The organism is Actinomadura geliboluensis (assembly GCF_043197915.1).
Lineage (GTDB): Bacteria > Actinomycetota > Actinomycetes > Streptosporangiales > Streptosporangiaceae > Spirillospora > Spirillospora geliboluensis.
This window is the reverse complement of record NZ_JBICUA010000005.1, coordinates 1-57,671: the sequence shown is the minus strand read 5'-3', so window position 1 is coordinate 57,671 and position 57,671 is coordinate 1. Positions and strand designations below refer to the sequence as shown.

43 protein-coding genes (1 of these 43 running past the window's edge) are annotated in these 57,671 nt (G+C 69.8%); 19 read left to right on the top strand and 24 right to left on the bottom strand.

The genetic code is table 11. The features are described 5' to 3' along the window. Positions 1-609, top strand: the 3' portion of a protein-coding gene (locus tag ACGFI1_RS17830; protein WP_386870249.1) for a hypothetical protein. Its footprint begins 24 nt before the window's first position; the window shows 609 of its 633 coding nt (coding positions 25-633); its start codon lies off the left edge, out of view; it ends in the stop codon at positions 607-609. A 3-nt stretch (positions 610-612) separates the two neighbouring features. Further along, positions 613-1,284 carry an RES family NAD+ phosphorylase gene (locus tag ACGFI1_RS17825; RefSeq protein WP_386870247.1) on the top strand — a complete coding sequence of 224 codons (672 nt, stop codon included), beginning with the start codon at positions 613-615 and terminating at the stop codon, positions 1,282-1,284. Between the two features lie 104 nt (positions 1,285-1,388). On the opposite strand, the gene ACGFI1_RS17820 is transcribed toward ACGFI1_RS17825, so the two are convergent. The 3 genes from ACGFI1_RS17820 to ACGFI1_RS17810 all read right to left on the bottom strand — a co-directional run bounded on the left by ACGFI1_RS17820 (position 1,389) and on the right by ACGFI1_RS17810 (position 3,925). Next, positions 1,389-2,474, bottom strand: coding sequence for a macro domain-containing protein (locus ACGFI1_RS17820; RefSeq protein ID WP_392786372.1), 1,086 nt, complete (start codon positions 2,472-2,474; stop codon positions 1,389-1,391). Positions 2,475-2,622: 148 nt separating this feature from the next. Continuing rightward, entirely contained in the window at positions 2,623-3,015 is a 393-nt protein-coding gene (locus tag ACGFI1_RS17815; RefSeq protein ID WP_392786370.1) for a hypothetical protein, read from the bottom strand. A 376-nt stretch (positions 3,016-3,391) separates the two neighbouring features. Continuing rightward, positions 3,392-3,925, bottom strand: a complete 534-nt coding sequence (locus ACGFI1_RS17810) for a MarR family winged helix-turn-helix transcriptional regulator (protein WP_392786368.1) — start codon at positions 3,923-3,925, stop codon at positions 3,392-3,394. 19 nt (positions 3,926-3,944) lie between these two features. Between ACGFI1_RS17810 and ACGFI1_RS17805 the strand changes: the two genes are divergently transcribed. The 3 genes from ACGFI1_RS17805 (at position 3,945) to ACGFI1_RS17795 (ending at position 7,230) form a co-directional block, all read left to right on the top strand. Continuing rightward, positions 3,945-4,562: a mycothiol-dependent nitroreductase Rv2466c family protein gene (locus ACGFI1_RS17805; protein ID WP_392786366.1), complete on the top strand. Its 618-nt coding sequence runs from the start codon at positions 3,945-3,947 to the stop codon at positions 4,560-4,562. Between the two features lie 167 nt (positions 4,563-4,729). Then, positions 4,730-5,728: an AurF N-oxygenase family protein gene (locus tag ACGFI1_RS17800; protein WP_392786364.1), complete on the top strand. Its 999-nt coding sequence runs from the start codon at positions 4,730-4,732 to the stop codon at positions 5,726-5,728. Beyond that, positions 5,728-7,230 (top strand): FAD-dependent oxidoreductase, encoded by a 1,503-nt coding sequence (locus tag ACGFI1_RS17795; protein WP_392786362.1) that lies wholly within the window; start codon positions 5,728-5,730, stop codon positions 7,228-7,230. Before ACGFI1_RS17800 ends, ACGFI1_RS17795 begins: the two co-directional genes overlap by 1 nt. Here the strand turns inward: ACGFI1_RS17795 and ACGFI1_RS17790 are convergent. The 6 genes from ACGFI1_RS17790 to ACGFI1_RS17765 all read right to left on the bottom strand — a co-directional run bounded on the left by ACGFI1_RS17790 (position 7,220) and on the right by ACGFI1_RS17765 (position 17,153). Then, the gene (locus ACGFI1_RS17790; protein WP_392786360.1) at positions 7,220-7,978 is read right to left on the bottom strand and encodes a TetR family transcriptional regulator; all 759 of its coding nucleotides are present in this window, start codon (positions 7,976-7,978) and stop codon (positions 7,220-7,222) included. The two genes, ACGFI1_RS17795 and ACGFI1_RS17790, sit on opposite strands and share 11 nt — an antisense overlap. 80 nt (positions 7,979-8,058) lie before the next feature. Then, positions 8,059-9,528, bottom strand: coding sequence for a multicopper oxidase family protein (locus ACGFI1_RS17785; protein ID WP_392786358.1), 1,470 nt, complete (start codon positions 9,526-9,528; stop codon positions 8,059-8,061). A 77-nt stretch (positions 9,529-9,605) separates the two neighbouring features. After that, positions 9,606-11,408: a sensor histidine kinase gene (locus tag ACGFI1_RS17780; RefSeq protein WP_392786356.1), complete on the bottom strand. Its 1,803-nt coding sequence runs from the start codon at positions 11,406-11,408 to the stop codon at positions 9,606-9,608. Continuing rightward, complete coding sequence (locus ACGFI1_RS17775; protein WP_386870227.1) at positions 11,399-12,004, bottom strand: response regulator transcription factor; 606 nt, start codon at positions 12,002-12,004, stop codon at positions 11,399-11,401. Before ACGFI1_RS17775 ends, ACGFI1_RS17780 begins: the two co-directional genes overlap by 10 nt. Positions 12,005-12,107: 103 nt before the next feature. Next, complete coding sequence (locus ACGFI1_RS17770; RefSeq protein ID WP_392786353.1) at positions 12,108-15,491, bottom strand: CHAT domain-containing protein; 3,384 nt, start codon at positions 15,489-15,491, stop codon at positions 12,108-12,110. A gap of 12 nt (positions 15,492-15,503) precedes the next feature. Then, on the bottom strand, positions 15,504-17,153 hold the full coding sequence (locus tag ACGFI1_RS17765; RefSeq protein WP_392786351.1) for a WD40 repeat domain-containing protein: 1,650 nt from the start codon (positions 17,151-17,153) through the stop codon (positions 15,504-15,506). A 309-nt stretch (positions 17,154-17,462) separates the two neighbouring features. On the opposite strand from ACGFI1_RS17765, the gene ACGFI1_RS17760 reads away from it, so the two are divergent. From ACGFI1_RS17760 to ACGFI1_RS17745, 4 genes are all read left to right on the top strand, one after another. Next, on the top strand, positions 17,463-17,822 hold the full coding sequence (locus ACGFI1_RS17760; protein ID WP_392786349.1) for a hypothetical protein: 360 nt from the start codon (positions 17,463-17,465) through the stop codon (positions 17,820-17,822). 4 nt (positions 17,823-17,826) lie between these two features. Beyond that, complete coding sequence (locus ACGFI1_RS17755; RefSeq protein WP_392786347.1) at positions 17,827-18,738, top strand: hypothetical protein; 912 nt, start codon at positions 17,827-17,829, stop codon at positions 18,736-18,738. Positions 18,739-18,938: 200 nt separating this feature from the next. Next, the gene (locus ACGFI1_RS17750; protein ID WP_392786345.1) at positions 18,939-20,549 is read left to right on the top strand and encodes an alkaline phosphatase D family protein; all 1,611 of its coding nucleotides are present in this window, start codon (positions 18,939-18,941) and stop codon (positions 20,547-20,549) included. Positions 20,550-20,649: 100 nt separating this feature from the next. Beyond that, positions 20,650-23,229, top strand: coding sequence for a hypothetical protein (locus ACGFI1_RS17745; RefSeq protein ID WP_392786343.1), 2,580 nt, complete (start codon positions 20,650-20,652; stop codon positions 23,227-23,229). Positions 23,230-23,290: 61 nt separating this feature from the next. Here the strand turns inward: ACGFI1_RS17745 and yjfF are convergent, their stop codons facing one another. From yjfF to ACGFI1_RS17725, 4 genes are read right to left on the bottom strand one after another with little or no spacing between them, the layout of a single operon-like run. Beyond that, a complete protein-coding gene (yjfF, locus tag ACGFI1_RS17740) occupies positions 23,291-24,307 on the bottom strand; it encodes a galactofuranose ABC transporter, permease protein YjfF (protein WP_392786341.1) in 1,017 nt (338 codons plus the stop codon). Further along, entirely contained in the window at positions 24,304-25,356 is a 1,053-nt protein-coding gene (locus ACGFI1_RS17735; RefSeq protein ID WP_392786339.1) for an ABC transporter permease, read from the bottom strand. Before ACGFI1_RS17735 ends, yjfF begins: the two co-directional genes overlap by 4 nt. Continuing rightward, on the bottom strand, positions 25,353-26,867 hold the full coding sequence (locus ACGFI1_RS17730; RefSeq protein ID WP_386870211.1) for a sugar ABC transporter ATP-binding protein: 1,515 nt from the start codon (positions 26,865-26,867) through the stop codon (positions 25,353-25,355). Before ACGFI1_RS17730 ends, ACGFI1_RS17735 begins: the two co-directional genes overlap by 4 nt. Positions 26,868-26,891: 24 nt before the next feature. After that, positions 26,892-27,866, bottom strand: coding sequence for an ABC transporter substrate-binding protein (locus ACGFI1_RS17725; protein WP_392786337.1), 975 nt, complete (start codon positions 27,864-27,866; stop codon positions 26,892-26,894). A gap of 470 nt (positions 27,867-28,336) precedes the next feature. On the opposite strand from ACGFI1_RS17725, the gene ACGFI1_RS17720 reads away from it, so the two are divergent. Beyond that, complete coding sequence (locus tag ACGFI1_RS17720; protein ID WP_392786335.1) at positions 28,337-32,155, top strand: bifunctional glycosyltransferase/CDP-glycerol:glycerophosphate glycerophosphotransferase; 3,819 nt, start codon at positions 28,337-28,339, stop codon at positions 32,153-32,155. 34 nt (positions 32,156-32,189) lie between these two features. After that, entirely contained in the window at positions 32,190-34,154 is a 1,965-nt protein-coding gene (locus ACGFI1_RS17715; RefSeq protein WP_392786333.1) for an arabinofuranosyltransferase, read from the top strand. 9 nt (positions 34,155-34,163) lie between these two features. Here ACGFI1_RS17715 and ACGFI1_RS17710 read toward each other — a convergent pair whose 3' ends face one another. From ACGFI1_RS17710 to ACGFI1_RS17675, 8 genes are all read right to left on the bottom strand, one after another. Beyond that, complete coding sequence (locus ACGFI1_RS17710) at positions 34,164-34,973, bottom strand: class I SAM-dependent methyltransferase (protein WP_364546450.1); 810 nt, start codon at positions 34,971-34,973, stop codon at positions 34,164-34,166. Then, positions 34,970-36,544, bottom strand: a complete 1,575-nt coding sequence (locus ACGFI1_RS17705; protein ID WP_392786331.1) for an FAD-dependent oxidoreductase — start codon at positions 36,542-36,544, stop codon at positions 34,970-34,972. The genes ACGFI1_RS17710 and ACGFI1_RS17705 overlap by 4 nt, the downstream gene beginning before the upstream one ends. Positions 36,545-36,953: 409 nt before the next feature. Next, positions 36,954-38,114, bottom strand: coding sequence for a sulfotransferase family protein (locus ACGFI1_RS17700; protein ID WP_392786328.1), 1,161 nt, complete (start codon positions 38,112-38,114; stop codon positions 36,954-36,956). 14 nt (positions 38,115-38,128) lie between these two features. Continuing rightward, entirely contained in the window at positions 38,129-38,911 is a 783-nt protein-coding gene (locus tag ACGFI1_RS17695; protein ID WP_138639386.1) for an SDR family oxidoreductase, read from the bottom strand. Continuing rightward, positions 38,911-40,122: a hypothetical protein gene (locus ACGFI1_RS17690; RefSeq protein WP_392786326.1), complete on the bottom strand. Its 1,212-nt coding sequence runs from the start codon at positions 40,120-40,122 to the stop codon at positions 38,911-38,913. Before ACGFI1_RS17690 ends, ACGFI1_RS17695 begins: the two co-directional genes overlap by 1 nt. Before the next feature lie 102 nt (positions 40,123-40,224). After that, positions 40,225-40,683, bottom strand: a complete 459-nt coding sequence (locus ACGFI1_RS17685; RefSeq protein WP_301176028.1) for a nuclear transport factor 2 family protein — start codon at positions 40,681-40,683, stop codon at positions 40,225-40,227. A gap of 63 nt (positions 40,684-40,746) precedes the next feature. Next, entirely contained in the window at positions 40,747-42,309 is a 1,563-nt protein-coding gene (locus tag ACGFI1_RS17680; protein WP_392786324.1) for a serine/threonine-protein kinase, read from the bottom strand. Positions 42,310-42,454: 145 nt separating this feature from the next. Continuing rightward, complete coding sequence (locus ACGFI1_RS17675) at positions 42,455-43,210, bottom strand: SDR family oxidoreductase (RefSeq protein ID WP_392786322.1); 756 nt, start codon at positions 43,208-43,210, stop codon at positions 42,455-42,457. Between the two features lie 80 nt (positions 43,211-43,290). Here ACGFI1_RS17675 and ACGFI1_RS17670 point away from each other — a divergent pair, with 80 nt between their 5' ends. From ACGFI1_RS17670 to drmB, 7 genes are all read left to right on the top strand, one after another. Then, a complete protein-coding gene (locus ACGFI1_RS17670; RefSeq protein ID WP_392786320.1) occupies positions 43,291-43,884 on the top strand; it encodes a TetR/AcrR family transcriptional regulator in 594 nt (197 codons plus the stop codon). A gap of 192 nt (positions 43,885-44,076) precedes the next feature. After that, positions 44,077-45,201 carry a DNA cytosine methyltransferase gene (locus ACGFI1_RS17665; RefSeq protein ID WP_392786318.1) on the top strand — a complete coding sequence of 375 codons (1,125 nt, stop codon included), beginning with the start codon at positions 44,077-44,079 and terminating at the stop codon, positions 45,199-45,201. A gap of 433 nt (positions 45,202-45,634) precedes the next feature. After that, a complete protein-coding gene (locus ACGFI1_RS17660) occupies positions 45,635-46,279 on the top strand; it encodes a hypothetical protein (RefSeq protein WP_392786316.1) in 645 nt (214 codons plus the stop codon). Beyond that, positions 46,276-47,790: a hypothetical protein gene (locus tag ACGFI1_RS17655; protein WP_392786314.1), complete on the top strand. Its 1,515-nt coding sequence runs from the start codon at positions 46,276-46,278 to the stop codon at positions 47,788-47,790. The genes ACGFI1_RS17660 and ACGFI1_RS17655 overlap by 4 nt, the downstream gene beginning before the upstream one ends. Further along, entirely contained in the window at positions 47,787-49,490 is a 1,704-nt protein-coding gene (locus ACGFI1_RS17650) for a nuclease-related domain-containing DEAD/DEAH box helicase (protein WP_392786957.1), read from the top strand. Before ACGFI1_RS17655 ends, ACGFI1_RS17650 begins: the two co-directional genes overlap by 4 nt. Then, positions 49,487-52,984 carry a helicase-related protein gene (locus ACGFI1_RS17645; protein ID WP_392786312.1) on the top strand — a complete coding sequence of 1,166 codons (3,498 nt, stop codon included), beginning with the start codon at positions 49,487-49,489 and terminating at the stop codon, positions 52,982-52,984. Before ACGFI1_RS17650 ends, ACGFI1_RS17645 begins: the two co-directional genes overlap by 4 nt. After that, positions 52,981-54,891, top strand: a complete 1,911-nt coding sequence (gene drmB / locus ACGFI1_RS17640) for a DrmB family protein (RefSeq protein ID WP_392786309.1) — start codon at positions 52,981-52,983, stop codon at positions 54,889-54,891. The genes ACGFI1_RS17645 and drmB overlap by 4 nt, the downstream gene beginning before the upstream one ends. Here the strand turns inward: drmB and ACGFI1_RS17635 are convergent. The 3 genes from ACGFI1_RS17635 to ACGFI1_RS17625 form a co-directional block, all read right to left on the bottom strand. Then, positions 54,870-55,331 (bottom strand): very short patch repair endonuclease, encoded by a 462-nt coding sequence (locus ACGFI1_RS17635; RefSeq protein WP_392786307.1) that lies wholly within the window; start codon positions 55,329-55,331, stop codon positions 54,870-54,872. The two genes, drmB and ACGFI1_RS17635, sit on opposite strands and share 22 nt — an antisense overlap. A 757-nt stretch (positions 55,332-56,088) precedes the next feature. Next, positions 56,089-56,283: a DUF397 domain-containing protein gene (locus ACGFI1_RS17630; protein ID WP_392786305.1), complete on the bottom strand. Its 195-nt coding sequence runs from the start codon at positions 56,281-56,283 to the stop codon at positions 56,089-56,091. 131 nt (positions 56,284-56,414) lie between these two features. Further along, entirely contained in the window at positions 56,415-57,194 is a 780-nt protein-coding gene (locus ACGFI1_RS17625; RefSeq protein ID WP_392786303.1) for an ATP-binding protein, read from the bottom strand. A 157-nt stretch (positions 57,195-57,351) separates the two neighbouring features. Between ACGFI1_RS17625 and ACGFI1_RS17620 the strand changes: the two genes are divergently transcribed. Next, a partial coding sequence (locus tag ACGFI1_RS17620) for a hypothetical protein (protein WP_392786301.1) occupies positions 57,352-57,671 on the top strand: 320 nt, incomplete at its 3' end.

The window sequence follows — 57,671 nt, the reverse complement described above, 5'->3', positions numbered from 1 at the left end:
GCACTTGCCGAGCATTGGGACGACACGGTCGGTGACCTGGACGAAGACCGGTTGCGCGCCATCGCCGCCGCCGGTCCGCCGGGCGACTCCGACGAGGCGGCCGTCCGCGCGGCCGCCCGCCGGGTGGCCGACGTCGTGGCCGCGGCGCTGCCCCGGCGGCACCCGGTGCACCGCGCGCTGACCGGGGGGACCAGGCTCGCCGTCGGCGGCTGGACGGGCGCGAGGCCGGATCTGGCCGCGGTCACCGCCCTCGCCGCGGGCGCGCTGGCCGAGCGCGCGGCCGACGCGCGGCTCCTGGCCGCCCCGATGGTGCCGTGGGACGAGGTGCGCCGCCGGGGCATAGGCCTCGACGCCGACGACCTGATCCGGCTGGCCCCGCCGTCCGGCGGCGACCGTGCCCCGGCGTTCCAGTTCGACGACGCGGGCGCGCCCCGCCCGGTGGTGCTCGCGGTCAACCGGCTGCTCGCGGTCCGCGACGACCCGTGGGGCGTCGCGGACTGGTGGCTGGGCGGCAACGCCTGGCTCGCCGGCGTCCCCGCCGACCTCCTCGGCGAGGTGGACGACGAGACGCTGGTGAGCGCCGCCCGGGCCGAGACGGCGGTGGGCTGAGCCGTGCCGTTCACCGCGCCCCCGACCGCGGCCAGGACGACCCCGAACCGCGCCGTGCTGCCGGCCGGCACGCGGCTGTGGCGCGTCCACCGCGGCACCCGCGCCCCCGGCGACTTCAAGCCGGTCCCCGCCGACCCGCACTTCGGCGGCGGCCGCTTCGACAGCATCCCCGGCGACGACGAGTACCCCTACCTCTACGCGGCGCCGGACCCGCGGACCGCGCTGCTGGAGACCCTGGTCCGCAGCATCCCGTTCGACGACCGCGGCGTCCGCTACCTGCGCCGCGCCGCGCTCGCCGGGATGGTGATCTCCGCCGTGGAGAGCACGTCCGACCTCGCGCTGATCTCGCTGCTCACCAGCGCCGACCTGGCCGCCGCCTGCCAGGACGAATGGCTGATCCACGCCGAGCCGCACGAGTACCCGCAGACCCGGCGGTGGGCCCGGTGGCTGCGCGGGCACGCGCCGTGGGGCCAGGGCCTGCTGTGGCCGTCGCGGCGCGACATCGGCCGGCCGTCCGCGATGCTGTTCGGCGACCGCGTCGACCCCGGCGGCCTCGCCCCGGTGCCCGGTCCGGCGGTCGCGCTGGACGACGCGGCGGGCGCCCGCTGGCTGAACGAGCAGCTCGCGCCGTACCGGATCCGGGTCAAGCCGCCCCGTTCCCCACGCCCCCGCTGACCCCGCGAACATCCTCCGCACCCTTCTCCATCCGGCGTCCAGAACCGGACAAAGCCCAGCCAACCAACGGGTCCGGTCGCGATCCGGGCCGGATTCGGGCGCAATCAGGGCAAGGCGGTTCGCTCGCGGTCCTGGGCGCGGAGCCCCGTCATGACGGCTTCCGCGGTGGCGGCGCTGCGGGCGATGAGGTGGACGTCCCACTCGCCGGACCGCATCTCCGGTTCGAGAGCGCCCCACAGGTAGGCGAAGGCGGTGTGCGGGGGCAGGCCGCCGCGGCCGGCGCCGAACACCGGGAAGCACAGCGAACGCAGCGACGGCTCGTGGCGCGCGCGCTCGTCACGTGCCAGCGCGAACACGTTGCGAACGGCGCGGACGACCGCGGAGGCTTCGACGTCATAGGTGTCGGTCCGGGGACGGGGCACCGCGACGGCCGCGTGATAGACGCGCTTGACGCCCTGTGCCCGCAGCTCACCGGGCGAGGTGGGGACGACGGTGCCCGCGAGGAGCGGGATGCCCTCTCGTCCTTCCTTGCGCAGCCATTCGTGCAGCTCGTCCTGCAACACGTCCTTGGAGATGGCGCCCATCGCGTCGCGTGTCGCCGCGGCACTGCGCAGGCTGGCGGAGAACGTGGAGCGGAACGTCTTGGACATCTCCAGGTACACGTTCTCGGACGAGACCAGGATGTCGACGCCGTGCAGGGTCTCGACGGGCTTGCGGTGCAGCGTCACCTCCCCCGCCGGCACGCTCACCTCGACGCTGCCGCCCAGCGGAACGCCACCGGTGTCGGGCAGAACCGGGGGGCAGAGGTCCAGGATGCGCTGCGCCAGGTTGTCGATGACCAGGCGTTCCTGGCGCTTGCGGAACCGCTCGACGCTGACGCCGTAGACGGCGGCGGCCCGGCTGCGGCGGTCCTGGGCGGGCCAGTCGCGGGTACCGGGCACGAGGCCGAAGGTGTAGGCCGTCGCGGTGTCGAGGTTGCCCGCGAGGCCTGTCGCGGCGCGCTCGATGACGCGGGTCAGCGACGAGCGCACGCGGTCGTCGCCCACCGGTAGGCCCAGTGCCATGGCCGCGGCGCTCAGCGCGGGGAGGTCGACCTCGTGCAGGCGCAGCAGCCCGCGCTCGCGCACCGCGCGCAGGTCGGCGACCAGCGCGGCGTGGCCGAATGAGGCATGGCTGGTTTCGGAGGGCATGCCGCCATGGTCGCAATCGCGACCGGAAGCCGCGACCGTTCTGGTTTGGGTCGCCCTAATCCGGCCATCGGGGGCACCCGGCCGCGCCATGTGACGCGGACCGGTGGCTCTCCGGCGCGGAGGGCCACCGGTCCACATGCGAGCCGGTTCATGCCGCCTGCGTGAGGACGCTCTCCGTACGCCGGATCCTGCGGGCGACGTACCGCTTCTTCCGCCAGCACAGCTGCGCGTGCAGCCGGATGAAGCCGGCCTGCGTGGTGAAGTGCGACACCCAGATCTGCACGGCGCACCCCCCGCCGTCGACCGGCTGGTAGTCCACCGAGATGGTCGGGCTGTGCATGCGCAGGAGGGGCCGGAAGTTGTCCACTCCGAGGCCGTCCGTGCGCCGCCAGATCTTGCCGAACGACTCGTGGACGACCCGCCTCGCCTCCTCGGGCGGGAGCGCGGTCAGGACCTCCACCTGCTGCCGCCCCGCCACCTGCGTGAAGACCGCCCAGCCGAGCACCAGGAGGATGCCCGCGACGATCAGGAAGCCCGTCATCGGTTCACTTCTTCCAGTGGCCCTCGTGCTGCGGGCAGACCTGGCCGGTGTTCCGGCACTTGCTGCACGTCAGCCGGCCCCCCAGCGGACCGCTGCCCGACCGGCCCCCGTTGCAGCCTGGGCAGTCCTGGAGCGTCCGGTAGCACTTCTGGCACTGACTCATCGCGTCCCCGCTTTCCCCGTAGGTACGAACTTGCCATTACTTGTACCAATAGGACGGCGGAAAATCTATGTCGCGCCCGGCGAACGACCGGGACGCGGCCGGATCGCGACCGGCGAATCCCCGGGTCGGCGGGGTCGGGCTTATACATCCCCGTATTTCCACGGGGAAATGCGTCTGTATTTCCCCGGAGAAATGATCTTTATTGGACGTCGATCAGGCGTCGAGTGTCGCGGCGAGCCGCTGGAGAAGGGCGGCGAGCCGTTCCCGTTCCGGCTCGGTGAGCCCGGCCAGCAGGCGGCGCTGGTTGTCGAGGTGGGCGGCGAGCAGCTCGTCGGTGAGGGCGACGCCTTCGGCGGTGAGCGTGACGAGGCGTCCGCGCGAGTCGTGCTCGGCGACGGTCCGGCTCACCAGGCCGCGGGCTTCGAGGCGGTCGACCCGCTTGGTGATGGCGCCGGTGGTGACCAGGACGGCGCGGCTGAGCTCGCCCGCCGACAGCGCGTAGGGCGGGCCGGAGCGGCGCAGCGCCGCGAGGACGTCGAAGTCGCCGTTGCCGAGGCCGGCGGCGGCGAACAGCGGGCGGAGCCGCTGGTCGGCCGCGTCGGTGAGGCGGAAGAGCCGGCCGATGACCAGCATCGGCGTCGCGTCGAGGTCGGGCCGCTCGCGGTGCCACTGGGCGACCATGGCGGCGGTGGCGTCGGTGGCGCCGGCGGCGGCGTCGGGCTGCATGCCGTTGATGATATCTTCCATGGAAGTTATATTAGCTTCCATGGAAGATAATCTCGCCTCCCCGGCCCGGGTCGTCTGCTACTTCGACGCCGCCTGCCCCTTCGCCTGGATCACCTCCCGCTGGCTGCTGGAGGTCGAGCGGCTGGAGCCGGTCGACCTCGGCTTCCGCATCATGAGCCTCTCGGTGCTCAACGAGCACCGCGACATCGAGCCGTGGTACCGCGAGTTCAACGACCGCGCCTGGGGCCCGGCCCGGGTCTGCACGGCCGCCGAACTCGAGCACGGCACCGGGATCCTGCGCGACCTCTACACCGCGCTCGGCAACCGCATCCACGTGCAGGGCAACAAGGACTACGGCACCGTCATCGCCGAGGCTCTGGACGAATGCGGGCTGCCCGCGCACCTGGCCGAGGCCGCCGCCACGGACGACTACGACGAGGCGCTAAGGGCCAGGCACCAGGCCGCGCAGGACGCCCTGGGCGAGGAGGGCGGCACGCCCCTCGTCACCCTCGACGGCGCGACGTTCTTCGGTCCCGTCCTGAGCGTCGCACCGAAGGGGAAGGAGGCCGTCCGGCTGTTCCAGTCCCTGCGGACCCTGGCCGGGACGGACGCGTTCGCCGAGCTGAAGCGGTCTCGGGGCCCACTCGACTTCAGCTGATCCGGGCGTCGGGGAGGAGGTGGCGGCGCGGACGTGACGTGGGGCTCATCCGCCCCCGACCCCTTGCATGGGACAAAGCGTCTCAGTAAATTCCGCGGCAGGGCCGGGCCCGCGGAGCCGGCCGTGCCGCGGGCGAGACGGGATCCGCCGCGAACGAGGAGGTCTCGATGACGCTGTCCACCCCCACCGGAGCCGAGCCGTCCGACCAGGCGTACCGGGACCTGCTGCGGACGCTGTCCGAAGGGTCGGTGCACCGGCGCTTCGACCCCTTCCTCGACATCGACTGGGACGCGCCGGAGTTCGCCCTCGACCCGGACGACCCGCGCTGGGTGCTGTCGCCGGAGATCGACCCGCTGGGCGCGACGCGCTGGTACCGGGAGCTGCCGCTGGAGCGGCGGATCGAGATCGGGAAGTGGCGGATGGCCAACTCGATCAAGGTCGGCGCGGCGTTCGAGAGCATCCTGATCCGCGGGATGATGCAGTACATCATGCGGCTGCCCAACGGGTCGGCCGAGTTCCGCTACTGCCTCCACGAGATGACCGAGGAGTGCAACCACATCCAGATGTTCCAGGAGCTCGTCAACCGGATCGGCGTCGACGTGCCCGGGATGCGGCCGTGGTTCCGGCGGCTGTCGCCGCTGATCGGCGTGGTGGGCGGCTACGCGCACGTGGTGCTGTTCATCGGGATCCTCGCGGGCGAGGAGCCCATCGACCACTACCAGAAGGCCCTCATCCGGTCGGGCGAGCGCGTCCCGCCGGCGATGCTGCGCACGATGGAGATCCACATCGCCGAGGAGGCGCGGCACATCTCATTCGCCGGCGACTTCCTGCGGGTGCACGTCCCGCGGATGGGCCGGGTGAGCCGGACGGCATGTGCGCTGGCGTTCCCGCTCGCGATGCGGTGGCTGGCCGGGGAGATCATGACGCCGCCGCGCTCGTTCGCCAAGCGGTTCGGCATCCCGCGCGAGGTCTGCAAGGAGGCGTTCTGGCGCAGTCCGCACTCCCGCGCGATCCTCGCCGGGTACTTCGGCGACATGCGCAGGCTCGCCACCGACCTCGGGCTGATGACGCCGGCGGCCAAGCGCCTGTGGAGGCTCCTGCACATCGACGGGAAGCCGTCGCGGTACCGGGGCGAGCCGCACCGCGAAGCGCGCGGGCTCGCCTGATGCCGCACGTCGTCACGCAGTCGTGCTGCGGCGACGCGTCCTGCGTCTACACCTGCCCGGTCAACTGCATCCACCCGACTCCGGACGAGCCGGACTTCGCGACCGCGGAGATGCTCTACATCGACCCGGCCGCGTGCGTCGACTGCGGCGCCTGCGTCTCGGCGTGCCCGGTGGATGCGATCAAGCCGCACACGAAGCTCACCGAGGACGAGCTGGACTTCCTGTCGGTCAACTCCGCGTTCTACGACGCCCCGCGGTCCCGGCCGCTGCTCGCCCCGGTGGTGCCGCCGCTGCGGGTCCGTGAGCGGCCCGCCCCGCTGCGGGTCGCCGTCGTCGGTTCCGGACCGGCCGCGATGTACGCGGCCGACGAGGTGCTGACCGTCCCCGGCGCGCGGGTCTCGATGTTCGAGCGGCTCCCGATGCCGTACGGGCTGGCGCGGACGGGCGTCGCGCCCGACCACCGCCGGACGCGGAAGGTCGCCGGGCAGTTCGACGCCATCCGCGCGCAGGACGGCCTCGACCTGCACCTCGGCGTCGAGGTCGGCAGGGACGTGACGCACGACGACCTCCTCGCCCACCACCACGCGGTCGTCTACGCGGTCGGCGCCTCGACGGACCGCCGGCTCGACGTCCCCGGAGCGGGGCTGCCCGGCACGGCGTCCGCCACCGAGTTCGTCGCCTGGTACAACGGCCACCCGGACTTCGCCGACCGGACGTTCGACCTGTCGCACCCCCGCGCCGTGGTGATCGGCAACGGCAACGTCGCGCTGGACGTCGCCCGGATCCTCACCGTCGACCCGGCGACCCTCGCCGGCACCGACATCGCCCCCGCCGCGCTGGACGCGCTGCGCGACAGCGCCATCGAGGAGGTCGTCGTCGCCGGACGGCGCGGGCCCGCGCAGTCGGCGTTCACCCTGCCCGAGCTGATCGGCCTTCGCTCAACGCCCGGCGTCGGCCTCACCGTCCCACCGGACGACCTCGGCCCCGAGGGCACCACCGGTCCCAAGCTCGACGTGCTGCGCGGCCTCGCCGCCGACCCGTCCGCACCGCGCCGGATCCGGCTGCGGTACCTGCTCTCCCCGCTGCGGATCCTCGGCGGCGACCGCGCCGAGGGCGTCGAGTTCGGACGCAACGCGCTCACCGGCGACGGCGTCGAGCCGACCGGCCGGACGGAGACCGTGAACGCCGGGCTGGTGCTGACCGCGATCGGCTACCGGGGCGTGCCCGTCCCGGACCTGCCGTTCGACGACGCGACCGGCACCGTGCCGAACGAGCGCGGCCGCGTCCTCGACCCGGCGACCGGCCGGGCCGTGCCGGGCACGTTCGTCGCGGGCTGGATCAAGCGCGGCCCGACCGGCTTCATCGGCACGAACAAGTCGTGCGCGCAGGAGACCGTGCGGGCGCTGGTGGACGACTTCAACGCGGGCGTCCTCGCCGATCCGGACGCCGGCCCCGGCGACCTGGCGGCGCGCCTGGAGCGGGGCCCGGCGCTCACGCCGTGACGCCGCTGACCGCTCCCGTGCCGCTGACCGCTCCGGTGCCGCTCGCCGCTCCCGCGCCGGTCAGCCGCTCGACGACCGTCCGGAGTTCGGCCGTGGGGTCGATGACGAGGCCCAGCGACCGGGCGGCGCCGTCCAGCATGAACCACGCGTAGGAGGCGAGCTCGGCGACGATCTCGGGGCGGGGCCTGCGCGGGGCGGGCTCGCGCACCCACTGCGTCAGCATGCCCTCGACCATCGTCACGATGGCCAGCGGAAGCGACTCCAGGCCGCCGTCGTCGAGGTCGAACGACGCCAGGAACGCGGCGATGATCTCGTGCGCCCGGGTCGCGATCCGGCCCCGGAGGCTGCTGACCGCGTCGGCGCCCGCGGCGTCGTCGTGGGTCGGCCCCTGCCGCATGAAGTCGTGCAGGCGGGGGTGCTCCGACATCCACCCGGCGACCGTGTCGATGGTCCTGCGGAGGATCTCCTCGACCGAGCCGTGCGAGATGTCGAGCTTGACCGCCAGCGTGCTCGCGAAGTCGTCCACGAGGTAGGACCTGATCCGGCGGTCGAGGTCGTCGCGGTCGGCGAACCGCCGGTACACGACGGACTTCGCCAGCCCGGCCCGCTTCGCGATCTTCTGCACCGGGATGTGCGTGCCGGGCGGGGTCTCCTCGATGAGATCGACGGCGGCGCGCAGGATCATCAGCTGGCGCGCGGTGTTGTGCTCCTCCCAGCGCGCCTGATACCCGCTCTCCGAACCCGCCATCGGCTCCCTTTCGCACTGGTCGACCGCCCCACCGACTCTACCGACGTGCGCGCCGCCGGGACGCGGCCGGGCGGCCGGGTTCAGCGCGCATGGCCGCCGTGGGGCGCGGCGGGGAGGGAGAGCCTGCGCGGCACCTGGTCCTCGGTGCCGGGTTCCACGATCACGAACTGGCCCATCATGCCGGAGTCCTCGTGCCGGAGGATGTGGCAGTGGTACATGTACGGCATGGCCGGATCGGTGAACCGGCCGAACTGTACGGCCAGCCTAACCGTGCTCTTAGGCGGCACGTAGACGGTGTCCTTGCGTCCTCCCATGTACGCGGGCGGTTTCTTCCCTGCTACGTCCAGCACCTGGAACGCCACCTCGTGGATGTGGAAGTTGTGGGCGTAGACGTTGTTCTCGACCTCCCAGATCTCGACGGCGCCGGCGGGGACGACCTCGTCGATCCGCGCCATGTCCATCTCCTTGCCGTTGATGGCGTCGTGCCCGTTGAGCCGGAAGCGGCGGACACGGGCGCCCGGCGGCACCGCGATGGCGGGGACGTCGGCCAGCCGCGCCGGTGGCGGCGGTGAGGGCGCGAGGCGTCCCGCCGCGACGATCTTCAGGACGTCGAAGTCGTCCTCGTCGATGTCGTCGGATCCCCCCAGCGTCCGCAGCATGACCTGCTCGCCGGGCGCGAACGCGACGACGATCTCCGCGCGCTCGCCGGGCGACAGCGAGACCCGCCCGGTCTCGACCGGCGCGGGCAGCAGCCCCGCGTCGTTGCCGACCACGTGGAACGCGCGGCCGTCGGCGAAGGCGAGGTGGTACCGGCGGGCATTGGAGCCGTTCAGCACCCGGAACCGCACGCGCTCGGTGCGGACGTCCAGGAACGGCGCGTGCACGCCGTTGACGAGGATGTGGTCGCCCAGGATCCCGAACGTGCCCTTCAGCGGGTCGCCCGTCGGGGCGCCGTTCTCGTCGAGCTCCTTGTCCTGCAGGACGAGCGGGACGTCGTCGACGCCGTACTTCGCGGGAAGCTCCGCCTCCACCCGGTCGTCGATGATGAACAGGCCGGCGAGCCCCCGGTAGACGTGCGTCGCGGTCTTCCCGTGCGGGTGCGGGTGGTACCAGGACGTGGCGGCGGGCTGGTCGACCGTCCAGTGCGGCCGCCATGTCGCGCCCGGCTCGATCGTCTGGTGCGGCCCGCCGTCCATCGTCGCGGGCAGCCGCATGCCGTGCCAGTGCACGGTGCTGGGCTCCCCCAGCCGGTTCACGACCGCCATCTCGACCCGGTCGCCGCGCGCCGCCCGGATCGTCGGCCCGAGGTGCGGGCCGTTGAACCCCCATGTCTCGACCGGCCGGCCGGGCAGGATCTCGCTCCGGCCCCGCTGCATCGTCAGCGCGAACCTCCGCGTCCCGTCCTTGCCCTTCCGGGCTTCGAGCAGCGGCGGGACGTGCAGCGGGGTACGGAACGCGGCCGGATTGGCGGGCGCGCGCGAGCCGCCGGACCCGCAGGCCGCGGCGAGGCCGGAGAGCGAGACGGCGGCGAGGAACTGTCGGCGGTTCATGGTCCCCAGTCGGTCCTTGGTGTCGGTTGGCGGACCCACTGTGCGGGGCCGGGGACCGTCCGGCACAGACGCCGCCGTCACCTCTCGCGCGTGAGATCCTCACCGTCGACGGGTGCGCGCGCGACGATCTCGAAGCGGTCGCCGGTCCGGGCGGCGGTGAGCTCGCCGCCGATGTCCGCCAGGCGGGCCCGCAGGCTCCACAGCCCCGTTCCGGGCCCGCCGGACGCGGGGACGGCCCCGCCGTTGGCGACGCGCAGCCGCACGCGGCCGTCCGCGACGGCGATCTCGACCTCGCAGCCGTCGGGCGTGCCGTGCCTGAGCACGTTGGTCACCGCCTCCCGCAGGACCAGCGCGAGGACGGGCCCGGCCCGTCCGGGCACCGGCACGGCCTCGACCCGCACCGACGTCCCGGCGGACTCCAGGACGGCCCTGGCGGAGTCGACCTCGGCGTCCAGCGACGGCCGCGCGTCCGGGTCACCGAGGGCGGTGATGTCGGCGAGCGCGGCCCGGGCCGCCTCCGCCATCTGCTCCCGCCGGTCCGCCGCGCGCGCCGGGTCGGCGGCCAGCAGCCGCAGGGTGAGCTCGCCTTGCAGGACGATCGCGGTGAGCCCGCGGCCGAGCAGGTCGTGCACGTCCCGTCCGACCCGCAGCCGTTCGCGCAGCGCCGCCGTCTCCACCAGTTCGGCCCGGGTCTGCCTCAGTTCGGTGATGAGGCCGACCAGCCGGGTCAGGCCGTAGACCGCCACGGCGGTCGCCAGGGCGACGGAGAACTGGTAGCAGGCCAGGAGCATCCCTTCGGCGAACCAGCCGTCCACCGCGACGACGGCGCAGACCGCCACGCACAGCGGCCACGCCGCCCGCGCGCCCGCGCCGAGCAGGACGACGCCGGCGAAGAACCCCGACACCGTGAGACCGGACGTCTCCCCGGCCGCCAGCGGCGCGTAGATCGTCGCCGCCTGGGCCGCCAGCGTCCACGGCAGCCACCTGGGCCGCCTGCCCGTGCCCAGGACGGCCAGGTGCCAGAACTGAAGGGCGAAGGTCACGGGCATCAGCACCAGGTAGCCGACGTCGGCGGACCCGTCGCGGGCCGCGAAGTTGACCAGGGCCTGCCCGATGAACAGCACATGCGCGGCGGCGAGGATCGGCGCCGCGGACCGGACGATCCGCTCGTCGCGCTCCCCGGCCGGGACCGGGATCGCGTCCTCCGGTTCCGGCAGCGAGCGCACCCGCTCCAGCGCCGTGCGGGCGATGGCGACGGCCGCCGCCACGGTGCTCCGCATGGCCTCCGCTTCCTCACGCCGTGCCCTCTGCGCCAGTTCGCCGACGTGGGTGACGCTGCCGGCGACGGTCAGCCGCACGTGCCGCCACAGCCGCAGCCGTTCGACCTCCCCGGCCCGGGCGGCCAGCGCGGCGCGCTCGCGGCGCACCTCGTCCAGCAGATCGGCGAGCCTGCTGAGGCCGTACAGCATCAGGCCGATGTTGACGGGCGCGATGACCGCGTAGAAGACGAGCGCGGGCGGGTGCCCCAGGGCGTACGCCAGCGCTCCCTCTGCCCCGGCGATCAGGCCGAGCAGCACCCAGGCCGACGGGCCGCGCACGACGATCAGGGTGGACGCGGCGACGAAGCCCGAGCCGCCCGCCCGCCACCCCTCGGCCTCGACGAGCAGGGGCAGGTAGTTGAGCACGGCCTGCACCGGGAGCAGCACCGCGGAAAGGCGCCGCCTGCCCGGCAGGGAGATCGGCACCTGCAGCGCCGCCGCGGCCACCACGCCGCACACGATCGCGGGTCCCGCCCCGGCCGCGCCCATCTGGAACAGCACCCGCGTCGCGCACATCACGCAGATGAAGACGACGACCTGGCGGGTCGCGGTCAGAGCCAACCGGCGTCCTGCGCGATCCGGACGGCGTGCAGCCGGTTGCGGGCGTTCAGCCTGGCGACGATCGCGGTGAGGTAGTTGCGCACGGTCCCGGCGGACAGGAACAGCGCCGCGGCGATCTCCGCGACGTCCTCGCCCTCGGCGAACCGCCGGAGCACCTCCAGCTCGCGCGGCTTGAGCGGGCTCTCGGCGGCCTCCAGCGCCGCCACGGCCAGCTCGGGATCGACCACCCGCTCACCGGCCGCGACCCTCCGGACCGCGTCCGCGAGCCGGTCCGGCGGCGCGTCCTTGACCATGAACCCGGACGCCTGCGCGGCGAAGGCCCGGCGGACGCGGTCCGGACGGCCGAAGCCCGTCACGATCAGCACCCGGCACCCCGGCAGCCGCCGGCGCAGCTCGGCGGTGGCGGTGAGCCCGTCCACGCCGGGCAGCTCGACGTCGATCACCGCGACGTCCGGTGCGTGCTCCAGCGCCAGCGGCACGATCTCGGGACCGGTCGCCGCCTGCGCGACCACCGCGATGTCGGGCTCCAGGTCGAGCAGCGCGACGAGCGCGCCCCGGATCATGTGCATGTCCTCGGCGAGCAGCACCCGGATCATCCAACGCCCCTACTCCCAGGCCCTCACCTGCGCCCCATTTGTACCATCTCGTGAGATCTTCACTTCCGCTCGTGAGAAAGACCGCCCGGGGAGTCCGAAGAGGTCAGGGACCGCTGTGGACGAGGGGTGCCCACAGGGTGGGGTCGGCGCGCTGGCGGGCGCGCATGGCGAGGACGACCTCGCGGAGGACGGGGGCGGCGGCGTCGGCGGCCGGGGTCTCCGGCAGCGCCGCGTAGAAGGCGGTGGCGGCCTCGGCGGCGGCGGTGTCGTCGACGGGCCAGAGGCTGGCCACGACGTGCCGGAACCCGGCGAACTGGAAGGCCGACGCCAGGTGCAGCACCTCGTCGGCGTACCGGACGCCGTGGTCGGCGGTCGAGCAGGCCGACAGGTACGCCAGCTCCGCCTCGGCCGGCCGCAGGCCGCCGATCTCGGGGAGCGTCAGCGTCCGGTCGTGCAGCAGCAGGCCACCGGCCGCGGGCGAGACGGGGTTCGCGACCGCGTGGCAGGCGAAGTGCGCCCAGGTGGCGTCGCCGAGGGCGGTGAGGACGTTCGCGGCGGTGGCGCGCGGGCCCGTCAGCGTCGAACCGCCGAGGAGGGACGCCTCCGCCGCCGCTCCGGGCAGGTCGGCCTGGCCGGGGGTCTGCTCCAGCACGACCGTCAGCGGTTCCCGGCGGGTGGCGGGCGGGCGGTTCCGTGCGTCCCTCAGCGCCCGCAGGGAGGGGACGAAGGAGGAGACCATGACGTCGAGGGCACCGGGCCGGCCCGGTTCCTCGGCGGCGTGCAGCGGCAGCAGGCCCAGCGCGCCGGTCGGCAGCCACCAGACGCGGTGCGGTCCCGGCCGGGGCGGTCCGAGGGCGTCCGCGACGGGTCCGACGGCCGTCCGCCACAGCCAGGCCAGGACGTCGCGGACGGTCCGCCTCCGCACCATCACACGGCTGAGCGTCCCTCCGCCGGACAGCGCCGCGAGCAGGGCGGTGACCTGGTCGGCCACGGCGGCGTCCCGGAGTTCCGGCAGCGGCACGCGGACGGGCGGACGGTCGGCCGTGACGAGGACGGCGTCACCGCCGTCCCTGCCCGCGTTGACCAGGACGACGGTGCCTCCGGCCGCGGCGGCGCGCAGATCGTCCAGGCGCGGCGCCGCCAGGAAGCCCTCCAGCCCGGGCAGGGCGCGGATGCGGCGCAGCAGCGTGTCGTGGTCGTGCCACCAGCGGCGGCGCTCGTCGGCGCCGAAGCCGGGCGTGGCGAGCCGCTCGCACACCCACTGGAACCGGTCGGCGAGCCGGGCGTCGCGGTCGCGGAGGTCGGCCGCCCCGGCCCGGGTGCCGGCCTGCGCGGCCAGCAGCACGCCCCGGCCCAGCTCGGCGAACTCGACGGCGCCCGCCGGGTCGCCGCAGTCGCAGTGGGCGGCGACGCCCGCGGCGACCAGGCCCGCGTGCGCGCCGATCCGGTGCTGCTGGTCCGCCCATCCGGCCTCGCGCGGCGCGACGGACGGCAGCAGCGCGGCGGCGGCGTCCAGCAGCTCCGCCGCCTGGCGGCCGGCGCCGGCGGCCCGGGCGAGCAGGCCCGCCGCGTGCCGGGCCGCGACCCGGTCGGCGGGGGACGCGGTCGGCTGCTCGTCGTCCAGCCCGGCGAGGTCGTGGATCCGGTCCGGGGGCGGGGCGTCGCCGCCGCGCTCCACTCCGGCCTGGTAGGCGCGGCACAGCCCGGCCGCCGCCCGCAGCCGGTCGGGGTGGTCTCGGGGCAGGCCGGTCCAGGCGCGTTCGGCGAGGTCGACGGCGGCGGTGAGGTCGCCGGGGGAACCGCCGGCGCGGTGCCGGGCCAGCCGCGCCGCCGCCAGGTCGGCCCACCGGCGCGGGAGGTCGGCGTCGTCGGCGGGCGTCCGGGCGACGGCCCGGCCGCCGAGGATGATCGCCCGGTCGAGGTCGGCGGAGTCGCCGGTGGCGTGGTGGCGCGTCCAGTACGCGGCGGCGAGGCGGGCGAGCCGGCCGGCCAGCGCGGCATCGTCGGCGGCCGTGGCGCCGACCGCCCGCCGGCCGAGTTCGATCGCGCGGTGGAGGTCGGCGTCCGAGGCGACGGTGCCGGACCGGAGCCGGTACGCCTCACCGAGCATCGACCACCGCGCCGGAAGGCTCCCGGGCGATGCCAGGCTCTCCTCCCCCGCCTCGACCGCCCGCGCGAGGTCGGTGAGCACGCCGGTCCGCGTGTACCGGGTCAGGTGGACGGCGGCGAGGTGCGCGGCGGCCGGGCCGCGCGCCGGATGCCCGGACGGGACGGCGGCCAGCGCCCAGCCCGCGACCGTGGCGGCGCGGTCCAGGTCGTCGAGCGAACCGGTCGCGATCGAGCGCCGGTGCAGCGCGTCGGCGAGGCTGCGCAGGACGACGGGGCGGCGCCGGTCGTCCTCGGGGAGCGTGTCGAGGGCGTCCCCGGCGAGGACGACCGCCCGGTCGAGTTCGTCCGGGTCGCCGGTGCGGCGCTGCCTGCGGAGCACGGCGGTGGCAGCCTCCGCCAGGTGGACGCCCCGGTCGGGGTCGTCCTCGGGCGCGGACGCGGCGACCTGTTCGGCCAGGTCGGCGGCCCGGTCCAGGTCGGCGCGCGATCCGGTCCGCTCGTGCCTGCGCAGCAGTACCGCACTCAGTTCGGAGCGCCATGCCGGACGGGCGTCCTCCCCGGCGGCGGTGAGGGCGCTCTCGCAGAGGCGCACGGCGGTGTTGAGGTGCCCGGGGTCGTCGCTGTGCTCGAACAGGAGCCGGTGGGCGGTGCCGAGATCGGCGAGGACGTGCGGCCCGCCGCCGTCGTGCGCGACGCGTTCGAGCAGGCGGATGCCGCGCCGGAGGTCTTCGGGGTCTCCGCGCAGCTTGTACCGGCATCGGTAGGCGGCCGCGAGGGCCTCCCACGCCGCCGCTGTTTCGGGGTGGCCCGCCACGGCCTTCTCTCCGGCGGTGACGGCCTGGTCCAGGTCGTCCGGTGAGCCGTCCCGCTCATGGCGGAGGCGGAGAGCCGTGCAGAGCGCCGCTTGCCGCGAGACGTCGGCGGGCCTGCGGGCCGCTGCCGGGGTCATGAGGGCGATCGCGGCGTCGAGCAGCGCCGGATCCCGCGCGGGAGAGCGCAGCATGGTGTGCGCCGCGGCCGCCTGGGTCTCGTCGTCGGACGCCCGGCCGAGCAGCGGCCGCATCGGCAGCGGGACCCGGCGGCGGTCGGCGGCGACGGGCGCGAGCGCAACCACGGCTCGCGCCAGATCGACGTCCCCCGGCGCTCCCCCGCGAAGGCTGTGCCGCTCGTAGTGCAGCCGCGCCAGCAGCACGCTCGCCCGCGCGTACGCGTCGATCAGCACCGGCGACGCCGTCGCGGTGTCGACGGCCCGGACGTTCCGCCACAGCCCCTCGGCGTACTCGCCGGCCTCCGCCCCCAGCGGCAGCGTCCGGTCGCCGGTCGCCTCGTACTCCGCCAGGAGGTCCGCGAGCTTGGCGGACAGGCCGTCCAACGGCATCGGGGAGGCCCGCTACCAGTGCAGGTTCAGCAGCAGGGCGCGCGCCGGGCTGTCGCGTTCGCGGGCCGCCGCCAGCACCAGCCCTTCGCCGGGACGCGCCACCAGCTCGATCGGCTGGTACAGGCCGCTCGCGCCGTGGTCGAGCCGGACCAGCTCCGCGCCCGACTCGACCTCCCACGCCAGCGTCAGCGGCCCGCTCGTCGCGGCGGCCACGACCCGCAGGTCCGGCAGGACGCCGAGGGCGACGTCGGCGGAACCGGCCGCGTCGAGGGAGAAGGTTCGCTGGAGTTCGCCGGTGAAGCCGTCCCAGACGTGCACCGCCGATCCGGACGCGGCCGCGACCCGGAAGGAGCCGTCGTCCAGCGTGGCGAGCGCCACCTTCGGCATGGCCGCCATCGCCCGTGACTCCAGCGCGAACTCGTGCGTCTTCGCGCCCGTGTCGACGTCCCAGACGTGGACGGTCGAGCGCTCCGAGTCGTCCGACGCGGCGGCCACGCAGGTGTGCCCGTCCGCCAGCACCGCCGCCGCGACCGACCAGACGATCTCGACGCCGGGCGGGCCCACGGTGAAGCAGGCCCGCTCGCGGACGTACTCGACCGACCAGACCCGGACCGTCCCGTCGTCGCTCCCGGAGACCAGCGAGGGGACCTGGCCCGGCGGGCACGCCCACGCCACCGCGTTGACCGCGCCCTCGTGGTCGTCGATCTCCTGGAGGGCGGTGCCGTCCAGCGCCGACCAGACCCGGACGAGTTGGTCCTTCCCGGCCGTCGCCAGGACGGTCGTCCCGTCGCCGGTCACGGCCAGCGCGACGTCCAGCACCCACTCGGTGTGGCCGGCGAACGTGCGCGCCGCCGCACCGTCGCGGAGGTTCCACAGGCGGGCCGCGTCGTCGTGCGCGGACGCGAGCACGGTCCGGCCGTCGGGCAGGGCGGCGAGGGCCAGCGCGTTCGGGCTCGGCCCGCCGCCGGCGGTGTCCCGCCAGGCGGGCGGCGTGATGTCGCGGACGTCCACCCGCGCAGGCGCCCAGGCACGCGGCCTCCCCGTGGCGGCGCGGACCGGGCCGGGCGGCGTCAGCCCGTCCGGCGCGGGCGGCCCGTCCGGTGTCAGCGCCCACTCGGACCGGGGCCGGCCGTAGACGTACCGCCACTCGTCGGCGTCGACACTGGCGATCACCGACCCGTCCGGGAGGGCGCTGAGGCCCTCGGGCATCTCGGGACGGCCCTCGATCGGCGCCTCGAAGCCGACGCCGTCGAGGTCGGTGTCGCGGTACGGGAGTTCGGGGTCCTCATTGGCCCGGACGATCTCCACGTACCTCCGGACGGCGGTGTCCTCGTCCGGATAGTCGGCGACCCGGTACTCGCCGCCAGGATCCATGTTCTCGATGACGGCGAACCGGCGCTCGCCGTCCTTGGGATCGTCGTACCGCGCCACCTCGATCGAGCCTCCGAGAAGCGCGTGCGTCTCCGTCCGGCGCAGCGTCGTCCCGGCATCGACCGCGGAGTGGAGTTCGTCCCAGAGGTCGTCCTTCAGTTCGCCCCAGCATTCGTACAGGCAGGAGCCGCCGGTGTCGTAAAGGACACGGGACCCGTCGGCGCCGCATACCCGGCGGAACGGCTCGGCGTCGACCGGAGTCGGCTCCCAGCGCCCCTTATGCCGCCGCATTTGCGCCTGGACCGCCTGCCATGCCGCGCCCTTATCCGGAAACGCGCGGACGCCGAAGCCCTGGTGACGCACATACCAGCCGCCCGAACCGAGTTCACCGACCTGGATATGGACGGGCCCCTCAATCGGATCGTGGTCGCACAGAACCCACTGCATCACCGGGGAATGACCATCGTCCAATGCGAAGTTCCAGAACCTGGCGCCGGGCACGCGGCGATCCTAACCACGGGCACCTCCCTTGTACGCGATGCCGGGAAAGATGCCGGGAAACGGCCACCGTCCGACCCGGCGCGGATAGCGTTCTCGCCCGTGGAACAACGGAACAACGACGAATCCGCCGAACGGCGGGCGCTCGGCGCGCTCTGCGACGACCTTCCGGCGCTGCGGGAGCAGTGCGCGGACGGGCCCGAGCGGCTGCTCCTGTCCCGCGTCGAGGCCGCGGCCCGCGCCCGCCACCCCGTCCGGGCGCTGCTCGCCGAACTCGTCGGCGGCGACCCGGGCGGCCCGGGGCGCGGACCCGCCGCCGGTCTCCCCGGCGCCGGGCCCGGCCGGGCCGACGAGGAGACCTTCGGCTGCCCCGACGGGGCCTGCGACCGGATCGCCGACGGGGTGCCCGCCGGGCCGTTCCCGCGCTGCCGCGTCACCGGCCTCCCGATGGCCCCGCGGTGACGATGTGAACGCCTTCTTCACCGAGCTGGCCAAGAAGCTCGCCGAACGCTGGGTGGGGCTGCTCGCCGTGCCCGGACTGCTGTTCGTCGGGGTCGCCTGGGCCGGGTCCCGGCTCGGCTGGGCGCACGCCCTCGACCTGACCATGCTCCGCGCCCAGGTCACCGCCCTCGGGACGGAGCAGGGCAAGCTCACCGTCTCGGCGCAGATCCTCACGGCCGTCTGGCTGCTGCTGGCCGCGTGCGGGATCGGCCTCGTCGTCCAGGCGCTCACCGCGCCCGTCCGCGGGCTGTGGCTCGGCCAGTGGCCGCGCGGCCTACACGGGCTGCGCGACCGGCTCACCCGGGCACGGTCGGAACGCTGGAACGCGCACGTCGAAACGCGCCACGCCCTGCAGGGCGCGCACCCCGCCGCCGAGCGGACACCCGCGGAGCAGGCCGCCATCGACGCCGCCGCCGACCGCGCCAACCGGATCGCCCTTGCCCCTCCCGCACGTCCCACTTGGATGGGCGACCGGGTCGCCGCCGTCGAGCAGGTCGCGCTGAACCGCTACTCCCTCGATCTGGCGTTCGCCTGGCCGCGGCTGTGGCTCGTCCTGCCCGACCCGGTCCGCGCCGACATCTCCGCCGCGCACGGCCAGTTCGCCGCGACCGTCGTCACGTTCGCCTGGGCGATCCCGTACGCGGTGCTGACCGTGTGGTGGTGGCCGGCCGCGGTCGTCGCGCTCGCCGTCGCCCTCACCGGGTGGATGCGCGCCCGCTCCGCGCTGGCCGAACTCACCGACCTCACCGAAGCGGCGCTCGACCTGCACGGACGCACCCTCGCCACGTCCCTCGGGACGTCGCCGCCCGAGAGCACGGGCCCCCTCTCGCAGGACGAGGGCCGGGCCATCACCCGCCAGACCCGTAAGGGACGCTGACCCGCCGAGCCGAGGACGACGGGTGCGATAACAGCTGATCTGTTCGCACGTTCATCACGTCTATCACTGCGATGTTCGCAAAACAAGACGTTATATTTTCCGCGGTGCCGACCTATGATCAACGTCGGTCAGCCGGCACCGCCCGTCCGCCGCCGCGGCGGAGGGCCGCCTCGCTCTGCCCCCGAGCACAGGAGGTCCCCATGTCTGCGCACGTCAACCCGTTCTCACGGCGCAAGTTCCTCGGCTGGAGCGGGGCCGGCGCGGCCACCGTCCTGCTCGGCACCGGCGCGCTCGGCGCGTCCGCCGCGCACGCCTACACGTTGCGTAAATCTGGTCTCTTCACACTCGGCATCGCATCGGGCGACCCGTCCCCGGACGGCTTCGTGCTCTGGACCCGGCTGGCGCCCGACCCGTTCGCCGCCGACGGCAGGGCCGGGATGCCCGACCGCCGCATCAAGGTCGAGTACGAGGTGGCGCACGACGAGGGGTTCCGCCGGATCGTCCGGCGCGGCGAGGCCGTGGCGACGCCCGAACTCGGCCACTCGGTGCACCCGGAGATCTCCGGGCTCGCCCCCGGCCGCGAGTACTTCTACCGCTTCCGCGCCGCCGGGGAGATCTCACCGGTCGGCCGCACCCGCACCATGCCCGCCGCCAGGTCGCTCCCGCGCGAGCTCTCCTTCGGCGTCGCGTCCTGCCAGGCGTGGCAGGACGGCTACTTCACGGCCTTCGACCACATGGCCGACGAGGACTTCGACCTGATCGTCCACCTCGGCGACTACATCTACGAGTACGAGCTCACGAACAACAACCGGCGCGGGGTGACCGTCCCGCCCCAGTTCGGCACGGAGACCTTCGACCTGGCCCGGTACCGCCTCCAGTACTCGCTCTACAAGGCCGAGGAGCCGCTGCAGCGGGCGCACGCGCAGTGCCCGTGGATCCACACCCTGGACGACCACGAGGTGGTGAACGACTGGGCCGACGACACCGTCCTCATGGGCCGCAACCCCAACCCCGACCCGGCCGAGTTCGCCGCCCGCAAGGCCGCCGCCTTCCAGGCGTTCTACGAGAACCTGCCGCTGCGCCGCGCCCAGATGCCGGCGGGCCCGGACATCAGGCTGCACCGCCGCCTCTCCTACGGCCGGCTCGCCGACCTCACCATGATCGACACGCGCGGCCACCGCGACATCCAGGCGTGCTCCTACGGCAACGGGACGGGCCGCACCTCGTCCTGCGACGAGCGCTTCGACGCCGCCCGCACCATCCTCGGGGACGAGCAGCGCCGCTGGCTGCTGGACGGCCTCGCCCGGTCGCGGGCCCGCTGGCAGATCCTCGGCAACCAGGTCCCGATGGGCGAGACCGACTGGGACGCGGGCCCCGGCAAGGACGTGTGGGTCGACCCGTGGGACGGCTACGTCGCCGACCGCAACAAGGTGCTCGCCGCCGCGCACGAGCACGGCGTCCGGAACCTGGTCGTGCTCAGCGGCGACCGGCACCAGAACTACGCCGTCGACCTCAAGCGCGACTTCGAAAAGCCCGGTTCGCCGACCGTCGCGACCGAGTTCGTCACGACGTCCGTCACCTCCGGCGGCGACGGCGCCGACATGGACGACCTCGGCCGCAGGTTCCTCGCCGCGAACCCGCACATGCGCTTCTTCAACGCCCAGCGCGGCTACATCAGGGTGAACGTCGACCGCGACGCCTGGCGCAGCGACTTCCGCGTCCTGCCCTACGTCACCAGGCCGGGCGCCCCCGTCTCCACCCGGGCGTCCTTCGTCATCGAAGACCGCAAGCCCGGAGTCCAGCCGGCCTGACCACATCCAGCCGCCGAACCCACCGAATCCTTCGGAAACCGGGGCCTTGTGTAAAAGGGACGCCGCTACCATCGGGGGAATACGGCGGGGGTGGGGTGCCTTGGGCGACTTCGATCGGGTCTTCGATCCGCAGTACGCGGCCGTCGATCTTTTTACGAACCGCACCGACGAGAATACGACGTTCGCGCGGTCGCTGGCGCGCCATCTCGAACGCGTTTCCGACGGCACGGCCAGTCTCGCGAACAGGGCACGCCACCACGTCCTGACGTTCTACGGCGTCGGCGGCATCGGCAAGACGGAGTTATCGCGCCGGCTGGAGCGGTGGGCGCTGGGCGAACTTCCGGAGGACGACGAATGGGGCGCGGCGCCGCGGCTGGGCCCGCCGCTGCGTACCGTGCGGCTCGACTTCCACGGCAGCGCCGCCGTCCAGGCCGCCGAGATCGTCCTGCGGCTGCGGGCCGCGCTCGCCGACTCCGGCCGGCGTTTCCCCGCGTTCGACGTGGGGTTCGCCGCCTGGTGGGCGCTGGCCCATCCGGGGGTCGCGCTGCCCGACCTGCGCAGCCCGTCGGGGTTCGACGTGCAGGGGCAGATCAACGACACGCTCAACGAGGTCCTGACCGAGGTCGGCGCGAACTTCGGGCTCGGGCCGCTGACCGTCCGGTCCGGCCGGATCATCGTGGACGCGGTGCGGTCGAGGCGGTTCCGCACCAGGGCGCTGCGCGAGTGCGCGCCGCTGGCGGCGATCGTCGACGAGGCGCGGCTGGATCCCTCCGCCTATGTCGCGGCGTCGCTCGCCGGGCTGCTGTCCTGGGATTTCGAACGGCTGCCCGGCGAGCGGAAGCCGCTGCTGGCGGTGTTCGCCGACGCCGCCGAGTACATCCAGGGCGGCGACCGGGGGCAGGAACGGCTCTTCAACCGGATCGTGCATCTCACACCCGGTTTCCTCTGGGTGGTGACGTCCCGCCGGGCGCTCGACTGGGACTCCGCCGACCTGGCCGCGCTGCTGCCGAGCGCCGGCCCGGCCGTGTGGCCCGGGATGCGGCTGGGGGCGGTCGACGAGCCGCGGCAGCACCTCGTCGGCGACCTGTCCGACGAGGACGTCCAGCGCTTCCTCGACGCGGCGTCGGAGGCGCCCGGCACCCCGGCGCTGAGCCCCGAGGTGCGGGCACGGATCCTCCGGGCGGCGCACGGGCTGCCGCTCTACCTCGACCTCTCGCTGGCCATGGCACGCGCGATGGACGAGGGCGAACTCGACCCCGACGCGTTCGGCAAGCCGCTCCCCCAGCTCGTCACCCGGGTCTTCGCCGACCTCCCGCCGGAGGAACGCGAGATCGCGCGCACCGCGAGCCTGGTGGCCCGGTTCGACCCGGAGCTGCTCGCGCAGACCACCGGCGGGTTGCTCGGCGACGCCCTGCGCTTCTGCGAGCGGTCGCTCGTCGGCTACGACGGGCACCCGCTCCTCCCCTACCGCCTCCACGACGCGGTCCGGTCCGCCATCGCCGCGGAGAGCCCCGCGGTCCCCGGCGCGTGGGCCCCGGAGGACCGGCGGAGCCGTGCCGTCGCGCTGGCCGGGGTGCTCCGGATCCGGCACGACGAGGCGCTCCACAGCATCGAGCAGCGTCTGGACATCGTCGAGATCGCGGGCCGGCTCTGCGCCGACCACGACCTCGCGCTGCCGTGGCTGCTCACGTCCGTCAACGACCTGCCCGCGTTCGAGCAGACCGCCGACCGGCTGCCCGAACCGGACGGCGGCACTTGGATCGGGCTACTGGCGACCTTCCTCAACGCCTGGCGCGGCCGCACCCTCGAGCAGCGCGTCGCCTACCTGACCGACTTCGTCGCCCATCCGCTGCCGGACGACCTCGGACGGGTGGCGCGCCGGTGGCTCGCCTACTCGCTGCGCTCGGTCTACGAGCACTCCGCCGCGCTCGCGATCCTGCAGGAGCTGCTGGCCGAAGAGCCCGACTCGCAGCTCCTGCGCTACCAGACGGCCAGAGGTCTGCACGGCCTCGGCCGCTACCACGATCTCAAGCGCCAGCTGGAGACCTATCCGGTCATCGGCGCCGCCGCCGATGTGCGTCTCCAGGCGGACCTCTGCTTCGACAGGGCCGAACTCACGGAGGCCATCGTGGGAACCGCTGCCCGGGCCGGCTACCTGCGTTCCAAGGGCAAGCACCGGATCGCGATCGACAACGACGCGATGGTCCTCTGGAGGAAGGCGCTGGCCGGCCGGGCGTCCATCGCGGAGTGCGACGAGCTGGCCGACACCTCCGACGAGTACGGAAGGCCGCTGACCCACCGGACCGCTCTGGCGGCCCGCCTGGTGTGCCTGTCGGCGTCCCATCCGCGGGTCGCGGATACCCTCGCCGAACGCGCCGCCGTCATCGAGTCCTCGGGCAGCACGGAGGGATGGCGCGAATACACCGCCGACCTCGTGCAGGCCCTGCGCCGCGGGGACCGCGAGGCCGTCGCCGACATCCGCGGGCGCTGGATCGCGAGTAACACGCCCTGGACGCCGAACCAGCAGCTCATCGACCGGATCTGCGTGTTCGCGGGCCATCCCCCGGTCTTCGACCCGCCGCGTTTCGCCGACGACGACGGCGACGAGGTCAGCCGCCGCTGGCACACCGTCCTGGCCGCGCTCACCGCCCCCGACGCGGGCGCCTCCCCGCAACCCTGACGTCTGCTCCTCACCGCCTTCCGGCGGGATGTGCACGACTGGCATCCGCCTGGAGAGTCGGTCAGGGGACGGCGGGGCGGGTGCGGCGGCGGGCTCCGATGAGGCGTTGGAGGGCGATGAAGCCGAACAGCAGGACGCCGATGGCGATGCGCGTCCACCAGGAGCTGAGCGTGCCCTCGAAGCTGAGGATGGTCTTGATGACGCCGAGGACGAGGACGCCGAGGACGCTGCCCACGAGGTAGCCGGAGCCGCCGGTGAGGACCGTCCCGCCGATGACGACGGCGGCGATCGCGTCCAGCTCCATGCCGATCGCGTGGGTCGGGTCGCCGGACAGGGTGTAGAGCGCGAACAGCACGCCGCCGAGCGCGGAGCAGAAGCCGCTGATCGCGTACACCTGGATCTTCGTGCGGCCGACGGGCAGGCCCATCAGCATCGCCGACTGCTCGTTGCCGCCGACGGCGTAGACGTTGCGGCCGGTGCGCGTCCACTGCAGGACGACGGCGCCGACGGCGGCCACGAGCAGGGCGGTGACCGCGCCGTAGGAGAGGTGGTCGCCGCCCGGCAGGTGCAGGGAGTTGAGGGCGAGGGTGTCGAAGAACGCGTCGTCGATGGAGATCTGGTTCTCGCTCAGCGTCAGGCACAGGCCGCGCGCCAGGAACATCCCGGCGAGCGTCGCGATGAACGGCTGCACCTGGAACACGTGGATCATGTAGCCCATGGCCGCGCCGAACAGCGTCCCGAAGGCGAGCACCAGCGGGATGACGGCCGGCGCGGGCAGGTGCAGCTTCATCGTGCCGATCGCGCACAGCATCCCCGACAGCGCCACCACGGAGCCCACCGACAGGTCGATGCCGCCGGTGAGGATCACGAACGTCATGCCGACCGCGACGACGATGAGGAACCCGTTGTCGATGAACAGGTCGAGGAAGACCTGGGTGGTGCCGAAGTTCGGGTAGCGGATCGCCCCCGCCGCGAACGCGGCCACGAACAGCCCGAGCGTCACCAGGACGGGAACATGCCTGCGACGCGGCATGAGGGCCCGCCCGCGAACGGCCACACCAGATGGGACGGCGCTCATGCCGTGACCTCCTGCTTGTTGGGCTTGGCCGGCTCCGGGCGCGCGGGCCTTCGGCGGCGGGCGAACTTGGCGCGGAAGGCGGGCGACTGGAGGAGGCACACGATCGTGACGACGACCGCCTCGAAGACCAGCGTGGTGCGCGGCGGGATGCCCGCGGTGTAGATCGTGGTGTCGAGGGTCTGGATGATGAGGGCGCCCACGACCGTCCCGGCGAGCGAGAACCGGCCGCCGGTGAGGGCGGTGCCGCCGAGGACGACGGCGAGGATCGCGTCCAGCTCGATCCACAGCCCGGCGTGGTTGCCGTCCGCCGACAGCGTGTTGGAGCTGATCATCAGCCCGGCGATCCCGGCGCACAGCCCGCAGAACGCGTACGCCAGGACGATCAGCCCGGCGGCGCGGATGCCGACCAGCCGGGACGCCTCGGCGTTGCCGCCGACCGATTCCAGCAGCATGCCGAGCGCGGTGCGCCGGGTCAGCAGGACGGTCGCCGCGAGCGCGATCGCCACCAGGATGATCGCGAACGGCAGGCCGAGCCAGTAGCCGCCGCCGATCATCTTGTAGTCCTGGTCGTTGATCGTGATGATCTGGCCGCCGGTGATGAGCTGCGCGACGCCGCGTCCCGCCACCATGAGGATCAGCGTCGCGATGATCGGCTGGATGCCGAGGCGGGTGACCAGCAGCCCGTTCCACATCCCCAGCAGCAGCGACACGATGACGGCGGCGCCGATCGAGACGACGAGGCCGTGGCCCTCGCTGATCAGGTAGCAGGCCAGCGCGCCGGAGATGGCGACGGTCGCCCCGACGGACAGGTCGACGCCGCCCGTCGCGATGACGACCGTCATCCCGAGCGAGACGAGGATCAGCGGCGCGCCGAACAGCAGGATGTCGATGAGGCTCCCGTACAGGTGGCCCTGCCGCACGTGGATCGCCAGGAAGCCGTGCGTGAAGACGACGTTCCCGAGCAGCAGGACGACCAGCACGGTCACCGGCCAGAACAGCGTGCTCCGGGTGAGGGCGGCGAGTCGGGAGAGGGAGTGCGCCGGCTTCATACCTCCGCGTCTCCGTTCGCGATGGTCTGCAGGATGCGTTCGGGGGTCAGCGACCCGTCGTTGCGGAGTTCGGCGACGAGCCTGCGGTCGCGCAGCACCTCGACCTTGTGCGAGATGCGCAGCACCTCCTCCAGTTCGGCGGAGATGAACACGACGCCCATGCCGTCGCGGGCGAGCGACACCACGAGGCGCTGGATCTCGATCTTGGCGCCGATGTCGATGCCGCGCGTCGGCTCGTCCAGGATGAGCAGTTTCGGCCGGGTGATGAGCCAGCGCGCGAGCAGCACCTTCTGCTGGTTGCCGCCGGACAGGTTCTTCACCGGGGTGTCCGGGTCGGGCGGGTGGATGCGCAGCGCCTTGACGTACTCGTCCACCAGCTCGTCGCGGCGGCGCCGGCTCAGCGGGCGGAGCCAGCCGCGCGCGGCCTGCAGCGCGAGGACGATGTTCTCCGCGACGCTCAGGTCCATGACCAGGCCGTCGCCCTTGCGGTCCTCGGGGCAGTACGCGACGCCCCGGTCGATGGCGGCGCGCGGCGTCCGGATCGCGACCGGACCGTCGGCCGTCCGGATCCGGCCGCTGTCGGCGTGGTCCGCGCCGAAGATCAGCCGGGCGAGCTCGGAGCGGCCGGAGCCGAGCAGGCCCGCGAACCCGACGACCTCGCCCGCGCGCAGGTCGAGGTCGGCGGGGGCGATCGCGCCGGTCCGGCCGACGCCTTCGAGTGCGAGCAGCCGCTCCCCCTCGGGGGCGTCGAGGGAGGTCTCGTCGAGTTCCTCCAGCGACGCGAGCTCCTGCCCGGTCATCTTCGCGACCAGCTCGAACCGGCTCAGCTCGCCGATCGGGTACTCGCCGACGAGGCGGCCGTTGCGCAGCACCGTCACCCGGTCGCAGACCTCGTAGATCTGCTCCAGGAAGTGGGAGACGAACAGGATCGCGACGCCGTCGTCCTTGAGCCGGCGCATGACGTCGAACAGCCGGCGGACCTCACCGCGGTCGAGGCTGGACGTCGGCTCGTCCAGGACCAGCACCTTCGCCTGGAGGTCCACCGCCCGGACGATCGCGACGAGCTGCTGCACGGCGAGCGAGTACGACCCGAGCTGCGCGGTGACGTCCAGGTCGAGGTCGAGCCGGGCCAGCAGCTCGGCGGCACGGCGGTTGATCGCCGCCCAGTCGATGCGGCCGGACCGGCGGCGCGGCTGGCGGCCGATGAAGACGTTCTCGGCGACCGACAGGTTCGGGCAGAGGTTGACCTCCTGGTAGACGGTGCTGATGCCGAGCCGCTGGGCGTGCAGCGGCCCCTGGACGAGGGTGCCGCGCCCGTCGATCGCGACGGTCCCGGCGTCGGCCCCGTAGACGCCGGTCAGCACCTTGATGAGGGTGGACTTGCCGGCGCCGTTCTCCCCCATCAGCGCGTGCACCTCGCCGGGGAACAGCCGGAACGCCACGTCGTCGAGGGCCTGGACGCCGGGGAACCCCTTGGAGATGCCGTCCATCTCCAGGACGGGAACGGTCATGGCCGCCTCCTCCTAGCCTGGGGGTCAGTACTTGCGGGTGGGCAGCGCCTCCTTGGCCTTGGCCTGGTCGAAGACCGTCTCGACGGTGACGATGCGCTTCTCGACCTTCTCGCCGGCCTTGACCTTCTTCGCCGTGTCCATCAGCTGGCCGCCGAGCAGCGGGTTGCACTCGACGATGAAGTTGAACTTGCCGTCGGCGAGGGCCTGCATCCCGTCCTTGACCGCGTCGACCGTGACGATCTTGATGTCCTTGCCGGGGGTGAGCCCGGCCTCCTGGATCGCCTGCATCGCGCCGAGGCCCATGTCGTCGTTGTGGGCGAACAGCACGTCGATGTCCTTGTGCGCCTTGAGCAGGGCCTGCATGACCTCCTTGCCCTTGGCGCGGGTGAAGTCGCCGGACTGCGAGGCGATCACCTTGAGGTTCGGGGCGGCCGCGATGGCCTGCTCGAAGCCCTTCTTGCGGTCGATCGCGGGCGCGGCGCCGACGGTGCCCTCCAGCTGGACGATGTTGACCGGCTCCTTGGCGTCCTTGTACTCCGACACCAGCCAGTCGCCGGCCTTCTTGCCCTCCGCGACGAAGTCGGAGCCGAGGAAGGTGACGTAGAGGGACGCGTCGGAGTCGACGGCCCGGTCGGTGAGGACGACCGGGATGTCCGCCGCCTTGGCCTCCTTGAGGACGGCGTCCCAGCCGGTGACGACCACCGGGGAGAAGGCGATGACGTCCACCTTCTGCTTGATGAAGGACCGGATCGCGGCGATCTGGTTCTCCTGCTTCTGCTGGGCGTCGGAGAACTTCAGGTCGACGCCCGCGGCCTTCGCGGCCTCCTGGATCGACTTGGTGTTGGCCGTCCGCCAGCCGGACTCCGCGCCGACCTGGGAGAAGCCGAGGACGAGCTTGCCGGAGCCGGGACCGGAGCCGTCGCCGCCGGAGCCGCAGGCGCTGAGGGCCGTCAGCGCGAGCGAGGCGCCCGCGACGGCGACGATGAGCCGCTTGAGCATGGGATCTTCCTTCTTCCTCGGGGGGTCGGCGAAGGGCGTCTGGGGCGGCGTCCGCGGGCCCGCGAATGTTAGCGGTAACATTCGGAGCCGAGGACGGGACCCCGCCGAGGCGGGGCTCAGTGTGGCGCGTGTCACGAATGTTTGCGCTAACTCTCCACCATGTCAATCCCCCAGGGGTCTTTCGGGATCCGATCGCGGCCCTTGACGCCGGGCGCTGGTACCGCTAACAGTCCGCCTCCGAGCGCCGCCCGCCCGGCCGCCCGCGGAGTTACCGTGAAGGGATGTGACGGGACGAATCGCCCGCCGCGGCAGCGGCCCGCGGCGCCGCCCGCGCACGGGCGGCGGCCCCGGTCCGGCACCGGCCGAAAAAATCAATCTCGATCGCGTGTGATCGTTTCGGCCCGCATAAGCGTCTCCAGAACGGGGAGGGGAAATGGTCGGGGGGAACGGGAGACGAGTTGGTGAAATCCATGACTGAGCCGCGAGTCGGCGTGGTAGTGCCCATATACAACGTGGAGCCGTATCTGGAGGAATGCCTGACCTCCATCGCGCGGCAGTCGCTCCGCGAATTGGACGTCGTACTGGTCGATGACGGGTCGACCGACACCAGCGCGAAGATCGCGCAGAACTTCGTGAACGAGGACCCCCGGTTCCGGCTGATCCGGCAGGCGAACGGCGGGCTCGGCAATGCGCGCAATGTGGGGGCGGCCAGCGTGCGCGGCCGTTTCCTGGCGTTCGTCGACAGCGACGACGTCCTGCCCGGGTACGCGCTCGAACTGCTGGTGAGCACCCTGGAGCGGACCGGGTCGGACATCGCCTCGGGCAACGTCCAGCTGCTCACCGAGGAGGGGCTGCGGCAGTCGCCGATGCACCGCCGCCCGATGGCGTCGACGCGGCTGCGCACCCACGTCACCCGCGACCACCTGCTGATGTACGACCGGCTGGTGCCCAACAAGGTCTTCCGCCGCGCGTTCTGGGACGAGCACGACCTGCGCTTTCCCGAGGGCGTCCTGTACGAGGACATCCCGGTGACGCTGCCGGCGCACTTCCTCGCCACGTCCGTGGACGTGCTCAGCGAGCCCGTCTACTACTGGCGGCAGCGCGCGGGCGGCGACCTGTCGATCACCCAGCGGCGCACGGAGATCGGCGCGGTCACCGACCGGTTCGCGGCGGTGGAGACCGTCAGCCGGTTCCTCGGCGCGCGGACGGAGCCGGAGGTGCGCGCCTGCAAGCGCGAGTACGACGAGGTGGCGCTGCGCAGCGACCTGCGCATCTTCCTGAACGTGCTGGCCGAGGCGGACGAGGAGTTCCGCGCCCGGTTCGTGGAACTGGCCCGCGGTTTCCTCGAACAGGCCGACCGCACCGCGCTGAACGACCTCCCCGCGATGATGCGGTTGAAGTGGCATCTCGTCGGCCGCGGATTAGTGCCGGAGCTGCTCCAGGTGCTGGAGTACGAGCGCCGGAAACTGCGGATTCCGGTGACGCGGAGGTTGTGGCGCCATTACGCGCGGTACCCGTACTGGGGCGACCGGCGGCTGAAAATCCCGCGCCGGGTGTTCCGGCTCGGCGAGGAACTCGCCGCCCGCACGCGATTGCACGAAGTGACCTGGCGGGACGGAAAGCTGCACATCACCGGGCACGCTTTCATCGCCAATGTCGGGACGCGTTTCCCCTGGTCGTCCCTCAAGGTCATCGGTCTCCGGGAGCCGGAGAGCGGCACCACCCGGGTGGTCCCGGCGTGGACGCGGCGCTGCCGCGACGCCGACGAGAGTGCGCGCGATCCGGAGCGCAGCCACGCCTGGTCCGGGTTCTCCGCGACCATCGACCCGAAGCGGCTGCGCCGGGACGGCCGGTACATCGACGGGACCTGGCTGATCGCGGCCGGCGTGTACGACCGCGGGGTGCTGCGGCGCGGGGCGCTGGCGGCGGCGTCCTCGGGCAGCGCCGCGCACCCTGGCTGGCACTACGTCGCGCCTGACGTGCGCGTCGTCCCCGTGTTCACGCGGGGCGGCACACTGCGGCTCCGGGTGGAGACCGTGCGGGCGCGCCTCACCGGCCACCGGGTGAGCGGCGACGCCCTGGAGGTCACGGGAACGGTCCTCGGCGGCGTGCCCGACGGCGCCGCGCTCGCCGTGCAGCGCAACGCCGGGACGCTGCTGGACCGCTACCCGGTGGAACCGGACGCCGACGGCGCCGGCGGCTTCCGGGCGCGGATCCCGCTGAGCGCCCTCATCGACGACATGCCCGCCCAGGACGAGGGGCCGGACGTTCCGGGCACCCCGCCGGGCACCGCGGCCGACACCGGGGTCCAGTGGCGGCTCGAACTGAGCCTGCCGAACGACACCGCGGCCAACCCCTCAGACGGCGCGGACGCCGCCGCGCCGACCCCCGAGGACGAGACGGCGGCCGGAGCCGCCACCGTGGCCAGCGACCCCGCGCTGCCGACCGGCCGCCCGGCGGCGGGCGCCGCCGAGACGGCCGACACCCCCGGCGCGCCGGACGACTTCGCCTCCGACGACGACGCGGCGGGCGGCGACGACGCCGCCTCCTCCGAGGACGTCCCCGCGTCCGCCTCCGACGACGCCTCCGCGGCGCCGGACGAGATGATCCGGATCGTCCTCGACACCGACATCGACGAGGGCCTCTACACCTACGCCGACACGGAGTTCGCGGTCCTGCGCTCCCGGCACGGCTACGCCGGGCTGGAGGCCCGCATCCCCCGCCCAGTCCTCACCGGCGCGGCCTGGGAGCAGGACGGGACGCTGGTCCTCACCGGCGACTGCCCGCCCACCACCCCCGACCCGGCGGAGCTGGTGCTGCGCAGCCGCGACCGCAACGAGGAGCGCGCGTTCCCGCTGACCCGGACGGACGGCCGGTTCCGCGCCGAGCTGCCGGTGAGCCGGCTCGTCTCGCTCGGCGGCGTCCTGCCGCTCGCGTCGGGCCGGTGGGACCTGCGCGTCCGCCGCCCGGCGACCGCGTCGTCCGCGGCCGGGCGGAACCTCGCCGTGCCGCTGGCCCACGCGGCGCTGGACCGGATGCCGGTCGAGAGGACGATCGACGGCCGCCGCTACGTCCTGCGGGAGCAGGGCTACGACGTGCCCGTCCTGGAGGTCCACTCCGACCTGCGGCCCGGCGAGCGCGGCGCGTACCGGCAGGCGCGCACCCGCGCCCGGCACTACCGCGCGCCGCGCCGCCTGCGGTCGCTGCGCCCGGCGGTGCTGTACGACAGCTACTCCGGCAAGCAGTACTCCGACAGCCCCCGCGCGATCCACGAGGAGCTGGTGCGGCGCGGCGCCGACGTCGAGCACCTGTGGGTGGTGCGCGACGCGCAGGTGGAGCTGCCCGAGACGGCGCGGCCCGTGCGGCTGTGGGGCGCCGAATGGTACGAGGCCATGGCCCGGAGCCGCTACGTCATCTCCAACGCGCACCTGCCCGAGTGGTTCGTCCGCCGGCCCGGCCAGGTCGTCGTCCAGACCTGGCACGGCACGCCGCTGAAGCGCATCGGGTTCGACATCGAGGACGTCCACTTCGCCAACGCCCGCTACCTGGAGAAGGTGGCCAAGGAGGCGCCGAACTGGAGCTACCTCGTCTCCCCCAACGCGTTCAGCACGCCGATCCTGCGCCGGGCGTTCCGCTACGAGGGCGAGCTCATCGAGACCGGGTACCCGCGCAACGACATCCTCGCCTCGCCCGACCGCAGCCTCCTCGCGGAGCGGGTGCGCGAGCGGCTCGGCCTGCCCGCGGACAAGCGCGCCGTCCTGTACGCCCCGACCTGGCGGGACGACAGCTACTACGGCCCCGGCAAGTACCGGCTCGACATGCGGCTCGACCTGGAGCGCGCGGCGGCCGAACTCGGCGACGACCACGTGCTGCTGGTCCGGCGGCACCCGAACGTGGTCGACACCGTCCCGGAGGTGGGGGACGGCTTCGTCCGCGACGTGTCCGCCTACCCCGACATCGCGGAGCTGTTCCTGGCCGCGGACGTCCTCATGACCGACTACTCGTCGCTGATGTTCGACTACGCGAACACGGGCAGGCCCATCCTGTTCTTCACCTACGACCTGGAGCACTACCGGGACGAGCTGCGCGGCTTCTACTTCGACTTCGAGGACGAGGCGCCCGGCCCGCTGCTCGGCTCGTCCGACGAGGTGATCGAGGCGCTGCGCTCGCTCGACCAGGTCGAACGCGACTACGCCGAACCCTACGACCGGTTCGTCCGGCGCTTCTGCGAGCTGGACGACGGCAAGGCCGCCAGCCGCGTCGCCGACCGCATCCTCGAGACCGGTTGACGAGCGGTCCCGAATGACAGGATCCGACGCACGAGTGACCGACCAGCAGAAACCGGACGAGCCGACCGGCGAACAGCCGACCGGCGAGCAGGCGACCGGCGAGCGCGCGCCCCGTGCGCGCGCCGCCGGGGCGGCGGCGGCCCGGCTGCGGGCCGCCGGGGCGGCGGCGCTGCGGCGGGCCACCGTCCCGGCGCTGCTGACCTGGCTGGTGATGACGCCGGTGGCGATGCTGCTGCCGAGCCTCGTCGACCAGGACCCCTTCACCCCGCGCGGCGCGGTGCTGCCCGTCGCCGCCGGCGGCGTGCTGCTGGCCGCCGCGCTGGCGGTCGCGGCGGCGCGGCCCCGCCGGTGGCGCGTCCCGCTCCGCACCGAACCGCTGACCGGGGTGGCGGCGGGGCTGCTGGCCGCGTGGGTGGTGCTGGCGCTGCGCAGCACGCTGCACGGCACCCCGTTCGGGTTCGCCGGGCTCCTCGGGGACGAGGGCCGGATGAGCGCGATGGTCACCCGCTACAGCGCCACCGCCGTCCCCACGGACGGCATCGTCGCCGGGGTGCCGTCCGAGTACCCGCCGCTGTTCCCGTGGGTGGTCGGCAGGGCGTCCGCGCTGCTGGACCTGCACGCCTGGCAGGTACTCGGCGACGCGCAGACCCTCACGGTCTCCGGCGCGGTGCTGCTGGCGTTCCTGCTGTGGACGCGGCTGGTGCCCGCGCCCGCCGCGCTCGCCATCGCGGCCGCCTCGCTGGTCGCGTTCGGCGATCCGCGCAAGGCGCACGAGGTCGTCGCGCTGGCCGTGTTCATCCCGTGGGTGCCGGCGACGTTCGGCCGCCCGCCGCGCGGCCGACTGCACTGGCTGCCCGCCGGGATCCTCGGCGGCCTCGTCGTGGCCACCTACCTCGGGTTCATGCTGTGGGGCGCGGCGGGCATCCTCGTCCTGGCGTGGCTGGCCTGGCGGGCGGCCGACGACCGCCGCCGGTACCTGGCGTACCTGGCGAAGGTGGTCGTGGTGGCCGCCGTGACGGCGAGCTGGTACCTGGTTCCCTACGGCTGGACGCTGCTGCGCGAGGGCGGGCAGATGGTCTCCGACCAGTTCCCCGCGCCCGCCATCACGAGCAACCCGTTCCCGTTCCTGGCCGCGACGCCGCTGGGGCTCCTGCAGCTGACCGGCCTGGCCGGCGCCATCTGGTACCGCCGCACGACCTGGTGGGCCACTCCGCTGTTGTGCCTGATCGGCGGCGCCTACCTGTACCGCGCGGTCGCCGCCGCCCGCTACGTCTTCACGGACCACACCGGGCTCTTCTACCACACCGCACGAATGATCACGGTGCTGCTCGCCATCGCCGGGGTGCTCACGATCGTGCACGCGGGGCCCGGCCTGGTCCGGCGGTTCGCCACCCGGGACACCGTCCCGCACGGCATCACCGCCGCCGCCCTGGCCGCGCTCGTGGGCTGGTCGGCGTTCAGCTACTGGCGCGAGTGGACGCCACCGCCGCCCGGTACCGACATAGCGGAGGTCACCGACACCCACCGGTACGCCGTGCTGGCCCACGCCGAGCCGCGTCCCAACGGGAAGCGCACCCGGTTCGCGCCCGCCGAGCCCAGGATCCGGTGGTTTCCGGTGAACCGCGTCGAGGACGCGGTCACGGACGCCCTCGGCCGCGACGCCGCGCCGCGCACCCTCTCCTACGACGAACGCCTGTTCGCGTACCTGCCGTGGCCCGGCTACATCGCCGTCGACCGCACTGCGGCGGCCAGCACCAGCCATTGGGACGACCGGCACGACGCCTTGGCGGCACTGGCCAAGGTCCAGGACCCGGACGCGTTCGCCAAGGCGTCCGCCAACACGCGCTTCGGCGGCATCGACGTGTTCGTCCTGCACACGAACCCGCCCGCGTGGACGTGGGGCGATCTGCGCTTCAGCCCGTCCCAGTTCAGCCCGAGCCACTTCACAGTGCGCTCACTGCCCAAGAACACGGTGGTCGCCATACGCAATCGACCGTGACGGTTCGGGTCAGGACTGGGGGCGAGTGACGCGCAGCTTGGACTGGCCGTGCGGGAGCTCCTCCCAGTCGTCCATGAAGCGGGCGGCGAAGCCGTGGCGTTCGGCGAGAGCGGTCAGCGTCTCGGTGCGGTAGTAGAAGTCCTCGCGAAGGACGTGGTGCTCGGTCCCCTCCGTCCGGTCGAAGGTGAAGTCGAAGAAGCCGCCGGGCGCGAGGACGCGGCCGACGTGGGCCAGGCACTCGTCGATCACCTCGATCGGCGAGTGGCTGAACACGCTGTGCGCGTGCACGACCGTGAAGTGCGCGTCCGGCAGGAAGCGCAGCTTCAGGTCGTCGACGAGGGTCAGATGCGGCATCTTGTCCTGCAGTTCCTGCTGGACGAGCGTGTGCTGCGCCGCGAGCAGGATGTCGGGTGAGATGTCGATGCCGTAGTAGTTGCCGCCGTCCAGGTAGTCGATGAACCGCCAGCCGGCACGGAGGTTGCCGCAGCCGATCTCCAGGAGCCGGTCGTCCGGCTTCAGCCCGTGCTTGCGCAGGTAGTCGAACTGCATCTGGCCGAGCTGAAGCCAGCGCTCCCGCGTGGGGCTGCCGACGGCCGCCTCCGGGCTCCGGGCCGCGTCCGACCTCATCACGGCCCGGTAGTACGCGACGTGGCCCCGGTTGGCGGCGCGGAGCTTCACGTCCCGCGCCAGCCGCGACAGGTACGCCCGCACCTTGTCCGGGTTCTGGGCCGCGTAGCGCAGCCGGTACGCCAGGCTGGCGCGGTTCCGCTTCAGGTTGTGCTTCAGGTTCGTCTTCCGGCGTGGCGGCGATTTCGTCATTGGGCCTTCTGTTCCTTGACTGATTGGCTGTTGTGGAAGATGTCAAGGGGGTCCCAGCGGCGCTTCACCTCTTGGAGCCTGGTGTAGCCGTCCTTGTAGTAGAGGGTCGATGCCGGCTGGCCGGACCTGTTCCAGGTCGTCGTGTCGTTCAGGTCGACGTCGGGGTAGTTGATGTAGCAGCCGTCGGTCGCCAGGTCGTCCTGCTTGGTACCCACCTTGGGGACGCCGCCGCTGTCGGCGAAGGTCGCCTGGTAGGTCTTGCGGATCCAGTCCAGGTACTGGGGCTCGTGCTGGTCGGTCGCCGTCCAGTAGACCTGGTACTGCATCTTCATGATGGAGTCGCGCTGGCGTGCGGCCGTGTCCCGAGGTGGTGCGTTGACGGCGCCTCCGTAGGAGTCGATCTGGATGAGGGACTGCGGGTTGTTGTAGTCGCGATAAGGGCCGTCTTTGCTGAGATGGGCCCACATCGCGTCGATCTGCTTGGCGCTGAACGGCTTGCGCATGTAGGCGGACTTGTACTTGCCGCACTGGTCCTCGCCGCTGCTGTCCAGGACCTGCGTGGCCGTCAGCCAGGGCATGTCCCGCGGGATCTTCAGGGTCCCGAGGGACGGCCGCTCACCCATGAAGGTGCGCATCTCCGTCGCTTCGGCGCTCATCCCATGGTTCATCTTCGCGATGAAGTCGTCCATGGCCGCGATGCCGCCCGGGTCGTCGATGTCCACCTGGGCGGTGAGCCCGATCTGGCCGTTGTTGTGGTGGTTGAGCGCGAGGATCCCGAACAGCTTGCCGCTCGCCGTGTTCTTGTCCTGGTTGTCGCGGAAGTAGGCCCCGAACGAGTTGAGCAGGGCGGTGAAGTCGTTCTTGGTGAGGTCCTTCCAGTTCCAGGCGATGCCCGCCAACCGGACCCTGCTGGGCGGTGTCGGAGGGTCCTTGAACCAGAACTTGGTGATGAGGCCGAAGTTCCCGCCGCCGCCACCGGTGTGCGCCCACCACAGTTTCTGCAGATCGGGGTTTTCTCTGTCGTCGCGCCGCGCGACGACGAGCTCGACGGTCTTGTCCTTCTTCACCACCGCCACTTCGACCGCGTAGAGGTAGTCGACGGTGAGCCCGAACTGGCGCGAGAGAAGACCGTACCCGCCGCCCGTGATGTGCCCGCCCAGGCCCACGGAATAGCAGGAACCTCCCGGCAGGGCCCGCCCGCTCACGGGGAAGAGATGGCTGTAGGTGTGCCAATTGCTGGCACCGGCCTCCACGCAATAGGCGTCCATTTTCGGGTCGTACTCGATATTGCACATCTGGGAGACGTCGAGGATCACCCGCACGTCGTCACCGCAGACGAAGTTCTCGTAGCAGTGCCCGCCGGAGCGGACCGTGATGCGCGTGCGCTTGGGGTTCTTCGGCTCCTCGCGTACCGCCTTCTGCAGCGCCTCCTTGGCCTCCGTGGACGACCGCACCACCACGACGTACTCGGGCTCGCCGATCCACCGCTGGTTGAAGCCGCGGCTGAGGGAGGGGTACCGCACGTCGCCTGGCTGCACGACCATCGACGGCTGAGGGGTCTTGCCGGTCATCGAAGCCACCACCTTCTGGGGAGATTGAACGTCCGCCGAACGCGCCGCCCGGGTCACCCAGGGCACACGTCCAACTACTCTCAGCTTCCCGATGCTCACTCTCCGAAAACACGGAGTAAGGCGTCTGTGGCGGCGGACTGATCGCCGACATGCCCCGCCGGACAGCCGCCATGGGCGGGCCGCGGCGGGATGCCAAAAAATGGATCTTCGATAATCTGGCCGGAATTTGCCATCAGCACACCACGACGGCGGAGGCTCTATTGATCACCACCGGCGGTGGTGTAGGCGGCGGCCAATGTCATCGGCCATTTCGCCGGCGGCGGCGGGAGACCGGAACAAGCACGCTGAGCGCTTGTTCAAATCATCTCGCGCCTGGTGATGACGGCCGGCCGTGCGCGGGCCGGGGCGGTCAGGCGCGGAGGCCGGCGGCGTAGTCGGCGAAACGCTCGTCGACCTCTTCCGCGGTGAGGCCGAAGTCTTCGAGCGCGTACCGGTGGGACGGTTTCGCGGCGCCGCTGGAGCTCTCGCCGTGCAGCCGCGTCATCGCCGTCCTGGCCTCGTCGGTGAACGGCAGCCCGAAACGCGCGTAGACGCCCTCCACGGTGCCGATCGGGTCGCGGACGAAGTCGTCGTAGTGGACGTCCGCGAACTGGTCGGGATTGTGCCGTACCCGCTCGGCGCGGAACTGGTCGAGCCCGCGGCTCCACAGGTCCAGCTGGTCGCGTCCGAGCGTGGCGCCCGTGAACGTCTCCGACCATCCGGCGGTCGCGTGGGCGGCGAGGCTGCACATGGACGCCATCGCGGTGCGCGGTGTCCGGTGCGTCTGGATGATGAGCGCGTCGGGATAGACGTCGAGGAGCGCGTCCAACGCGAAGAGGTGGCTCGGGTTCTTCAGCACCCACCGCCGTCCGGCGTCGTTCAGCCCGATGAGCTGGAGGTTGCGCCGGTGGCGGCGGTAGGCGGGCGTCCAGTCCTGCCCGGCGAGCCAGGACGAATAGCCCGGCACGTGCGCCAGGGATTCGAACGAGATCGACAGCATGCTCTGCCGCAGCAGCTGCCAGCATTCCTCGACCGAGTCGGCCGAGATGTAATGGACGCCCATGAACTCGGGGTTCTCGACATGGTGCCGCCGATATCCGGCGTCGATCGCCTGGAAGACCGGGTCGTCCGCCCACGTCTCACGCGGCGGGCGCGGCTGCGGCACTTCGGCGAGCCACAGGTCGAGCCCCTGATGGGCGGGGTCGGCGGTGAGCAGCCGGTGCAGGGCGGTCGTCCCCGTCCGCGGCAGGCCGGTGACGAAGATCGGCCGCTCGATCGGCACCTCCGCATGCTCGGGATGCCGTTTCCAGGCCGCCTCGGAGAACTGCCGCGCGGCCAGCGCGCCCCGCAGCATCGCCCGCTGCGCCTTGTTCCCGAGCGGAGTGAGGCCGGCCTCCTTCGCCAGCGACTCCAGCAGGACCTTCAGCCCGTCGAGGTAGTCGTCGTCACCGAAGTCGTCCATGCCGGTGACCTTGCCGGCGGAGGCGTGGAGATCCTCGACCGTGCCAACGCTGTCGCGACCCGCGCTCATCGGTCCGCCCTCTCCTAGTGGTGCCACTCGCCGGAATTGACGTCCAGGCATTGCCCGGTGACCGCCCGCGCCAGCGGCGACAGCATGAACACCACGGCGTCGGCGACCTCGTCTGGCTCGGGCAGTTTCCGAAGGTCGGTCGTCGCGGCGTTCTCGTCGTAGACCTCCTGCGCGGTGATACCGCGCTTCTTGGCGAGGTGGTTGAAATACCACTGGAGGTTGTCGGCCCAGATGTATCCGGGAGCGATCGTGTTCACCCGGACGCCGCGCGGCCCGAGTTCGGTCGAGAGGTTCTGCGCCATCGCGAGAAGGGCGGCCTTGGCCATCTTGTAGGCGCCGAACGTCCGCCGCGAATGCCGCAGGACGGCCGAGTTCACCATGACCACGGACCCGCCGTGCTCTTCGAGCGCGGGAACGAACAACCGGGTCAGGTGCAGCGCCGCGAGCACATTGGTCTCGAACCCGGCCCGCACCGCATCGAGGTCGACCTTCGTGAGGTCGGTCAGCGGCGGCGTGGCGAAGGCGTTGTTGACCAGCCCGTCGACCCGTCCGAACGCTTCCCGGGCCGTCTCCGCGAGCCGCTCGCAGGCCGCCGCGTCATTGATGTCGGTCGGAACCGTGACGGCCCGGCGCCCGATCTCCTCGACCTCCTTGGCGACCTCGGCGAGCCGTTCCTCGTTGCGCGCCGCGAGCACCACGTCCGCACCGGCCTTGGCGCACTGCACCGCCAGCCCGCGTCCCAGCCCGGGCCCGACGCCCGAGATGACGACGACCTTGTCCTCCAGCAGTCCCGCCATCAGCCGAGCATCCTCTTCGCGACGGCGACCTGACGGGCCGCGATCTTCTCCGACCATTCCTGCGGGGTGACCCGCTGCTTCTCATAGAACGGCAGGACGCGCGGAAGGTCGTCGAATTTCACGACCTCCACCGTCGGGCCGTCCTCGGGCGTGAGGTCCCGTGCAAGCCGCTGCCAGCGGAATTGCAGATATCCCCGGCGATGCCCGGTCCGCTCGATCCAGTTGGCGAGCCCCGGATTGCGCTCGCTCACGATGTACCGGATCTTGCCGTCCTCGTCGATCCTGGCCTGGTCGGCGGTGAGGCTCGTCTGATGGTTGATGTAGTCGAGCGAGATGTACCACATGCTGCCGAGCTGGAAGCCCTGATAGGGCGCCACGTCCCGCTCGGCGGCCGGCGCGGTGATGACGATGACCTCGTCGTCATCGAGGTCGTAGTGCCCCACCGACGAGAACTGCGTGGCCAGCCCGCCGGGCGTCGGCCGCGGCTCGGTCAGCGTATTGACCGGCAGTTGCAGGTAGTGCCATTCCGGGAAGGCCAGGAACGTGCGAATCCTGGACACCAGCATCTTCCCGGCGATCTGGTACCGCCGCGCCATCCGCTCGGCCGGAACGGCCAACGGCGAGGTCCCGATCGTGTCGGCGCGATGGATGCGGATCTCGCCCGGACGCTCGTTCTCCCAATCGCTGAACACTTCCCGGACGATCAGCATCGCCGCACCCGAAGGCAGCGTGACGTAACCGGGCCCGGGATCGGGCTTGGGCGGCCCGAACCGCAACTGGAACGACCCGTCCGCGGCGATGTCGAGTTCCCGGTCGTCGAACGCGGTCAGGCTGTCCGGCGACTGCGTGGGCGAGTAGTCGCCGTTCATGACCTGGAAGCTCAGATCGGAGGTCGTCCCCCGCCGTCCGGTGACCACGTACTCGGCGTCGTCCCGGATGTAGGCGTGGAAGTACAAGGTGTCGGGGTTATCGAGCCCCAGCTTGGTGTACGGCCCGGTGGACGACGCGAAGAACGGATAGTCCTGCTGGTAGGCACCGACCATGTGCAGCGATGCCTTGATGCTGCCGGCGAGGTAGTCGAGCCCCTCGGCCAAGTCCTGGTCGGTCTTGACGTGCGGCGCAGCACGGATGATGCGCTCCGCCTCCACGACCGCGTCGGCGAACGCGCGCGTCGCGGCTTCGAACGAATCGGTCTTGCCTTCGGTGGCCACCGGGCACTCCTAACGGACGCGGGGCGCGAGCGCCGTTGAGATCGCGACACTGAGGACCGGACGTTAGAACCCGTTCTAGGAGCGGGTCAACGCCGGTCCCGGTCAATGGGAGGTGGTGAACTTCAGGCTCGGGGCGTCGTCCAGCGACACCATGTACTCGTACGTCCGCCGGTGCCCGGTCTTCTCCACGAGCCAGCGCCCGTCCTCGCGCCGGTAGGTGTCGTAGTAGAAGGCGGCGCCCCGGATGAGCAGCCGGTGCTCCGGAATGATGATCGTGTCGTCCAGCGACCAGATCCCGGTGGCCCGGTCCCCGTCCAGATCGATCTCCGGGCACCCGGCCGTGTGGGTGCTGATCTTCCCGTCGTCCAGGTTCTCCCGCATGTACTGGACGATCGCGTCCCGCCCCTCCAGCCGGAGCGTCTTGCCGAGCACGGGGGTGTCGTACTCGGCGACGGCGTCCTCCGCGAACACGTCGGCGAACTCGTCCCACAACTTCAGGTCGACGCACCGCAGGTAGCGGTACTTGAGCCGCCGGATCTCTTCCAGAGCAACCAGGTCCATGCGCCCAAGACTGGCCCCTGCCGTCCCGGAAAACAAGAACTTGTTCTACCGCTCGTCGGCCCGCTATGACGCGGCGCTCGGGCAGTCCGCGATCGCCGGCTCGATCGATTGCTTACAGGCGTCCCGCCGGTTGGCAAGCCGCGAGAGCGCCGCGTCGGCCGCCGCCCGACCGACGAACGCGAACTCCCCCGCCGTCACCTTGGCGGCGTCCGACCTGGGCAACTCGCTGACGCGAATGTCGCTGGCCACGACCATGGCCTGACGGCAATCGGCCCGCCCACGCCCCTTCACGATGATGACCTTGCCCTCGTCCTCAGCGAGACCGTACTTGCAGACCCGTTTCGCCAAGTCGCGCAGCGCTTCCGGCCCCTGCACCGCGAAGGTCTCCTTCACCTGCCCCTGCACACTTCCGGGAAGGTCGGCGACCACGATCGGCGGATTCAACTGCTCCTTACTGGCTGCCTTGCGGGAGAGGCTGAGGCCCAGCACAGTGTCCTTCGTACCCCGATAGAGGACGACCTTGCCGTCCTCCTCCCCGACGTAGTAGCCGTTCCGCACGTTCTGCACGAAAAGGAACCCAGCGACGACGAGCAAGGCGGCAACAGCCGAAAGCGTCGACCACCACAGCGAGGGCTTCCGGCCGAGCGAAGGACGCCGGATCAACAGTCGATCGGGAGCCACCACAGGCGGCACCGGCTCCGGGTTCGTGTCCGGCGACAAAGTGGCGGGCTGAGGTTCGGGATCGGATTGGGTGACATTACGCGCGGGCCCCGGCTCCGGGTACGGCGCAGGCGCCTCGACCGGCGCCTGCAAGCTCACGGGCGCTGCGACCAGGCGCATGAGCACCGCATGAGCCGTCGGCCGGCGCGCCGGGTCCTTCTCCAAACACGCCATGACCAGACCACGCATCGGCTCTGGAAGGTCACCGAGATCGGGGTCTTCATGTGCGAGTCGAACCATCACCGCAGCCATCGGCCCGCGCCCGAAAGGCGGCCGCCCCACTGCGGCGTACGTCATGACCCCGCCCCAGGCGAACACATCTGTCGCCGGCCCGACCCGCTCGCCGGCGGCCTGTTCAGGAGACATGTACGTGGGAGTGCCGACGACCTTGCCCGTCAACGTCGTCGTGTTCTCGAAGAGACGCGCGATCCCGAAGTCGATGACCCGCGGCCCGTCCGTCCCGATCAGAACGTTCGCCGGTTTGAAGTCACGGTGGACGATCCCCGCCTCATGAATGGCGACCAGTGCGGTAGCCGTCGCAACCGACAGCCGATGGAGCGCGTTGCCTTTCCGGGGCCCCTCCGACTCCACGACCTCCTCAAGGGACGCGCCATCGACGTACTCGCTCACCACGTACGGCCGCTCGGCCTCCAGGTCAGCCGCGATGACCTGAGCCGTGCAGAAGGGCGCGACTCGACGGGCGGCCTCCAACTCCCTCGCCAGCGCATTCCGGTTCGCACGGCTGGCGACTAACTGCTCATGGAGCACCTTGACCGCGACGAGCGTCCCGTCCTGCCCGCGCCCCTGATACACCACCCCCTGGCCGCCCACACCAAGCCGACCGAGGATCTGGAACCCGCCGACCTGCCGAGGGTCACGCGCTTCCAACGGAACGACACGCTGCATCAAGGCCCCCACCGCGCCCAGCCCACAGGCCAACTGCACCGATGCTAGAACGCCGCTCCCCGACCCGCCCGCACTCGCCACTTCCGGCCACCCTGCACGCGACACCCGCCCTCGCGCAGCCCACGAGGGCGGACGCCACCAGCCCTCACAACCCGGCGCCACCGGTCACGTCGACGACTCGTCCCGTCATCCAACTGGCGTCATCGGACGCGAGGAAGGAGACGACACCCGAGATGTCCTCGGGCTGCCCGATCCGTCCCAGCGCGGACAGCGACTCGGCATGCGCAAGCGCCTCCGCGTTGCCCCTCAGCCATGGAGCATTCGTGTCGGTGTCCACAATGCCGGGCGCGACGGAGTTCACGGTGATCCCCCGCGGCCCCAGCTGCTTGGCGAGGTTGAGCGTCAGGGTGTCGAGCGCTCCCTTGGTCGCCCCGTAGGCCATGATGTCCGGCAACGCGATCGAGGCCGCGCCGCTGGAGATGTTGATGATCCGGCCGCCGTCCCTCAGCCGCCCGAGCCCCTGCTGGACGAGAAAGAAGGGCGCCCGAACGTTCACGGCGAACAGCCGATCGAACTCGTCCTCGCTCATCGACTCCAGATCCCCACTGGTTCCGATGGCCGCGTTGTTCACGATGATGTCGACACCGGGCCGCTCGACCACCGCGTCAAAGGCGTCCCACATCGCGTGGGCATCACCGTGCCGCCCGAACTCGGCCTGGATCGCGAAGGCCTGCCCGCCGTCCTTGCGAATGCGCTCGACGACCTCCCCTGCCGCCGCCCGCTCCCGCGCGTAGGTGACGACGACCACCGCCCCGTCACTCCCGAGCCGCTCGGCGATCCCCCGCCCGATCCCCCGGCTGCCACCGGTGACCAGCGCGACCTTGCCGTCCAACGTACCCATGTCTGCCGTCCTCCTTTGTTGAGTGATCGCTCAACAAAAACTTAGCACAACTTCTTGAGTGAGCGCTCTACAATGAACCCATGGCACGAGGACGCCCCCGCACCTTCGACCGAGACGCGGCCCTGACGGCAGCCGTCCGCCTGTTCTGGGAGCGCGGCTACGAGGCGACGTCCGTCAGCGACCTGACGGACGCGATGGGCATCAGGCCGGCGAGCCTCTACGCGGCGTTCGGCGACAAGAAGGCCCTGTTCAAAGAGGCAGTAGAGGCGTACGGCCGCTCCCCAGAGGGCGCGTTCATGTCCAACGCCCTCACCGAAGAACCCACCGCCCGCGAGGCGTTCGCCCGCATCCTCAACGAGGCCGCAGCCATCTACCCGGACCCGTCCCACCCGGCCGGCTGCCTAACGATCAGCGCCGCCACCAACGTCACCCCGCAGGACGCTGAGATGGAGACATGCCTACGCGACCTGCGAAACACCAACCTGAAGCGCTTCGAGGCCCGCCTACAGCAGGCCCAGTCAGACGGCGAACTCCCCGCCACGGCCAACCCCAAGGCCCTGGCCCACTACTTCGCCGCAGTAATCCAAGGCATGTCCCAACAAGCCCGAGACGGCGCCCCCCACAAGACCCTCACCGACATAGCCACCCAAGCCATGCACACCTGGCCGGAGTAGCTGACCGTTAAACCTTACCCGCGCCGTTGGAGTTCATCGAGGCACGGTCTGGCGAAGACTCGCCCTGTTTGACCGGTCTGTCGCGGTAGACCAGCGATCATATCGACATCGGGGCGACGTCTGGCCAGGTGGGGCCGTGCTTTCTATCACGATCTTGGCCGCGCGCCGGTCCCTCGTCGTTAGAGTTAGGGCATGAGCCGCCGCGTCACAGCCCCCACGGGGCAGGAGTCATCGGAGCCCCTTGTTCGTACAGCACATGTTGCAGGTACGACAAAGGAAACCTCAGATACTTTGCCTAAGATCGTCAGCCTGTTCTCGGGTGCCGGTGGTCTGGACCTCGGATTTCAGCGAGCAGGCTTTCCGCTGAGTTTCGCAGTCGACCTCTCCCCCGCCGCTATCCAGACTCACCGCCGCAACTTTAAAGGTACCGTCTCAATTGCAGCAGACCTTGCGAAACTCGGACCCGAAGGAGTTCTCGCGCATCTGGATTCAATTTTGGATCCAAAAGAACCAATCGGCGTGATCGGCGGCCCACCCTGCCAAGGCTTCTCGCGAGCAAATACTGGATCCGCTACAAACGATCCTCGCAACCGACTTCCACTGCTATACCTGCAGATAGTGGAAGCGCTCCAGGCGAAATATAAGGTCGAGTTCGTGCTCTTCGAAAACGTAATCGGAATCAAGGATGCCAAGCACTCCGTTACATTTCAAGGCATCCTTTCAAAATTCCATGACATCGAACTCACGCCGGACGTCAATGAGTACTCGGCGCTCGACTATGGGGTCGCACAGACACGCAACCGCGTGATAATTTCTGGTTTTCGCGATGAAATAGTTGCACAGAACTTCAAACCTCAGAAGGTCGTGGCGAAAGATCTCACAGTGCGCGCCAAGATCAAGGGGCTTCCGGACCCTGCCTTCTTCTCACGTGACCTCGACAAATCCGCGATACCACACCACGAGAATCACTGGACGATGCGCCCAGTGTCGAAGAGATTCTCTCAACCCGGCGGCGCGGATCGGGCCGGGCGGAGCTTCCGCCGCCTGAAGTGGGACGACCCCAGCCCAACGGTTGCGTACGGTCATCGAGAGATCCACGTGCATCCCGAGGGACGACGGCGGCTCAGCATCTACGAGGCCATGCTCCTTCAAGGGTTTCCGAGCGACTTCGTGCTCGAGGGGACACTGTCCTCCCAGGTGGAGCAGGTGTCCAACGCAGTTCCGCCACCGCTCGCACAGGCGTTGGCCTCGGCCATCAAGGCAGCCATGCAGCGATCGGCTCGGCAATCGAGCGGCGACGAAGCGCTCAGCGCCTGATGACCGATGCGCTTATTCCGGACCTACCTTCCAGCCGATCTCCGCGAGGAGCCTGTTTTTGTCGGTGCGTCTTACTAGTCTCGTAGCTCAGCACTACAGGCGGGGTCGAGCACAGAAGGAGATGCCTGTCATGGCGCCTCCCAGCAGTGAGCACGTTCGTCTCGCGCTGTCAGAATCCGCGAATGATCCAGGTCAAGCAGCGCCTTGGGCAGGCCCCCTCCTGATGCTAGGCAAGCGGGCAGCGCACTATGCGCGGAAGTCCCCTGGTCGCCAATTGATCATCGCGTTGTCGGTGCCGAAGCGAGACTACGCTGCGTGTCTGGTCGGGTGCGGGTGGGTGCTTGCCAGTGAGCCCCCCGCACTCGTGGAGCCGCTCGAAGCCCTTCGCGGGATGGTCCCAGGACAGCCTCTGAGGGCCGTAAACAACCGTCACGTGATCACGGGGTTCTTCGCGCGCCTGGATGAACAGGCGAACCCGCCTCGGGCTGCGTTCGCTGGATCACTGTGGCTCGTTGATGGCATCCGAGCGCTCGCCCCACTTGCCGAGTTGGGCCAACCTGCACGCGCGACACGCCCCGAACCGGGGACTATCGAACGTATGGCGCGGCTGGACCTGACGTGGGACGCCCGCCTGGCTAAGCCCGCCGCCGACCTTGTCATCGTCGGCACTCAAGCGTGGCTGGAAGAAGACTTCGAGGCACACTTGTCTAGACATTCGTCTAGACAAGGCGGAAAGGTTTCGTCAAGCAAGATCAGAAATCTCCTCATGCCGATGCACGGCCGAGCAGCCACGTGGTTCACCCGCGTCTATGCCTCAGCGACACTTGCTGACAACCTGCCCATCGCTCAGGATGTGAACGCCGTGATCCTTGACGGGAATGGCGCTATCAGATACTTGGCGGAGATCGAGTCTCCGGTGGTCGTGTGTCTGCTCGATCGCTCGGTGGCGGACGAGACCGCCGCGGAGATGGTGGTTCAGTTGCGCAACACCCGAGGTGAGCCGCTCTCACTGGCCGAAGAGTTGGGATGGCGACCGCCAACAGGCGTGGAAGCCCTCGGCTTCACGTTGGCGCTATGAGTCGCATCACCGCGCTGAACCAGCGCTACGCCGCATCTGCCCGCCTCGCCCGTTCTGGCATCGAGGTCGTAGCCGTCGGTGACCCGGCGGGTGCGCGCTTCAACGCAGCAGTACGCCGTCTGATGGCCTTGCTCAAGAAAGAAGGCGGTGACTACCTCGACGATCTGGTGGGGGCTGCCAAGGCGCTGCGGTGGCGTCAGGTCTTCCAGCCACAGGCGCTGCAGTTCAACTCTGGCCTTATCCAGCTGGCCGGTGAAGTGACCAGGCATGCCGAGAGATTGCGAGGAGCAATTAGCGACGAAACGCTCCTGGACGAGCTCGCTGGTGCCGCGACTGACCTGGCGTCAACCGACCCCATCGTCGGGACGGTACTGCTGCGCTACGTTGAAGATGTTGGCGCCGACACCGCCGCCGTCATTGCATCTGATCGACCCGCCGCGATAGGACTCCAGTCGTGGCTCCAGGAATATGGAGTTCTTGTGCTGACCGCCGGAGAACTTGAGCGGGATCAGAGCGAGCTAGAGCAGGCTTTTGTCATTGGACCACCTCGCTTCCACCGGTCATCGCTGGTGACCGCCCCGGTGACCAGCGGCGTCAGTTTCTTCCTCCCAGCGTGGTTTGGCGATCGCAGCGTGCCCCGCTCAGCTATTGCTGCCTACGCCGAGGGAGCCATTTGCCTCGAAGCACGAGTCTTCAACGATGGGGACACTTCCGAGCCCGAGGTAGGGCTGCCTGACGAGCCCGAAGACGAGAACCTGTATTTCCCACAACCAGTGTGGGGAAGCCGCCGCAACGGCGATCGCAAGCCGGCAAGCGATGAGGTCGAGGCACACAAGGTGTTGCTCAGTGGGAGTCTCGCGATGTGGCTCGACGACGGAGAGCGTATCCGCTCTCTCGATCCGGAGCAGCCTGCTGGTGAGCGTGTCACCTACACCGACGTCACTGCCGTCCGCGCGGGCACCTACCTGCTGCTGCGACAGGGCCAAACCGAGCGTAAGGTGCTGTACCAAGCGGCGATTGCCCGCTTGGCTCGCGGTAAAACCGTTGACCGAGCTCAGGCGTCGTGGAAGCACCTTTTGACAGAGCGGATTCAAGAGATCGGGTACCGTAGGGCCGTCAGAGAATTGCGCGATGCCGGGGTCAAGGCTGCTGACCGGGCACGGGCTTGGACCAATCTCAATCTGATCCGCCCGGCGAGTGATCAGGACTTCGAACGCTTGCTCCAGTGGCTAGGAATTCCCATCCAGCCGACGTTCGGCTACGCGACGATGCTACGCAAGACGCTCTACCTGGTCAGTGCGGAGATTGGGAAGCAGCTCGAAGAAGCAGTGGCCGCTGCCGATCTCTCCGAACTGGAGACGACAGGCCACCTCAGCCTCGACTTCAAGACGGAGGGTTTTCGAGGCATCCTCGCTACCCGAGTTCTGGCGATTTCGCCGTTCACTGAGATCGTATCACGGCACGATGCGAGAGTGCCGTTTGGGGATCGGAGTGGTCAGTGGCTCGAATGATGCCTGCTTTCTGCCCAACGGACGTGCCGCCGGGAGAGAAGGCTGTCTACGCGGCGCTTCAAGGGAGTAGCGAAACCAGCAACTGGATCGTGTTGCACTCATTGGGGATCGCCGATCACGTTCGTCAGGTCGAGGGCGAAGCGGACTTCGTCGTCATCGTCCCGGAAACCGGCATCCTGGTAATCGAGATCAAGTCACACCTGTCGATCGACCGGCGGAGCGACGGTACCTGGAAACTCGGCAATGACGCCCCAACCACTCGGGGACCGTTCCAGCAGGCAAGCGAAGCGATGTACAGCCTGCGCGACTACCTGGCGAAGAAGCATGTCGACCTCCGTCCAGTGCCCATGCTTTCTGCCGTTTGGTTCACGGGCGTGCGGGCCCGCACCATGCTGCCGCCCAGCCCGGAGTGGCACGACTGGCAAGTGCTGGATTCTGAGGACTTGAGAACAGCACCAAGCTCCATCCTCCGAACGCTCGCAGCCGGGCAGAGGCATCTCGGTAATAAGATCAAGTACTTCGCCTACGGCGGGGTCGGCCCCGACGGCGAGCAAGCTGACCGCATCGCTAGGCTCCTCCGTCCCAAGTTCGAGTTGGCGACAGTCGCTGGAGATCGCCGGCGCACCCGTGAATCCCAGCTGGTTTCCTTCATCGAGGAGCAATTTCTGGCGCTCGACGCCGCCAGTGAGAACCGCAGCGTGCTCTTCTCAGGGCCAGCCGGCTCAGGTAAGACGTTTCTCGCCATGGAGTCAGCCCGACGTGAGTTGGCGACCGGCAAGCAGGGCCGGTTTCTATGCTTCAACCGCTTCCTTGCCAGTCGACTCAGTACAGACATGGCAAATCTTGCAGGCCTGACGGTGGGCACCTTCCACCAAGAGTTGCTCCGGCTAGCCGGGCTCACCCATGCGCCGGACAATCCGACCTCTGAGTTTTGGACTGAGGAACTTCCCGAGCGCGCCGCAGAGGCACTCATCGATGGAACTGCGGCGACCACCTCCGAATTCCTCATCGTTGACGAAATCCAAGACATCGCCACCGACCCGTACCTCGATGTCCTCGACCTGATTGTCGATGGCGGACTTAAAGAGGGCAGGGTACTCCTGTTCGGCGATTTCGAGCGTCAGGCGATCTACGAGAACGATACCGGCTGGGAACGGCTTCGTGCTCGTGCCCCCTACTTGACCAGCTACAAGTTGGTACAGAACTGTCGCAACCTACCTCGCATCGGCTATCAGGTGAACCTTTTCAGTCACCTCCAGCCGGGCTACGAGCGGTTCCTGCGACTCGACGACGGCGTCGACCCGATCTCCCGTCAATACCGAGCGGGAGAGGATCAGTCGGCATTGCTGGTTGCTGCCATCCGCGGACTCAAGGATGAGGGCTACGAACTGAACGAGATCGTCGTACTCAGCCCCCAGCGTGACTACTCAACCGCGGCCACCACTAACGACCTTTGGTTACGACAGATCTTGAGGCCTGCTAATGGGCTGCCTGCTCGTCCGGGACAAGTGCAGTATGCGACTATTCACGCCTTCAAGGGACTGGAGGCGCCGGCGGTCGTCGTCACCGATCTTGACGAGGTAGCTACCACTGGCAACTTGGACTCACTGCTTTATGTCGGGCTCACTAGAGCGACCGACCGACTCGTCGTCCTGTTTGAAACCACCACGCTCCGGAAGGCTGTAGGAGGCACCGCATGAGCGGACTCGAAGCCCGCGCCATTATAGAAGCCGAAGTCCGGCGCGAACTGTTTGGACCTCTCGACGGCGACGAGCCTGTCGGTAAGCCGGTAGACTGCGCCAGCGGCGTGATCACCTTTACGGCTGCTGAGAAGAGCCGGGGACAGTTCCACGATGCCACCACCAAGCAGGAGATCCTGACGGTCGGGACGCCACTGCAACGATATGGCATTGGGGTGCTCTACAGCGGTGCAGCCGTTGTTGGCACCACGATTGGCGAGTCGAGCGATGCCGATATCGACCTGACCGGGTTCTCCGGTGTGCCGACCGGTGAGGACGACCCCAAAGGACCGCCGCCCAAGATCGAGGGTTTCCTGCGCCACGACGAGGCTGACTCTGACGACTTCGATCTGTCCGACGCCAACAGCTTCAAGCCGTCTGCGATGGCGATCTCCTTCCAATGCCGCGTCCCTGCTCACGGTCTTTTGAAGCTCCGAGTGACTGGTGCGCACTACGAGAAGCTGAATGTCCACATTCCCGGTGTTAGTAAGCCTGTTGACTGGTGGCGCCGTCGCCCGTTCACGTTGCTAGGAACTGTCCCCGGCAACGTACTGCGAGATGAGACCAACCGGATCAAGATTGTGCCGAGCACACCCGATGGCGAGGCGCCAGGCATCGCGCCGACCATCCGCGTCTTCAGCCGACCTGTGCCAGGCGTCGACGACTCTGAATTGCGACTCGTCACGGTAGCGGTCGTCAACAATGTGATGGGCAGTGGGCCGAGTAGTGCGTTGTTCCAGATGGGCTTCACCGTGGCTGCAGCGAAGGACCTGGTGATCGAGCCGTATCCCGAGGTCGAACTGCCAGACCGGGGCGACGAAGAGCAGTCGATCGACCTGCTGTACCGCAACAAGCGCACCTACGCTATTGGGCATGGGTGTGCCGCCGAGTGGGAAGGTGGTGCCGGGTCGCCCGTACCGTTCGTGAAGGCCGTTGCCTTGCCGGCCTACGAGGTGGTCAGTCTGACGCCAGACATCTACCAGACGGACGAGGATGGCAACTATCTGTTTGATGCCGACGGGCAACGCCAGGCGGTCACCGTCAGCATGAGGGAGCTGGCTAACGGTACCGATGAGGGAAAGCAGCAGGTCGAGACCGTCCTACGCCTGTACGAAAAATGGATCGCCGACCGGACGGCGGAGATCGACGACCTCCCCTCGCGGTTCCAGTCGGCTGCCACTCGGCACATGAGGCTCGCGACCGATGCCCTCAACCGGATGCAGGCGGGCTGGGCATTGGTCGGCTCCGACCCGACTGCCACCCAGGCGTTTCGCTGGGCAAACGAGGCGATGCTCTACCAACAGGTGCGTTCTAACTTCCCGCTACGCGAGGTCGAGCGCGGCAAAGACGACGTCCTCCGGGTCAAGGGCGTGCACCCCAAACCCACCATCCCAAAGGGCAGAGGTACCTGGCGTCCCTTCCAGATCGCCTTCATCCTCGCCAGCCTGCCTGAGCTGGTCAACCCGGCCGAGAAGACCCGCTCTCTGGTCGATCTGATCTTCTTTCCGACCGGTGGTGGCAAGACCGAGGCATATCTCGGCGCCTGCGCCATCAGCTTGCTCGCACGTCGCCTCCACAACCCGGAAGACGCCGGCACCGACACGCTTATGCGTTATACGCTCCGACTGTTGACTGCGCAGCAATTCTTGCGTGCCGCCTCGCTGGTCTGTGTACTCGAATACATCCGGGATAACAACGCAACTGCACTCGGCGATTCGTCCTTTAGCATCGGCATTTGGCTGGGTGCGTCATCGACTCCGAACAGCTGGAACAAAGCTGTCGATGTCCTCCGCAAGCTCCGACGCAACCCCCACGAACAGAACCTCTTCCTACTCCTGCGCTGTCCGTGGTGCGGCACGCAGATGGGCACCAAACCGAAGGGCAAGGGAGGTCAGGACGTCATCGGGTATGAGCAGGTCGGAAAGAGAGTAGTCCTGCGCTGCGTCGACTCACAGTGTCGCTACTCCCGCCGGGCCGGGTTGCCCGTCCACGTCGTCGATGAAGACATCTACGCCGTCCGCCCCTCAATCGTGATCGGCACCGTCGACAAGTTCGCCATGATGGCCTGGCGTCCGGAAGCCCGAAACCTATTCGGGTTCGACCAGCAAGGCGAGCGCGAAGTCTCGCCCCCTAGCCTGATCATCCAAGATGAGTTGCACCTCATCTCCGGCCCGCTCGGCTCCATGGTCGGCTTGTACGAGCCGGTCATCGACGAGTTGTGCACCGACCGGCGAGGCGAGGAGCCCATCCCGCCCAAGATCATCGCCTCGACCGCTACCATCCGCCGCTATGAGGATCAGATAAAGGGACTGTTCGGTCGAGAAGAAGTCGCGCTGTTCCCGCCACACGGACTGGAGGAAGGCCGCTCGTTCTTCGCCGAGCCGGCCCGGCTTCCCAATGGGGAACTGGAGCCTGGACGACGGTACCTAGGCGTTATGAGCGCGTCGCTCGGCTCGACGCAGACCGTTCAGACGCGCGTCGCCGCTGCTACGCTGCAAGCGGCGACCAAGGTGGCTGAAGATGACCGCGACGGCTACTGGACAAATCTCAACTTCCTGAATTCGCTGCGTGAGCTTGGCAACACCGTCTCGCTACTTGAGTCTGACGTCCCCGACTACCTAACTGGTCTGGTACGCCGTGACGGCATCGACCCGCGGTGGCCGAACCGCACGATGGAGCTCACCTCGCGCCGCCGCTCGGACGAGATCCCGAAGGCGATCGAGCATCTGCAAGCCCGCTACCTACCGGGGCAGGAACGCCAAGACGCGGTCGACATCTGCCTCGCCTCCAACATCATCGAGGTCGGGGTCGACATCGACCGCCTCGGTCTGATGACGATCGTTGGGCAGCCTAAGACCACCGCGCAGTACATTCAGGTCTCCGGCCGGGTGGGACGTCGCGCCGATGTCAGCCCTGGTCTGGTCATCACTATCTACGGTGCCGCCAAGCCCCGCGACCGCAGTCACTACGAGCGATTCCGCACCTACCATCAGCAGCTCTACGCGCAGGTTGAGCCAACCTCGGTCACGCCTTTTGCGACGCCAGTGCTGCGCCGCGCCCTCCACGCCGCCGCGGTTGCTTACGTGCGTCAAGTGTCACCGCTCGATCTTCCACCGTATCCGTTCCCCGCAGCGGAGTTCTATGAGGCAATCGAGCTGCTGCGTGAGCGTGCGCTTATCGCCGACAAGCGCGAGGTTCCAATTCTGGACAAGATGGCAGAGAAGCGAGCCCGTCAGTGGGACGGCTGGGAGCGGACGGAGTGGGAGGCCAACCCGCCGCCCTGGGGTGATCCGAAGCAGGGGCTGATGCGCTACGCCGGCACACTGCCCGATCTCGACAGCAAGGCCACCATCTGGGACGTGCCCACCAGCATGCGAAACGTCGACGCCGAGTGCCGCCTGGCGATCTCGCTGGCCTACGCCCATGCCGATGCCGAAACGGAGGACGGACTATGAGCACTGGAGCAATGCGGCGGGCACAGCTCGTCTCCCCATTCGGCGTCGGAGCCATGAGCGTGCTTGTCAACGGCACCTCGGTCATCACAGCGGGACTCGACCACTGGTACCAGCCCAATGACTCCAGCACGCTGGCACTGGAGGAATACCAGGAGCACGACTGGCGGCTGGAGGCGCGGTTGCGGGTCTCGGAGTTCCGTCTGCCGCCGGATTTTCGCTACCAAGGGCAGGGCATCGACAATCGTAACGTCAAGCTGACCGTTCCGGTGCTTCGCTTCCCGCGCTGGTGCTTTTGCATGTTCTGCAAGCGCCTCGAGCTTTCGACGCTCACCATGCAGCAGCCAGTGGACTGCAAAGACAAGAAGCACGCCAGTTGGATGTACAAGCCGCGCATGTCGCAGGTGCCGTTTGTCGCAGTCTGCGCAGCCGGCCACCTTGACGACTTCCCTTTTGATAAATGGGTGCATCGGTCACATCGACCGTCGTGCACTGGGGTTCTGCGCCTCAAGTCCCTCGGTGGCGGCGGTCTGGAAGGTCAGCGCGTGGTCTGCGACGCGTGCGGCAAGGAACGAAACCTGCGTGGCATCACCGAGGCGCGCTACGTCAAGGGGGAAGAGCACACCACCCTAAGCGACCAGCTATCCACACCCGATGACCCCTATCTCTGTACCGGCGCTCAACCGTGGCTGGCGAAAATGGATGGGGCGTGTGATCAGCCGATGCGGGGTGCCCTGCGAGCCGCCGGCAATGTCTACTTTCCGAAGGTCGAGTCCTCGATCTACTTGCCGCGCAAGGAAGGTGCCGTCAGTGCTGAGATGCACGAGTTGATGCGGCACCCGGCTGTCAGCGGCACAATGCGTACTCTACACGGTATCTTCGGTGCCGACCTCGACGTAAATATGCTCCGCGAGCATCTGCTAAAAAATGTGCCGCCAGAGCTGTTCGGTCCTATCTCAGACGAGGAGCTCATCGCCGGCTACCGCGACCTCCTCGGCGTGGGTGAGGAAGCACCTGAGTCGGGAGAAGAGTCGGACGCTGAGCTGCTTACCGGAGACGATGAGTGGCGCTACCCGGAGTTCCAGCACATTCGCGAGACGCCCAAAGACGACTACCTGACAGCGACCAACCCAGGGCTTCACGCTGACCTTGATCCTTACCTGGAGCGCGTCCGGTCGGTCGATGTGCTGCGGGAGACGCGGGCACTGCGCGGCTTCACGCGTATCAGGGACGACGTGCTGAAGTTGAGCGTCGGTAAGGCTCTGCTCCGACGCCAGCCGTTGTCGCCCGTCCAGGATTGGCTGCCTGCCTATGTCGTCAAGGGTGAGGGCATCTACTTCGAGCTTGACCTGGCGCGCCTGGCTGCGTGGGAGGCACGCGCCGAGGTAGAAGCCCGTGCGCAGAAGATCACTGACCACTACGGTCAGATCGCTTCGAAACGGGGGCTCCAGGCCCGTACACTTACGCCCCGCTTCGTCCTGCTGCACACCCTTGGTCACCTGCTGATCAACGAGCTGGTCTTTGCCTGTGGTTACAGCTCGGCATCCCTGCGGGAACGGCTCTACGTCTCCTCGACGGGGGGACGTGAGATGGCCGGGCTCCTCATCTACACAGCGGCCGGCGACTCTGAAGGCACCATGGGTGGTCTGGTACGCATGGCGCGTCCCGACAACCTGCGCTCCGTCTTTGCCTCAGCCGTCTCAGAGGCCCGCTGGTGCTCGACCGACCCGGTCTGCATGGACGCCGGGGAGAAAGGGCAAGGACCGGATTCCTGCAATCTAGCTGCCTGCCATGGCTGTGCCTTGCTGCCTGAGACAAGTTGTGAGGAGTTCAACCGCTTCCTCGATCGGGGTTTGGTAGTCGGGACATTCACAGACCCGGCCTTGGGCTACTTTTCCCCCTTCACGTAGGACGTGCTTTCGTTCCCGAGGACTGCAAGTCGAATGCGCTCGACGACACTGGTCGTATCCTCGTGCTCCCAGAAACGCAAGACCAGCCACCCAGCGTGGCGGAGGCGGTCGGTTGTGTCTGCGTCACGAGCGATGTTGGTTGCAATCTTCGCAGGCCAATAGTCAGCGTTGTGATTGAAACTCGACCTACCGTGCTCGGGGCAGCCATGCCAGAAGCATCCATCAATAAAGACGGCTACGCGAGCACGGGTGAATACGATGTCCGCGCGTCGGCGAAGACCCGGCTCTGGTGCGATTGCTACACGATAACGGAGACCAAGCTTGTGGAGAGCACGGCGGACTTCGAGTTCGGGCTTGGTGTCCCGCGACCGGTTCGCCTGCATGTTGCGCCGTCGTCCGGGACTTGACGCCCACGAGCTTGTTGTCGAACGTGAAGGCATACCGTCCACGGTACTAGGCGTCCTGCCTCGGCTCCGCAGAGTCGGCTCAACCACCCAACGGTCTCAATCGCAGCCCCGATAAGCCTCCCGTACTCCGCGGTTTCCGCCCAGTCTCAATCCTGGCCTGCATCGCCGAGTGCGGCGCAGAACGTGATCTGTTAGCGGCGGTTGAGACGGGCTCGGTTGGAACCGCAGACGCGGGGCTTGGTGGCATCGTCGCCAGGTGTGCCAACTCAGGTGATGCTCGGTGCTGTGCCAGGTCCAGCCAAGTAGGTTGACCGAGAGCGTTTCACTCAGCGTGGGTGTGTGCTTGGTCGGCGGTGACGTCGACCAAGGCCCGGGCCAGCCACGAAGTGGCGCAGTCCGAGGGTGTTCATGACGACCTAGACATCCTTTTCCACGGGCCAACGGCACCAGACGACCTTGCATCAGTGCCCGCCGCGTCGCTGACTGGCCCACGGGCGCGGAGCATAGGTAGGACGCCAGCTCGCGGATGCCTTCGTCATGGGGGACGAGGCTGCGGTGGATCACCAAGTGACGGCGGGACCAGCAGTGCCGATCCAGGAGGGCGTACAGGCGTTCGCCCTCGAGCGTCGCGGTAAAGCACTGAGACCACTGGTTAATGGATGTCCTGTCCTCTGACCAGAGTTCAGTCTGAACGAGTTGGCTTTGTCTTCACCCGTTCGCAGCGGTGATGGTGAGGAGTCGGCAGCCTCACCTGAGCGGTACCAGCGTTGCCCCGCGCCTGTTTGGATGCTCAGGGACAGTCGATTGCGTGGTCCCTGATCCTGCGCACCAGGCCCGTGAAGGCCGAAGCCGTCACCGAGTGGTGGTCGCCGTTCGGGTTCCTGGGGTCCCTGATCTCGACACCGCCGCGCACGGCAGCAGCCTCGACGCATGCCGCGTCGTCCGCGCCACCGCTGTACGAACTCTTGCGCCACACCAGGATCATGATTCCTTCTCCAGAGACCGCTCGACGAGCGCGCATGGATTGTTCTCGCCGAGGGTTTTTCCCTCATGCAGCGAGTCCAATGCCGATACTGGTCGGCAAGGCGTCCCGTCGTACCTGATGTTTCGAGGCGTTCAAGTGAGGCCGAGCCGTCGTTCGGCTTGGGAGAGCAGGGTCTCGGCTGCGTCGTGCAGGTCGACGATAGGGCGGCGGTGGCGGGTGCCGGTGGGGTCGGTGTAGCTGAGGGTCGCTGGGTCGATCCAGACGTTCGTCTCTTCGTTGTTGGCTGTAGGAACGGTGACGAGGGAGACACCCTTGCCGTGGCAGTGGGTGATGTTGGGGAGGCCCCGGGCGGTCAGGGCCGAAGCCAGATAGCGGGCGGCGAGCATGGGCGGGGCCGTGGTGCGCGGGTTGGGCCATGGGCCCGGGAGCGGGTGCGCACTCCAGACGGCCTTGCCCTGGATGCCTTCGGTGCAGAAGGAGCGGGACGGGTGGGCTCCCCACGTGTCGGCGAGCATGCCGATGATGCTCAAGCCCTTGCCGTGTTCGTCCAGTAGGTCCCTGGGCTTGGTGTCAGGCCAGGAAGTGCGGCAGGCGTCGAAGACCGAGACCACCAACTGAGGGGTCGGTGTCGTCCTTGCCCAGATCCACAGTTCGGGCGGGACGGTCTGGCTGTCGGCGTCGGCGCGTGGGCCGTGGTTCAGGGCGTTCGTGGCCAGCTCGCTGGCTGCCAGGATCGCATTGTCGGCCGCGTCGCCGTCCAGCCCGAGCGTCGTGGTGGCGATGGTGAGCAGGGAACGCGCGACCGAAGCGCAGCTGGCGTCCGCGGGGAGCCGCCACGCACACATGCCTCCTCGCACGATATCGCCCACGTTTCCGACAGAAATATGTCCGGACTGCACTATCTGACCCATTTTGAAACCCTCCTTGCAGGGCAGAGGTTTTTTGGCTCTGGGCCACAGAATGCGCTCCGGGACTTAGCCTTGTCAGAGTTGCTCACAACTCCTGCAACAGCGAGAAAATGGGAGGCACAGGATGTCCCATCGCCCGTCTCCGGACCCGAAGTCCTCCATGTGGGCGCTCATCGCCTACTACCTGCGCTTCTGTCGGCTGCAGCGGAAGCTCACGGGTGACCTGATGGGCGAGATCTTGAACTGCTCGAAGTCCACAGTTTCACGCCTGGAAACCGGCGCTCTGAAGCTCGATGAGAAGCAGGCCACCACGCTCGACCAGGCATGGGACACGGGCGGGATCTTCGGCTTCCTCGTTTGGTACGCCACGCTCGGCCATGATCCAGACTGGTTGTGCGACGTGAAGTCGCACGTTTCGAGTGAATGCATGATTGGAGGTCGATGGAAGGTCGGAATGCATTCCAGGCTAGTGCTTGAGCC

What these genes read in the sequence shown, in the direction of transcription:
- ACGFI1_RS17820 (WP_392786372.1), bottom strand. Translation starts at nt 2,474, where the DNA reads ATGCCCTCCGAAACCAGCCATGCCTCATTCGGCCACGCCGCGCTGGTC.
- ACGFI1_RS17815 (WP_392786370.1), bottom strand. Translation starts at nt 3,015, where the DNA reads ATGACGGGCTTCCTGATCGTCGCGGGCATCCTCCTGGTGCTCGGCTGG.
- ACGFI1_RS17810 (WP_392786368.1), bottom strand. Translation starts at nt 3,925, where the DNA reads ATGGAAGATATCATCAACGGCATGCAGCCCGACGCCGCCGCCGGCGCC.
- ACGFI1_RS17805 (WP_392786366.1), top strand. Translation starts at nt 3,945, where the DNA reads ATGGAAGATAATCTCGCCTCCCCGGCCCGGGTCGTCTGCTACTTCGAC.
- ACGFI1_RS17800 (WP_392786364.1), top strand. Translation starts at nt 4,730, where the DNA reads ATGACGCTGTCCACCCCCACCGGAGCCGAGCCGTCCGACCAGGCGTAC.
- ACGFI1_RS17795 (WP_392786362.1), top strand. Translation starts at nt 5,728, where the DNA reads ATGCCGCACGTCGTCACGCAGTCGTGCTGCGGCGACGCGTCCTGCGTC.
- ACGFI1_RS17790 (WP_392786360.1), bottom strand. Translation starts at nt 7,978, where the DNA reads ATGGCGGGTTCGGAGAGCGGGTATCAGGCGCGCTGGGAGGAGCACAAC.
- ACGFI1_RS17785 (WP_392786358.1), bottom strand. Translation starts at nt 9,528, where the DNA reads ATGAACCGCCGACAGTTCCTCGCCGCCGTCTCGCTCTCCGGCCTCGCC.
- ACGFI1_RS17775 (WP_386870227.1), bottom strand. Translation starts at nt 12,004, where the DNA reads ATGATCCGGGTGCTGCTCGCCGAGGACATGCACATGATCCGGGGCGCG.
- ACGFI1_RS17770 (WP_392786353.1), bottom strand. Translation starts at nt 15,491, where the DNA reads ATGCCGTTGGACGGCCTGTCCGCCAAGCTCGCGGACCTCCTGGCGGAG.
- ACGFI1_RS17765 (WP_392786351.1), bottom strand. Translation starts at nt 17,153, where the DNA reads ATGCGGCGGCATAAGGGGCGCTGGGAGCCGACTCCGGTCGACGCCGAG.
- ACGFI1_RS17750 (WP_392786345.1), top strand. Translation starts at nt 18,939, where the DNA reads ATGTCTGCGCACGTCAACCCGTTCTCACGGCGCAAGTTCCTCGGCTGG.
- yjfF (WP_392786341.1), bottom strand. Translation starts at nt 24,307, where the DNA reads ATGAGCGCCGTCCCATCTGGTGTGGCCGTTCGCGGGCGGGCCCTCATG.
- ACGFI1_RS17735 (WP_392786339.1), bottom strand. Translation starts at nt 25,356, where the DNA reads ATGAAGCCGGCGCACTCCCTCTCCCGACTCGCCGCCCTCACCCGGAGC.
- ACGFI1_RS17730 (WP_386870211.1), bottom strand. Translation starts at nt 26,867, where the DNA reads ATGACCGTTCCCGTCCTGGAGATGGACGGCATCTCCAAGGGGTTCCCC.
- ACGFI1_RS17725 (WP_392786337.1), bottom strand. Translation starts at nt 27,866, where the DNA reads ATGCTCAAGCGGCTCATCGTCGCCGTCGCGGGCGCCTCGCTCGCGCTG.
- ACGFI1_RS17720 (WP_392786335.1), top strand. Translation starts at nt 28,337, where the DNA reads ATGACTGAGCCGCGAGTCGGCGTGGTAGTGCCCATATACAACGTGGAG.
- ACGFI1_RS17710 (WP_364546450.1), bottom strand. Translation starts at nt 34,973, where the DNA reads ATGACGAAATCGCCGCCACGCCGGAAGACGAACCTGAAGCACAACCTG.
- ACGFI1_RS17705 (WP_392786331.1), bottom strand. Translation starts at nt 36,544, where the DNA reads ATGACCGGCAAGACCCCTCAGCCGTCGATGGTCGTGCAGCCAGGCGAC.
- ACGFI1_RS17700 (WP_392786328.1), bottom strand. Translation starts at nt 38,114, where the DNA reads ATGAGCGCGGGTCGCGACAGCGTTGGCACGGTCGAGGATCTCCACGCC.
- ACGFI1_RS17695 (WP_138639386.1), bottom strand. Translation starts at nt 38,911, where the DNA reads ATGGCGGGACTGCTGGAGGACAAGGTCGTCGTCATCTCGGGCGTCGGG.
- ACGFI1_RS17685 (WP_301176028.1), bottom strand. Translation starts at nt 40,683, where the DNA reads ATGGACCTGGTTGCTCTGGAAGAGATCCGGCGGCTCAAGTACCGCTAC.
- ACGFI1_RS17680 (WP_392786324.1), bottom strand. Translation starts at nt 42,309, where the DNA reads ATGCAGCGTGTCGTTCCGTTGGAAGCGCGTGACCCTCGGCAGGTCGGC.
- ACGFI1_RS17675 (WP_392786322.1), bottom strand. Translation starts at nt 43,210, where the DNA reads ATGGGTACGTTGGACGGCAAGGTCGCGCTGGTCACCGGTGGCAGCCGG.
- ACGFI1_RS17670 (WP_392786320.1), top strand. Translation starts at nt 43,291, where the DNA reads ATGGCACGAGGACGCCCCCGCACCTTCGACCGAGACGCGGCCCTGACG.
- ACGFI1_RS17665 (WP_392786318.1), top strand. Translation starts at nt 44,077, where the DNA reads ATGAGCCGCCGCGTCACAGCCCCCACGGGGCAGGAGTCATCGGAGCCC.
- ACGFI1_RS17655 (WP_392786314.1), top strand. Translation starts at nt 46,276, where the DNA reads ATGAGTCGCATCACCGCGCTGAACCAGCGCTACGCCGCATCTGCCCGC.
- ACGFI1_RS17650 (WP_392786957.1), top strand. Translation starts at nt 47,787, where the DNA reads ATGATGCCTGCTTTCTGCCCAACGGACGTGCCGCCGGGAGAGAAGGCT.
- ACGFI1_RS17645 (WP_392786312.1), top strand. Translation starts at nt 49,487, where the DNA reads ATGAGCGGACTCGAAGCCCGCGCCATTATAGAAGCCGAAGTCCGGCGC.
- drmB (WP_392786309.1), top strand. Translation starts at nt 52,981, where the DNA reads ATGAGCACTGGAGCAATGCGGCGGGCACAGCTCGTCTCCCCATTCGGC.
- ACGFI1_RS17635 (WP_392786307.1), bottom strand. Translation starts at nt 55,331, where the DNA reads ATGCCTTCACGTTCGACAACAAGCTCGTGGGCGTCAAGTCCCGGACGA.
- ACGFI1_RS17630 (WP_392786305.1), bottom strand. Translation starts at nt 56,283, where the DNA reads ATGATCCTGGTGTGGCGCAAGAGTTCGTACAGCGGTGGCGCGGACGAC.
- ACGFI1_RS17625 (WP_392786303.1), bottom strand. Translation starts at nt 57,194, where the DNA reads ATGGGTCAGATAGTGCAGTCCGGACATATTTCTGTCGGAAACGTGGGC.